A 57,671-nucleotide genomic window follows, 5' to 3' on the forward strand; every position below is an offset into this window, starting at 1 on the left:
CATGACTTGAATACTGGGCACTTTGTGACGCGGAGCGTCACGGGCTGCATTCCCACGCGGAGCGTGGGAATGATCGGGGACACTCAACCAGCTCGTTCCCACGCTCTGCGTGGGAATGCCTCCAGGGACGCTCCGCGTCCCGCCCTATTAGAACTCGATGCGCACGTCGCCCTTCGGCACGCTGCAGCACGACAGGATGTAGCCTTCGGCTTCGTCTTCCTCGGTGATCCCGCCGTTGTGGTCCATCTCGACCTCCCCGCCCAGCTTCATCACCTTGCATGTTCCACAAATGCCCATGCCGCACGCTTTAGGGATCAGCAGGCCAAGCTTGGCCGCGGCTGCGTGCACGGTTTCGCCCGGTGCCACGCGGATGCTTTTGCCGGAGGCGATAAATTCCACTTGATGCAGGTCTGCCAGGTCGATCTCTGGCGCGTCCGCTGCTTGCTCGGCTTGTTCCACCGCATCGGCGCGGGCTTCCGGCGGCGTGGCGCCGAAGGACTCCTCGTGATAGCGCGTCATGTCGAAGCCGGCGGCCTCCAGCAGGCGTTTCACTGCGCTCATGTACGGCGTAGGGCCGCAGCAGAACACTTCGCGCTCAAGGAAGTCCGGCACCATCAATTCCAGCATCTTGTGGTTCAAGTAACCGCGATAACCCGCCCAAGGCTCGCCCAGCCCGTGTTTTTCGCAGATCAGGTGCAGGCTGAAGTTGTCGATCCGCGACGCCATGTGCTCCAGCTCGCGGTGGTAAATGATGTCTTTGGGCGAACGGGCGCTGTGGACAAACGTCATGTCGACATTCGCGTTGGTGTCGTAGAACCAGCGCGCCATGGACATCACCGGCGTGATGCCGACACCGCCACTGAGGTACAGCACTTTGGGGCTTGGGAAGTCGATGGCATTGAACCGCCCGACCGGCCCGTGCACCGCCAGCTCTTGCCCTTCATGCAGGGTGTCGTGCAGCCAGTTGGAAACCCGCCCCCCCGGCACGCGCTTGATGGTCACCGAGAAGCTGTACGGCACCGACGGCGAACTGGAAATGGTGTACGAGCGCATGATCGGCTGGCCTTCGATCTCAAGCTCCAGGGTCACAAACTGCCCCGGCTTGAAAAAGAACAGGATCGGCTGGTCGGCCATGAAGCAAAAGGTGCGCACGTCCCAGGTTTCCTGGATGACTTTGACGCAACGGACGATGTGCCGACCATTGGCCCAGGTCTGGGTGGTTACCGGGTTCAGGAAATTGTTGGACATGCTTGCTCTCCACTGCCGATGCTCGGCTTTATGGTGGCGATTCTGCGTAACGCCGCAACCGCCCATTTACCTATCTGCGACATTCACATACTTATCGCGACCAGCCCCCATACCACGGGGCTTGCGCGTCGGGATCAGAGTGGGCCATGTCGTTAATGGACAAGGTTCGGCGCATCGGCGGCCCCACACTCGCTGCCAACAACTACGCTTTCTTTACGCCTTGCTGCAAAACCTGATCAGCCACTTTCGCCGGCCACACAGAATGGCCATGAGGACACACACGATGGACGTCACCGCAACCTTAAGCTTGGGCGATCCGCTGGAACCCGCACGCAAGGCCACCGCGCAAATGCTGCAAGAGCGCGAGCGCACTTTTTCGCTGCCGCAGCCGTTCTACTCTGATGAGCGGTTGTTTGATATCGACATGCAGGAGATCTTCCAGAAAGAGTGGTTGATCGCCGGCATGACCTGCGAGATCCCCACCAAGGGCAACTACATCACCCTGCAAATCGGCAAGAACCCGATCATCGCGATCCGTGGTGCCGACGGCGTGGTGCATGCCTTCCATAACGTGTGCCGCCACCGGGGCTCGCGCCTGTGCACCAGCGACAAGGGCAAGGTCGCCAAGCTCGTTTGCCACTACCACCAGTGGACCTACGAACTGGACGGCCGCCTGTTGTTCGCCGGCACCGAGATGGGCGCCGACTTCGACATGAAGCAGTACGGCCTGAAGCCTGTGAACGTGAAAACGGCTGGCGGCTACATCTTCATCAGCCTGGCCGAAAACCCGCCGGCCATCGATGACTTCCTGTCGACGCTGAACCACTACATGGAACCCTACGACATGGAGAACACCAAGGTGGCGATTCAAACCACCTTGTTCGAAAAGGCCAACTGGAAGCTGGTGCTGGAAAACAACCGCGAGTGCTACCACTGCAACGCGTCGCACCCGGAACTGCTGAAAACCCTGCTGGAATGGGACGACGTCACCGACCCGCGTGCCGACCAGGCCTTCAAGGACCACGTTGCCGCCTCCGCCGCTGCGTGGGACGCCGAAAAGATCCCTTACGCCCACGCCAGCTTCGGCCTGCGCAACCGCATCGTACGCATGCCGTTGCTCAAAGGCACCGTGTCGATGACCCTGGACGGCAAGCAAGGCTGCGCCAAGCTCATGGGCCGCATCAAGAACCCGGACCTGGGCTCGATGCGCATCCTGCACCTGCCGCATTCGTGGAACCACTGCATGGGCGACCACATCATTGTGTTCACCGTGTGGCCGATCAGCGCCCAGGAAACCATGGTCACCACCAAGTGGATCGTGCACAAGGACGCCGTCGAAGGTGTGGACTACGACGTGGAGCGTATGCGCCAGGTCTGGGACGCCACCAATGACCAGGACCGCCGCCTCGCCGAAGAAAACCAGCGCGGGATCAACTCCACCGCGTACCAGCCAGGGCCGTACTCCAAGACCTATGAGTTTGGTGTGGTGAACTTTGTCGATTGGTACAGCGAGCGTTTGTTGAACAACCTGGGCGCGGCGCCAGCGCCTTACCTTAAGGGTGTAGCGGCGCACGAATAGCTGACACACCAAAGATCAAACTGTGGGAGCTGGCTTGCCTGCTCCCACATGTATTGATCACTGTTCAAATAATGATCACCCCCCTTACAGCCCTTTGCCGATCTACCCTCCAGCCTTCGCCCAACAACTTATCCACAAAGCCACCCACAGCAATTGTGGGCAAGTGTGCCCGGCCCTCTAAATTAACTGAAGAAAATCCGTGACTTATTCAAGTCGTGCGGTTTTAGCCACACCTGATCACTTATTGATCAACCCCTTGAAAGCCTCTTAATACGTGGCCTGCAGCAGTACGCGAACACCTTATCCACAGAAGCACCAACAGACTTTGGGGGCAACTTCGCCGGCGTTGTGGAAAACCGCGTCAAACCTTCACAAATCGGGGCATCCAGGGGTTTCAGCGAGCCAATAAGCCAAATTGATCATATTTTGACCACACCACTGAAAGCCTTTATTTATAAGGCTCACAGCCAGTAGCGAACATCTTATCCACAGAAGCGCCAACAGACTTTGGGGGCAAGTTTGTGCAGGGTTTCAAACTTATCCAGGAAAAAACCCAAGCAAAACCGTCAGTTAGCCTGGTTGTTTTTCGTACAGAGGGCTGCAGGGCTTGATTAGCCGGGGGTGTGGACAACCGCGAACAGGTTATCCACAGGCGGATCAACAGGGATTGTGGGTAATCCGGACGATGCATCGTAAAGACAGTGTGGCGGGCGAGCTTTCTGTGGGAGCTGGCTTGCCTGCGATACAGGCACCTCGGTCCATCAGTCAGACCGAGGTGATGCTATCGCAGGCAAGCCAGCTCCCACACAAGCCAGCTCCCACAGGTAATCAGCGCACCACGCCTTCTTCAATGAGTAGCTTCAGAATCGCTTCCGCGCCCGCCTCGGGGCTAAGACCTTTGAGCACTTGCCCACCGCCGCCGCTGGCCTTGGCGGTCGCCGCCTTCATCCGGTCCGCGCCGCTCTTGGCCTTAATCACCTTGAGGCGCTTGGGCCGGGGCTTGGCCGGTTGCAACACTGCGTCTGCGAGTAACTCGTCCGTCTCGATTTCGACCTCATGGGCCGCCAGTTCACCGCGTTGCGCCGGGCCATAGGCGCTTTGCCGTGGTTTGGGCGCGGCGTTATCCACAGTCGCCAGAAACGGCAGGCGCACCTTCAGGCGCCGCCGCTGCCCGCGCGGCAAGGCTTGCAGCACATGGGCAATGCCGCCATCGATAGATTCCACTTGCGCCAGCCCGACTATCAATGGCCAACCCAATTGCTCGGCCAAAAGAAACGGCAACATGCCTGAGCCTTCGCCGGTTTCCGCCTGGCTGCCGGTGAGCACTACGTGGGCGCCAGTCTCGCGCAGATAATCACTGAGCACCGGCAAGGCGTCGCTGCCCGCCGGTTGTTCCAGCACATGCAATTGCGGCAGGCCCATGCCCAGGTAGCTGCGCAACGTCGGCTCGTTAACGTCACCGGCATGCAACACTTGCAACTTATCCCCAGCCAGCTGCAGGCCCAGCTCGACGGCGCGCGCATCCTGCTCCGCACGGCGTGGGCGGCCGGAGGTCGGGTGGGCGCCGATTGACACCAGGCTGATTACATTCGTGGTCATGGTCATGTCCCTAGGCTGCGTCGCGCTTGGCGCCGTTGCGGTACACCTGCACCGCCTCGATCAAGGCTTGCAGAATCGCGGCGCTTTCGCCGATCACCGACAAGTCGGCACGTTTGATCATGTCGCAGCCAGGGTCGAGGTTGATTGCCACCACCTTGTCGCAGGCACCGATGCCTTGCAGGTGCTGGATCGCCCCGGAAATACCCACAGCCACATACACCCGTGCCGTCACCCAAGTACCGCTGGCACCGACCTGACGATCACGCGCCATAAAGCCATCATCCACTGCCACCCGTGACGCACCTTCGGTGGCGCCCAAGGCGGCGGCGGTCTGGTGGAACAGTGCCCAATCTTTTACGCCATTGCCGCCAGAGAAAATAAACTCCGCCTCGGCCATCGGAATCGCCCCTGGGTCCACCGCCACTGCGCCGAGATCCTCGATGCGCGGCAGGCTGCGCGCCAAGGCTGTGGATAACTCCACGGGCAAGACTTCGTGACGGGTTTCGCTGACCGGCTCGGCGCATTCCACCGCTGCCAGAATCAGGCGCGGCAGTGGCCGGGCCAAATCCTCCTGGCCCGCACCGGCGCGACCGATGCACTCCTCGCCCTTGATCTGCCAGACGCGTGTGGCCGGGCGCTCCTTGAGGCTCGCGGCAAAACGCCGGCCCAATTCACCGCCGCCACTGCGGCTGTCGGGCAGCAACCAATGGCGCGGGTTGAACTGGTTATCCACAGCCCGCAGGCCCTGGACGCGTTGCTCCGGTGAATAACCCTCGAATTCGTGGCCTTCCAGCACCAGCAGGCGATCGACGCCCGCCGTGGCAAAAGCACTTTCTTTGTGCTCGCCAAACACCACCGCCAGCACTGCACCGTCGCTGCCGGCCAGTTGCCGGGCCAGGCCGAGCAAATCGCGGTCGTGGCTGCTCAGGCGGCCACCAACCATGTCCGGCACCACGTTGATGTAGAACGCCGGCGCTGGCACCTGGTGCAACGGCAACTGCACTTGCACCGCCGCCGTGCGCTTGGTCGCGCCGCCCTGCTGGGCGCCGCTGCGGTCGATACGCTTGATGCCGTTGGGGCCGATAAAACCCACGCCATGTACATTTTTGCGGATGACGCCGTTCGGCCCCATCCAACTGTGTTGCAGCGGCTGCATGGCGGCGTGCAACGGGTGCAGGCGGTTGCGGGCGATCCATTCGGCCCGTGGGTCGCGGCGGATAATGTCGCTCATCAGTGCACCTCCGCAGGTTGACGCTTGATAGGTGCCTTGCCAGGTGCGGCGTCTTCAAGCAACGCGTCGGCGACCAGTTCAGCGATGTCCTTGATCAGGGGTCGTGGCTCGACCACGCCCTCAAGCATCGCGGTGCATTGTGGACAACCCACGGCCACCAGCTCGGCGCCGGTTTCACGGATGTCTTCCATGCGCATATCCGGGATCCGCTGCTTGCCGGGAATATCGGTGATCGGCGCGCCGCCACCGCCGCCGCAGCAGCGCGAACGGAAGCCCGAGCGTTGCATCTCCTTGACCTCAATGCCCAACGCCCGCAGCACTTGGCGCGGCGCCTCGTATTCGCCGTTGTAACGGCCCAGGTAACAAGGGTCGTGGTAGGTCACGCTGTTGCCCTTGTGCTGGCCCAGGTTCAGCGCGCCTTCACCGATCAGCTCAGCCATGAAGGTGCTGTGGTGCTGCACGACATAATTACCGTTGAAGGCGCCGTATTCGTTTTTCAGCACGTGAAAGCTGTGCGGGTCGCAGGTGACGATACGCTTGAAGCTGTACTTGGCCAGGGTCTGGATATTGCGTGTGGCGAGCAATTGGAACGTGGCCTCATCACCCAGGCGGCGAGCGACGTCACCGCTGTCGCGCTCCTCCAGGCCCAGTACTGCAAAGTCGACCTTGGCCGCTTTCAGCACTTTGACGAAGGCGCGCAAGGTGCGTTGGTTGCGCATGTCGAAAGCGCCGTCGCCGACCCAGAACAGCACGTCGCTGCTGCCTTTTTCGCTGAGCAACGGCAAGTTCAGGTCCGCTGCCCAGTTGAGGCGACCGCCCGGTGCGAAGCCGCCGGGGTTGTCGGTGGCGATCAGGTTTTCCAGGACTTCGGCGCCCTTGTTCGGCGTGGCGCCTTTTTCCAGGGTGAGGTGGCGGCGCATGTCGACGATGGCGTCGACGTGCTCGATCATCATCGGGCACTCTTCCACGCAGGCGCGGCAGGTGGTGCACGACCACAGGGTTTCGGCATCAACCAGGCCGTTGACGATCGGCTGGTGCGGGTTGCCGCCGTGCTCGCCAATCGGTTTACCTGGATAAGGGCTGCCGGCGAACTTGGCATCGGTGCCACCGGCCAGACCGACCACCATGTCCTGAATAAGTTTTTTCGGGTTCAGCGGCTGGCCGGCGGCGAACGCCGGGCACGCCGCTTCGCACTTGCCGCACTGCACGCAGGCGTCGAAGCCGAGCAGTTGGTTCCAGGTGAAATCCTTGGGTTTTTCCACGCCCAATGGCGCGGTTTTATCGCTGAGGTCGAGCGGCTTCAAACCTGTGGAGCGGCCGCCACCAAAACGCTCGGCGCGGCGGTGCCAGGCCAAGTGCAGGGCACCGGCGAAGGCGTGCTTCATCGGCCCGCCCCAGGTCATGCCGAAGAACATTTCGCTTACGCCCCACAGCACGCCCAGGCTCAAGAGCGCGGCGAGCAGCCAGCCACCGAAGTCGGCGGGCAGAATCCCGGCCACCGGCAAGGTCACCAGGAAGAAGCTGACCGAGAACGCCATCAGGCTTTTCGGCAGGCGCATCCACGGGCCTTTCGACAGGCGTGATGGCGGGTTGCGCCGACGTAGATAGACGAAGGTGGCGCCGACAAACATCAGCACCGAGGCCAGCAGCAAGGCATAGCCGAGGATACGGTTATGCAGGCCAAAACCGTGCACCAAAATGGCCAGCAACGCCGACAGCACAAAGCCCAGGGCCGTGGCGACGTGGGTGTTGGCGATGTATTTGTCGCGGGCCACCACGTGGTGCAGGTCGACCATGTAGCGCTTGGGCATGGCCAGCAGGCCGCCCAGCAGGTCGACCTTGGACGCGCGGCCACGGCGCCACATGTTGACCCGGCGCAGGGCGCCTAGGGCAGCGAGGCCGATGGCTGCAAACAAGAGAATAGGAAGCAAGGTGTTCAACATGGTGAAGCTCCCAAAGACCACACAGGTCTTGCATGGGAACCGGATAAAGGTGGGAGCTGGCTTGCCTGCGATGGCATCGCCTCGGTGTCACTCAAGACCGAGTCGCCTGCATCGCGGGCAAGCCCGGCTCCCACATTGACCGGTTCCCACAGTGGTTCGGTGGTTGCCTAGAAATCCTTGCACAAGCGCAGGGCGTCATAGATAGCGGCGTGGGTATTACGCTGCGCCACACAGTCACCAATGCGGAACAGCAAGTAGCCGTCACCCGCTTCGCTCAAGCACGGCTGCGGCTTGATCGCGAACAAGGCTTCGACGTCAATCTGGCCCTTGTTGCGCGAACCTTCCTTGAGCCCGTAGTAGATAGCTTCGTCCGGGCGCACGCCGTTCTCGACCACCACCTGGTCAACCACGCGTTCTTCCTTGGCGCCGGTGTATTCGTTCTCCAGCACCGCCACCAGCTTGTCGCCCTCGCGGTAAACCTTTTCCAGCATCATGTCGCCGGTCATGATCACTTCTTTGGGGTACATGCTGCGGTAGTAAGTCGGGAACGACGTACCGCCAATCGCCACGCCTGGCTTGATGTCGTCGGTGACGATTTCCACCTGGCTGCCTTTGTCGGCCAGGAAGTCGGCCACCGACATGCCGGTGAACTCGCAGATGGTGTCGTACACCAGCACGTTCTTGCCCGGCGCGACTTTGCCGTCGAGCACGTCCCAGCTGCTCACCACCAGGCCTTCAGCGGCGCCCCAATGTTCGTTCTGCTCGATAAACGGATGCCCGCCGACGGCCAGCACCACGATGTCAGGGCGCAGGTCCAGGATGGTCTCGGCATCCGCCGCCACGCCCAGGCGCAGGTCGACTTTCAAGCGCGCCAACTCCAGCTGGAACCAGCGGGTGATACCAGCAATCTGGTCACGCTGCGGGGCTTTGGAGGCGGTGGTAATTTGCCCGCCGATAAACTCTTTCTTCTCCAACAGGGTCACGTCGTGGCCACGTTCGGCCGCGACCCGCGCGGCTTCCATCCCGGCCGGACCGGCACCGACCACCACGACTTTGCGTTTGGCCCCGGTGGATTTCTCGATGATGTGCGGCACGCCCATGTATTCACGGGAGGTCGCGGCGTTCTGGATGCACAACACATCCAGGCCCTGGTATTGGCGGTCGATGCAGTAGTTGGCGCCGACGCATTGTTTGATCTGGTCGATCTGGCCCATCTTGATCTTGGCGATCAGGTGCGGGTCGGCGATGTGCGCACGGGTCATGCCGACCATGTCCACATAGCCGCCTTCCAGAATGCGCGTGGCCTGGTTCGGGTCCTTGATGTTCTGTGCGTGCAGCACTGGAACCTTGACCACTTCCTTGATACCGGCCGCCAGGTGCAGGAACGGCTCCGGCGGGTAGCTCATGTTGGGGATCACGTTGGCCAGGGTGTTGTGGGTGTCGCAACCCGAGCCCACCACGCCGATAAAATCGAGCATGCCGGTGTCGTCGTAATACTTGGCGATTTGCTTCATGTCCTCGTGGGACAAGCCGTCCGGGTGGAACTCGTCGCCACACAGGCGCATGCCTACGCAGAAGTCGTCACCGACCTCGGCGCGCACGGCCTTGAGTACTTCCAGGCCGAACTTCATGCGGCCCTCGAAAGTGCCGCCCCATTCGTCGGTACGCTTGTTGACCCGCGGGCTCCAGAACTGGTCGATCATGTGCTGGTGCACCGCGGACAGTTCCACACCATCCAGGCCACCGGCCTTGGCGCGCTTGGCGGCGCTGGCGTAGTTGCCGATCACGCGCCAGATTTCTTCCGGCTCGATGGTCTTGCAGGTGGCGCGGTGTACCGGCTCGCGCACGCCGGACGGCGACATCAGGGTTGGCCAGTTAAAGCCGTCCCAGCGCGAGCGACGGCCCATGTGGGTAATCTGGATCATGATCTTGGCGCCATGCTTGTGCATGGCGTCGGCCAGGTTCTGGAAGTGCGGGATGATGCGGTCGGTGGACAGGTTCACCGAACTCCACCATTCCTGCGGGCTGTCGATGGCCACCACCGAGGAGCCGCCACAGATCGCCAGGCCGATACCGCCCTTGGCTTTCTCTTCGTAGTACTTCACATAGCGGTCGGTGGTCATGCCGCCGTCGGTGGCATACACCTCGGCGTGGGCGGTACTGAGCACGCGGTTGCGGATGGTCAGTTTGCCGATCTGGATCGGCGCAAACATTGCTTCGAAAGCCATGGCACGGTTCCTCGACTTACAACGGCTTGACGGTGAACAGGCCGTCGTCATGGCCCTCTTCGGAGCCTCCGTAAACTTGCTCGGCTACGGTGCGAATCTTGCTGCCGCGCGCCTGCAGAATCTGGTCCATGGCACCGGCAAACCAACCGGTGAACATGTAGTCCACTTTGCGCCCGACCTTGCCGTACACGTAGACAAACGCCGAGTGTTCCAACTTGACGCTGGCGGTGCCTTTGTCGAGGTCGATGTCCTGGATCTTGAACAGGCCCCAGCCGCGTTGCGACAGGCGCTTCATGTAGTGCTCGAACACCGCAACGCCTTCCAGGCCGTGGCACTCAGCTTCTTTTTCACACCAGTGCCAGGCGGATTTGTAGCCGGCCTTGTAGAGGATCTCGGCGTAGGCCTCGGCGCCCAGGACCTCTTCGATGCCCATGTGGTTGTTGACGAAGAAATGCCGTGGCACATACAGCATTGGCAGGGCGTCGGAGGTCCAGACACCGGTTTCGCTGTCGACTTCGATAGGCAATTGCGGGGCGATTTTGGCCATGGAAACTTAACTCCAGAAAATTCTTAGGTGTGCCCCCGATGCGAACGGCCGGGGGAGAAATGCGGTGGCTTATTCGCCCCAGACGTCCTTGAGGACATTGACCCAGTTCTCGCCCATGATCTTGCGCACCACGCGCTCGCTGTGGCCGCGTTTGAGCAAGGTCTCGGTGAGGTTGGGGAACTCGCCCACGGTGCGGATGCCCAGCGGGTTGATGATCTTGCCGAAGCTGGTCAGACGGCGGGCGTAGCCTTTGTCATGAGTCAGCATTTCAAAGAAATCCTGGCCATGGCCCTGGGTGAAGTCGGTGCCAATGCCAATGGCGTCTTCGCCGACGATGTTCATGGTGTATTCGATGGCTTCGGCGTAGTCGTCGATGGTCGAATCGATGCCCTTGGCCAGGAACGGCGCGAACATGGTCACGCCGACAAAACCGCCATGGTCGGCGATGAACTTGAGTTCTTCATCGGACTTGTTGCGCGGGTGTTCTTTAAGGCCCGACGGCAGGCAGTGGGAGTAGCACACCGGCTTTTTCGATTCGAGGATGACTTCTTCGCTGGTCTTGGAACCGACGTGGGACAAGTCGCACATGATGCCGACACGGTTCATCTCACCGACGATCTCACGACCAAAGCCCGACAGCCCGCCGTCACGCTCGTAGCAACCGGTGCCGACCAGGTTCTGGGTGTTGTAGCACATCTGCACCACACCCACGCCGAGCTGCTTGAAGATCTCGACGTAGCCGAGTTGGTCCTCAAACGCATGGGCGTTCTGGAAGCCGAAGATGATGCCGGTCTTGCCCTGCTCTTTTGCACGGCGAATGTCGGCGGTAGTTTTCACCGGGATCACCAGGTCGCTGTTTTCACGGATAAGGGTCTGGCTGGCAACGATGTTGTTGATCGTGGCCTGGAAGCCTTCCCACACCGACACCGTGCAGTTGGCGGCGGTGAGGCCACCTTTGCGCATGTCTTCGAACAGGTCGCGGTTCCACTTGGCAATAATCAGACCGTCGATAACGATGCTGTCGGCGTGCAACTCGGCTGGGCTCATCAGGCGTCCCCTTATTGGCGATTCATGCGCCGAATCGTCTGCCGGCGCTTTGGGGCCAGCATATGCTCAGGGGCCGACGGAGCCGGGTGCAAAAACGACAGGGGAATTGCCGAAAGCGTCAATCAGCGACAAAGGCCTACATGACATAGCTGACAGGTGGCTGTTCTTTGTCCCACGCTTGAGCCAGAATTTGCTCATCACCTGATATGAGACGGCGCAATGAAATCGATTTTCCTGGCTTTGGCACTCATCGCAACCGGCGTACACGCCGCTGAAGACACCGACAGCACGCCCTGCGATGGCATCGAAAACGACAAACAAACCCTGGAATGCGCCACCTATAACAAAACCACCGCCGAGCAATTGCTCAAGGATAACTACCAGGGCTTGCTCGAACGCATGGGTTCGACCTATGGCAGCAACAAGTCGCAACTGGCCGACATTACCGCTCGTCTGAAGGATGCCCAGCAGAAGTGGGAAAAACTGCGCGATGCCGATTGCGCGGTGGACACCTTCCCGGCGGTGAATGGCAGCAAGGACTACGCGATTCAACAGAATGACTGCCTGGCGCGAATGAGTGATGAGCGGTCGGAGTTTTTGGAGTCGATCGGGCAGGAATAAGCCGGATCAATCGCAAAGCACCCTTGAAAAGGAATTCACATGTACTACCCACGCGAAGCGCAGCGGGACTTTCTGTTCACGCGCGCCGTCATGCTGTTTGTCGCCACGTTGGTGTTGGCCCTGATGCTGTTTCTTTCCAAAGATCGGGGAGCACCCTACGCCCTGATCAAGGCGTCCCCCGTGGAGACGACCGGGCAGGTGACTCAACTGGAAAGCTTTGGTAACTGGGGCACCATCACCAACGTGTATTACAGCTTCAAGCACGACGAACACGATCAAGACGGTATGGCCACCACCAGCGGCTACGCCGGCGGCCCTGTGTACGAAGTCGGTAGCCCGGTGCAAGTGGTGTACTCGAAATGGTTTCCAAGCGTTCACAACCTCAAGGCCAATTTCAACAGTGGTAGGTGGAACTTCTACATAATGAGCGCCAGTGCCGCGCTGATAGTGTTATGTCAGGCCCTGATGTTCTGGACGTTGTTCAGAATCTATCGGCACAAAGAAGAGGATCGACAGTACTGATCTGATTTCGCAGGTGCAACCCAAGGCATGCCTGCGCCACTTTACGCTTACCAAGGCCATTTCATGACTATCTGCGGCATCGAAATCAAAGGCAGCGAAGCCATCATCGCCGTCGCCTCCCTGGACAACCAGGCGCTGACCCACGTGGCGCTGGCCATCAAGAAAATCGCCCTCGATGACGACGATGAGGCAGCCAACGTCAAAGCCTTCGCCGCCCAGGTGAAGGCCTTTGTGCAAGAAAACGCCATCACCCGCATCGCGATCAAGAAGCGCAGCAAGAAAGGCGAATTCGCCGGTGGCCCGACCACGTTCAAGATTGAAGGGGTGTTTCAGTTGCTCGACGGCGTTGAGGTGGCATTGCTGTCGCCGCAGACCATCAATGCGCAGAACAAAAAGCACGATTTTGCCCTGCCGGCCTCGCTGAACAAGTATCAGCATGAGGCCTTCAAGGCGGCGTGTTCGACGCTGGTAAAAAAGTAAGCCACACCACCAATCCCCTGTGGGAGCTGGCTTGCCTGCGATGGCGGTTTGTCAGATAACGCTGTACTGCCTGATCTACCGCTATCGCAGGCAAGCCAGCTCCCACATTTGATTTATGGTGTCTTTGAATTCGCTGTACGGCTTCTGTGCAGCAGCCAATCGCCAAAGGATTTGTCTTCCAGGGCATACCCGCCGCGACTCGACTTCCACACTAGCTCTTTGTCACGCAAGGCATCGATACAGGCCTGAATGGTCTGGGTGCCCGGCACCACGTCGCTGCCTATGTCCTCCAGTGCCTTGCTGACCGCCGTGAGTGTACTGTCGGTAAACGGCGCAAAAGGCTCGTTGTTCTGCGAACGCACCACCATCACCTCCAACACAGCACGCTGGGGAATGGTGAGGTTGTTCCACGCGCTTTCAAATTCGGTCCACACGCCGGCACGCAACAGTTCGGCGCGGCTGTGCAGCAGCTGGCCCAGGTTGCTCGCCTCGCCCAACTCCAGCGCCACTTCGCCGATGATGGTACGCAGCATCTCCGGGCGCCGGCCGACCAGTTCAAAGGCTTCGTCGATGTCCGCCGCGTTGAACTGATTGGTTTTGGCCAAATGCGCGTTGAGGTGCAGGGTGTAGGCCTGGGTAAACTCTTTGCCGAGCAAAGGGAACGGGGTAATGCTGGAGCCGAAGAATGGCTGGCTTTTACCGAGGACCAAATGCGCAAGCTTGTCGCGATTGGAGCCGGTGAACACCAGGCGCAAGCCACTGCCCTCCTCGTCACGGCCCTGGTTGAGCTGATCTCGGGCAGCTTTCAACGCGAACATCGCGTTGATACCAGGCTCGGTGGTCAGTGCGTGCTGCGCTTCATCAATCACCAGCACGACGGGCTTTTCGGCTGCGCTGTGGAGCAACTCCAAGGCTTGGGTCAGCGTCGCGCCAACCGGCAATTGTGGCTTGCTGAAGTCCCAGGAAAGGGTACGCAGGAAGCTTAGTTTCTCGATTCCAATGTTCTTGGCCAGCTTGCGAATGCCCTTTTCATAGGGCACCAGAGCCGCAGCAATCGCGCTGGCAATCAACTCCGCGGGGTCTTTTTCTTTGTCAGCCCAGAGATCGACATACACCGTCAGCCAACCCCGCAACTGGCACTCCGGGATCAAGTCTTCGCGCAAAAAGGTGCTTTTGCCGGTGCGTCGAGGTGCTGCGAGGAACAGGCCTGAAGTGAAATCCTGAATCCCGGCGCCCACCAAGCCATCAGCAATGCTGCGAGCCAGCGTCGGGCGGCGAAACACAAAGCCGCTGTGCTTGGACATGGTTTTATACTCAATTATTTGAAGCACTATAAATTATAGTCGCGAGTATAATTGACTATAATTGCCGGTCAAACCACCTCCCGTCGCCGATCCTCTCTCGGGCACTTGGCAAACCGCGCCCTGTAGCTGCGGGTGAAGTACGACGGCGACTCAAACCCGCACGCAATGCTCACTTCCAGCACGCTCATGTCGCTCTGGCGCAACAACTGCCGGGCTTTTTCCAGGCGCAGGCCGAGGTAGAAGTTACTTGGCGTGTCGTTCAGGTGCAGGCGGAATAGCCGTTCCAGCTGACGCCGGGTGACTTTAATTGCATCGGCCAACGCCAAGGTGCTCAGCGGCGGCTCGGTGTGTTGCTCCATTTCACCGATCACCTGCACCAACTTCTTGTTGTTGATGCCATAGCGCGTGGCGATCTGCATGCGCTGGTGGTCCTTGCGCGGGCGGATGCGCCCGAGTACGAATTGCTCGGACACCTGGATGGCCAGGTCCGGGCCGTGGGCCTGGGCGATCAGGTCGAGCATCAGGTCGATGGAGGCGGTGCCACCGGCGCAGGTGATGCGCCGGCGGTCAATCTCGAACAGTTCCTGGGTCACGGTGAGCTGTGGATAAGATTCCTTGAACGCGTCGATGGCTTCCCAGTGCAAGGTCAAGCGGTGGCCGTCGAGCAAGCCTGCTTCGGCGAGCACGCAGGCGCCGGTGTCGATGGCGCCGAGGGTGACGCCGTCGAGGTCGAGGCGGCGCAGCCAGTGTTCAAGTGCGGGCGTGGTGAACTTCAAGGGTTCGAAGCCTGCGACCACCATCAGCGTCGCGCCTTTTTTCAGCGGCTCCAATGCGGCGTCGGCGTTCACCGACATGCCATTGCTCGCCAACACCGCGCCGCCATCGGCACTCAACACGTGCCAACGGTACAACTCGCCGCGAAAGCGGTTGGCCACGCGCAGCGGTTCCAGCGCGGAGATAAAGCCGATGGCCGAGAAACCCGGCATCAGCAGAAAGTAGAAATCCTGGGACATGGTGGCGCTCTCGTAGGACGGGCAGCGTGCTCACTGTGATACGCCAGTTCAACCGGCCATTCAAGAGCACAGGTCGCTGCAGTGCAAGAGCTGGTCGCCGCCGTGCGCTTTGCCTCCCCTCAAGCTGCGTAACTTGATCCCACGGCGCACAAAGACGCCGGCACCCACAATAACGACCTGCCGAGGGATCCACCATGAACCGACTGATCAGCCGCTGCGTGCTTGCACTCAGCGCCAGCGCCATCTTAAGCACCAGCGTACTCGCGGCCGACGCAGAGTCTTGCCGGAACGTGCGCATGGGCGTGGTGAACTGGACCGACGTAATCGCCACCAGCGCCATGACCCAAGTGTTGCTCGACGGCCTCGGCTACAAGACCAAACAAACCAGCGCTTCCCAGCAAATCATCTTCGCCGGTATCCGCGACCAGCGCCTGGATATGTTCCTGGGCTACTGGAACCCGCTGATGACCCAGACCATCACGCCGTTTGTGGACGCCAAGCAAGTCAAAGTCCTCGACAAACCCAGCCTGGAAGATGCGCGCGCCACCCTAGCGGTGCCGACTTACCTGGCGGATAAAGGCCTGAAAACCTTCGCCGATATCGCCAAGTTTGAAAAAGAACTGGGCGGCAAGATCTACGGCATCGAGCCAGGCTCGGGCGCCAATACCCAGATCAAGGCGATGATCGCCAAGAACCAGTTCGGCCTCGGCAAGTTCCAGTTGGTGGAGTCCAGCGAAGCGGGGATGCTCGCCGCCGTCGACCGCGCCGTGCGCCGCAAGGAGGCCGTGGTGTTCTTCGGCTGGGCGCCGCACCCGATGAACGTCAACGTCGCCATGACTTACCTCACCGGCAGCGACGACGCCCTTGGCCCGAACGAAGGCATGGCCACAGTGTGGAGCGTGACTTCGCCGACTTACGCCGAGCAGTGCCCCAACGTGCACAAACTGCTGACCAACCTGACGTTCACCGCCGCCGACGAGAGCCGAATGATGCAGCCGTTGCTGGATCACAAAGATGCCCTCGAGTCGGCCAAGCAGTGGCTCAAGGACCACCCGCAAGACCAGCAGCGCTGGCTCGAAGGCGTGACCACCTTCGACGGCAAACCGGCTGCGGCCAACCTGCAACTGACCAGCAAATAACCTGATTCGCATCACCGTATCGCAGCCGCTGTTGGCTGCGAACGGCATCACTACGCCCGCCTGTAAGGAACCGCCTCATGAACCACGACGTCATCATCACCTGCGCACTCACCGGTGCTGGCGACACGACCAGCCGCAGCCCGCACGTGCCGGTCACTCCCAAACAAATCGCCGCAGCCGCAGTGGAAGCCGCCAAGGCCGGCGCCACCGTGGTGCACTGCCATGTGCGTGACCCGCAAACCGGCAAGTTCAGCCGCGACGTGGCGCTGTATCGCGAAGTGATGGAGCGCATCCGCGAGGCCGACATCGACATCATCGTCAACCTCACCGCCGGTATGGGCGGCGACCTGGAAATCGGCGGCGGCGAGAACCCGATGGAGTTCGGCCCCAACACCGACCTGGTCGGCCCGCTGACGCGCCTGGCCCATGTTGAGGAGTTGCTGCCGGAGATCTGCACCCTGGACTGCGGCACGCTCAACTTCGGCGATGGCGACACCATTTACGTCTCTACCCCGGCGCAACTGCGGGCGGGCGCCAAGCGTATTCAAGAGCTGGGCGTTAAGGCCGAGTTGGAAATTTTCGACACCGGCCACCTGTGGTTTGCCAAGCAGATGATCAAGGAAGGTTTGCTCGACAACCCGCTGTTCCAGCTGTGCCTGGGCATCCCATGGGGCGCACCGGCCGACACCACCACCATGAAAGCCATGGTCGACAACCTGCCTGCCGACGCCGTGTGGGCTGGCTTCGGTATCGGCCGCATGCAAATGCCCATGGCGGCGCAAGCGGTGCTGCTGGGCGGCAACGTGCGGGTCGGCCTGGAAGACAACCTGTGGCTGGACAAAGGCGTGCTCGCCACTAATGGCCAACTGGTGGAGCGCGCGAGTGAAATCCTCAGCCGCCTGGGCGCGCGGGTCATGACCCCGGCGGAGGGCCGAATCAAGATGGGCCTGACCAAGCGCGGCTAACTCAGACACCACAAAACCCTGTGGGAGCCGGGCTTGCCCGCGATAGCGGTACACCTGCACCGAATGCACCAACTGATACACCGATATCGCAGCGGTGCGACGATTCGACAAGCCAGCTCCCACCTTGATCACCGAATTACTCAGGGATTGTCGACATGAGCTTTATCACTGAAATCAAAACCTTCGCCGCCCTCGGCAGCGGCGTTATCGGCAGCGGCTGGGTGTCCCGCGCCCTGGCCCACGGCCTGGATGTGGTCGCCTGGGACCCGGCGCCTGGCGCCGAAGCGGCCCTGCGCAAGCGCGTTGCCAACGCCTGGGGCGCCTTGGAGAAACAAGGCCTGGCGCCGGGCGCCTCTCAGGATCGCCTGCGCTTTGTAACCACCATTGAGGAATGCGTAAAAGACGCCGACTTCATCCAGGAAAGCGCCCCGGAACGCCTGGAGCTGAAACTCGAACTGCACAGCAAGATCAGCGCAGCGGCCAAGCCGAATGCGCTGATTGGCTCGAGCACTTCAGGTCTGTTGCCGAGCGAGTTCTACGAAGGTTCCACCCACCCGGAACGCTGTGTGGTCGGCCACCCCTTCAACCCGGTTTACCTGTTGCCGCTGGTGGAAGTGGTGGGCGGAAAGAACACCGCGCCGGAGGCAATTCAGGCAGCGATCAAGGTGTATGAATCCCTCGGCATGCGCCCGCTGCATGTGCGTAAGGAAGTGCCGGGGTTTATCGCTGACCGCTTGCTCGAAGCGCTGTGGCGTGAGGCGTTGCACCTGGTCAATGATGGCGTGGCAACCACGGGCGAGATCGACGATGCGATCCGTTTTGGCGCCGGTTTGCGCTGGTCGTTCATGGGCACATTCCTGACTTACACCCTCGCGGGCGGTGATGCCGGAATGCGCCACTTCATGGCCCAGTTCGGCCCGGCGTTGCAGTTGCCGTGGACGTATTTACCGGCGCCGGAGCTGACCGACAAGTTGATTGACGATGTGGTCGACGGCACCAGCGATCAGCTGGGTAAGCACAGCATTTCGGCGCTGGAGCGCTATCGTGATGATTGCTTGCTGGCGGTATTGGAAGCGGTGAAAACCACCAAAGCCAAACACGGCATGAGCTTCGCTGAATAACCGCTGTTGATCTGTGTGGGAGCTGGCTTGCCTGAGATAGCGATGCAAAATTCACCATCGCCATCGCAGGCAAGCCAGCTCCCACATTTTGACTGCATACATTCTGGAATATATGTGATGCCTGCACTGACCACCTACACCACCCACATCCAGCCCGACTGGGTGGATTACAACGGCCACCTGCGTGATGCGTTTTACCTGCTGATCTTCAGCTACGCCACCGACGCGCTGATGGACACCCTCGGGCTGGACAGCGAAAACCGCGAAGCCAGCGGCCACTCGCTGTTCACCCTGGAACTGCACCTGAACTACCTGCACGAAGTAAAACTCGGCGCCGAGGTCGAAGTGCACACCCAACTGATCGCCCACGACGCCAAGCGCCTGCACCTCTATCACAGCCTGCACCTTGTGGGCGACACGAAGGAGTTGGCCGGCAACGAACAGATGCTGCTGCACGTCGATCTGGCGGGGCCGCATTCAGCGCCGTTTACCGAGGCCACGCTGGAGAAACTGGCAACCATCAGTGCCGAACAGGCCGACCTGCCGCGCCCTGCCTTGCTGGGCCGAGTGATCGGATTACCACCCAAAAAACAATAAGGAATCACCATGCAAACCGCCGCCGCTGTTGCCGATTTCCGTACTTACCCGAAGATCTGCGACCTTGCCGAGGCGCAGGTACTGGACAACCAGATTCGCGTGCAGTGGGCCGATGGGCGGGTCAGCCCGTTCCATCATCAGTGGCTGCGGGACAACTGCCCCTGTGCCCAATGCGTGTACAGCGTGACCCGCGAGCAGGTGCTGGAAATTGTCGATGTGGACGAGCATCTGCGCGCCCTAAGCGCGCACATCGATCAAGGTTTTCTGTGCGTGGAATGGTACGGCCATCGCAGCCAGTACGATCCAGGCTGGTTGCGCGCCCATGCCTATGACGATCAATCACGCGCCGAACGCCGCGCTGCCAAACCCCAGTCGCAACTGTGGGGCAGCACCTTCGAACTGCCCATATTTGAATACTCAGCGGTGATGGAAGACCCCAAAGCCCTGTTGCAATGGCTGCTGGCCTTGCGTGACGGCGGCCTTACGCAAATCCGTGGCGTGCCCACCGAACCAGGCTCGCTGGCACTGATCGCCAAGCGTATTTCGTTTATCCGCGAGAGCAACTTCGGCGTGCTGTTCAACGTGCAGTCCAAGGCCGATGCCGACAGCAATGCTTACACCGCTTTCAACCTGCCGCTGCACAGCGACTTGCCGACGCGGGAGTTGCAGCCGGGGCTGCAGTTTCTGCATTGCCTGGTGAACGAAGCTACCGGCGGCGAGAGCATTTTTGTCGATGGGTTTGCCATCGCCCATGCGCTGCGAAGCGAAGACCCCGAGGCGTTTCGCGCCCTGTGTGAAATCCCGGTGGAGTTTCGCAATAAAGACCGGCACAGCGACTACCGCCGCCTGGCCCCGATCATTGCGCTGGATGCCTTGGGCGATGTGGCGGAGATCCGCATGGCCAATTTTTTGCGCGGGCCGTTTGAGGCACCGGTGGAGCAGATGCCGTTGTTGTATCGGGCGTATCGGCGCTTTATTGCGATGACGCGGGAAGACCGTTTTCGACTGGTCAAACGCCTGAATCCGGGTGAGCTGTGGTGCTTTGATAACCGCCGCACCTTGCATGCGCGCAATGCGTTTGACCCGGCTTCGGGGGCGCGGCATTTTCAGGGTTGTTACATTGATCGGGATGAGTTGTTGTCCCGGATATTGGTGTTGCAGAGGTAGACCGGGGTGCGGCCATCGCAGGCAAGCCAGCTCCCACAAACCCCAGCCAAAAAAAGCCCCGGGCCAGCCGTGACTGGATCGGGGCAGAGTGCTTGGTGTGAGCGTGACATCCCGAGGGTGACCAAACCTTCAAGGTGCGTGCCTGGCCTCCAGTGTGCCTATTGTTGCTATCGGTAAATGACCCGAAAACGACCTGTTCATAGCCATCTGAGCCATTCGCCGATTCTGCCCTTGCCGACCGGCCGAGGGCCTACCAGAATCCCATTCAATCCCGTTCCCTACACCAGGATAAACGTCATGATGCACGCGGACTTGATTGACCAGGATGACCTGCTGAGCCAGCTGCGCTCGCTGGGTTTCGAGGTATCCAGCGGCGCCAGCGCCGAACAGGCTTGCGAGTGTGCGGTGCGCGGTTTGAGTGCCGCACGGGCCAAGGCACTCAAGGGCATGGTGGAGCAGATGTACACCGGCAGCGCGACGATTTTGCCGGCGGTGCGCCAGGCGATCGACAAGCAGTTGTTGCCGGCTTTGGTGCAGTTCAAGCAGAGCTCGGGCGCCTGATAGACCGCTATCGCAGGCAAGCCAGCTCCCACATTTGACTGGGTTCACAATTCAAATGTGGGAGCTGGCTTGTCGGGTCGCCGCATCGCTGCGATAAAGCCACCTCGGTCTAAAGCCTTACACTGGCAAACGTCGACTCATTACGCGCCTGGCTCAACGCCGACATCGGCCCCGACAACGGTGACAGCACCAACGCCTGCGGAATCGGCATCATCGCCACTTGCTGGGTCGTGTTGGAACCTACGCGCTCATCGCGTGGCGGAATGCCGAAGTATTCGCGGTAGCACTTGGAGAAGTGCGGCGTGGACACAAACCCGCACACCGACGCTACTTCGATGATCGACATCGGCGTTTGCTTGAGCAATTGCCGCGCGCGAATCAGGCGCAGCTTGAGGTAGTAGCGCGATGGCGAGCAGTGCAGGTATTTCTGGAACAACCGCTCCAGTTGGCGGCGCGACACGGCGACGTACACCGCCAGTTCGTCCAGGTCGATCGGCTCTTCGAGGTTGGCTTCCATCAGCGCGACGATTTCCTGCAGTTTCGGCTGGTTGGTGCCGAGCATGTGCTTGAGCGGCACGCGCTGGTGATCCTGTTCATTGCGGATGCGCTCGTACACAAACATCTCGGAGATGGCGGCCGACAATTCACGGCCGTGGTCGCGGCTGATCAGGTGCAGCATCATGTCCAGCGGCGCGGTGCCGCCCGAGCTGGTAAAGCGGTTACGGTCGAGGGTGAACAGGCGCGTGCTCATGGCCACGCGCGGGAAGGCTTCCTGCATCGACGCCAGGCATTCCCAGTGCACGCTGCAATCGAAACCGTCGAGCAAACCGGCGCAGGCCAGGGCCCAACTGCCAGTGCACACGGCGCCGAGGCGACGCGACTGGCGCGCCTGGCTTTGCAGCCACGACACGTGCTCACGGGTAACGGTACGCTGGATTCCCACGCCACCGCACACAATCACAGTGTCCAGGGCCGGGGCTTTATGCATGGAGGCATCGGGGGTGATTTGCAGACCGTCGCTGGCCCACACTTGGTTGCCGTCGACACTCAGGGTTGTCCAGCGATACAGCTCGCGGCCGGACAGCTGGTTGGCCATGCGCAGCGGTTCCACTGCCGAAGCCAGGGAAATCAGCGTGAAATTGTCCAGCAGCAAAAAGCCGATGGATTGAGGCGCACGGTTCTGGGGTTGGGCCCCGGAGTTGAACGACGTCATCGCGGTATCTCCTCACACAAAGCGGGTGATGGCCTCAGGCGAGGCTCTTGTTATTGCGTTCGTCTCCAGCAAGGAGCGAGGCTTTGAATGGGTAGAGCAAATGCCATGCCTAAAATTGAATGGCCATCCAATAACTCCTAAAAACGACCTGATGACGCGTCTATATAAGCCCGCGCGGGGAGTGCGGAATATGGCCAGAAATGGACGTCAGACCGGCCCTGCTCTGGGGTGTGAGCAGATCGGTAGCACTTGTGGGAAGGCGCTTTGCGGGCGTGGGAAAAGTCTGTCACCGCACGCACGGGTGACGAGTGGTGAGGCACGGAATCGTTCGCAAGCTACTTATCTATTTGCGACGCGCTAAAAGGTGGCGCTTTTGGGTTCGGGTGTTCACTTTATGAGCAGTGGTGCTGCAACTACCGCTATCGCAGGCAAGCCAGCTCCCACAGGAGAATGCATTCCAAATGTGGGAGCTGGCTTGCCTGCGATGGCGGCATTAGTGAATCAACACTCTACTGCGCTGACGGCCAAACCACCCCGCGAAGTCTCTTTGTACTTGTCATGCATATCCGCGCCGGTATCGCGCATGGTGCGGATCACCCGGTCAAGGGAAATAAAGTGCTGACCATCACCGCGCAGCGCCATCTGCGCGGCGTTGATCGCCTTCACCGCCGCAATCGCGTTGCGCTCGATGCACGGCACTTGCACCAGCCCGCCGACCGGGTCGCAGGTCAGGCCGAGGTTATGTTCCAGGCCAATTTCGGCGGCGTTGCACAGTTGCTCCGGCGTGGCGCCGAGGATCTCGGCAAGTCCCGCAGCGGCCATGGCACAGGCTGAACCGACTTCACCCTGGCAGCCGACTTCGGCGCCGGAAATCGAGGCGTTTTTCTTGCACAGAATCCCGACGGCCGCAGCGCTCAGCAAATAGTCGACCACGTTGGCTTCGGTGACTTCTTCGCTGAACTTCATAAAGTAGTGCAGCACCGCAGGAATAATCCCCGCCGCGCCATTGGTGGGGGCGGTGACCATGCGCCCACCGGCGGCGTTTTCTTCATTGACCGCCAGGGCGAAGAGGTTGACCCACTCCATGGCGCTCAAGGTCGAGCCAATCACGTTCGGTTTGCCCAGCTCCTGCAAACTGCGGTGCAACTTGGCGGCGCGGCGACGCACATTCAGGCCACCGGGCAGGATGCCTTCGTGCTTGAGGCCCTGCTCCACGCAGTCTTGCATGGCGCGCCAGAGCTTCATCAGGCCACTGCGGATTTCGTCTTCGCTGCGCCAGGTTTTTTCGTTGGCCAACATTAGTTCGGCGACGCGCAGGTTGTGGGTCTTGCACAACTGCAACAGCTCCACAGCACTGGAAAAATCATACGGCAGTTCGGTACGGTCCATATCGGCCACGCCGCTCTGCGCCTGGGCCTCGTCCACCACAAAACCACCACCGACTGAATAGTAGGTGCCGCGGTGCAGCTCGCCGTCATCATCGAACACCACCAGAGTCATGGCGTTGGGGTGGAACGGCAGGTTTTCGTCGAGCAGGCGCATGTCGCGTGCCCACACGAAGGGCACCGGCAGGCGGCCGTCGAGCAAGAGCGTGTCGGTCTCGCGCAGGGTGTGAATACGCAGGCCGATTTGCGCCGGGTCAATTGCGTCCGGCCACTCGCCCATCAGGCCCATGATGGTCGCCGTGTCGCTGCCATGGCCGATGCCGGTGGCCGACAACGAGCCATATAGCTGAACTTCAACGCGACGTACTTGTTCCAACACTCCACGTTCACGCAAGTGCTGAACGAACAACGCTGCGGCGCGCATGGGGCCGACGGTGTGAGAACTAGAAGGCCCGATGCCGATCTTGAACAGGTCGAAAACACTGATAGCCATTGCGGTAGAACTCCTCGATAAGCACGGCCAGGCTTGAACGAGGTGCTACGCTCAGATCGCCCAGATGGCGGCATCATCAAGCTTTTGCTTGCCTTCACGGCGTCTCACACCGACGTAACCATGCTCAACAACGCCGCTCTCGTGCGATCGGGCATTTTGGCCGTTTTTAGCGGTTCAGATCGGTAAAAACTGCGGTTTTGCCATTGGAAAAATCTGTAAGCGACGTCACCGACACTGGATACGACCATCCCTGTACTGGATACGACGCCCCCTGTAGGCGTCAGATTTTCACTGGTACATGATCAGTCTCGACTCGTTTGCAAGGCACCGTGCCGTCGCCTCGATGCACGCCCCAACCGCAACACTTATAAAGCGCGGCGAATGCCGCCAGAAAAGACACAGGAGTCTACCCCGATGAAAGGTTCACCCTCGTTGTTGTTGGCCGCCATGCTGAGTCTGCCAGTCCTGGCACACGCTGCAGAACCGGAACAGTGCAAGACCGTTAACTTCTCCGATGTCGGCTGGACCGACATCACTGTCACCACCGCGACCACCAGCGAAGTCCTCAAGGGCCTTGGCTATAAACCGCGCACCACGATGATTTCGGTACCGGTGACCTACAAGTCCCTGGCCGACGGCAAGAACATGGACATCTTCCTCGGCAACTGGATGCCGACCATGGAAAACGACATCAAGCAATACCGTGATGCCGGCACCGTGGAAACCGTGCGCGCCAACCTGGAAAACGCCAAGTACACCCTGGCGGTCCCGGAGGCGCTGTACAACAAGGGCCTCAAAGACTTCGCCGACATCGCCAAATTCAAGGATGAGCTGGGCGGCAAGATCTACGGCATCGAGCCGGGTAACGACGGCAACCGCACTATCCAGACCCTCATCGACAAAGACGCCTTCGGCCTGAAAACCGCGGGTTTCAAAGTGGTTGAGTCCAGCGAAGCCGGGATGCTCTCGCAGGTGGAACGCGCCTCCAAGCGTGACCAGGCCATCGTGTTCCTGGGCTGGGAACCGCACCCGATGAACACCCGCTTCAAGATGAAGTACCTGACCGGCGGAGACGACTCGTTCGGCCCCAACTACGGCCAGGCCACCATCTACACCAACGTTCGCAAGGGCTACACCCAGGAATGCAGCAACGTCGGCCAGTTGCTGAAAAACCTGTCGTTCACCTTGAACATGGAAAGCACCCTGATGGGTAACGTCCTCGACGACAAGATGAAGCCCGACGCCGCAGCCAAAGCCTGGCTGAAGAAGAACCCGCAAGTGCTCGACACCTGGCTCGCCGGTGTGACCACGGTTGATGGCAAACCCGGTCTGGAGGCCGTCAAGGAATACCTCGCCAAGTAAGTGCTGACCCCGGGGCGGTGCGCTGCCCCGGGATGTTTTCCCCTTCGCATGTGGACATTCACTACCATGCTGACTGAACAGAAAATCCCACTAGGCCAGTACATCGCTGCCTTCGTCGAATGGTTGACCAAACATGGTGCCAACTACTTCGACGCCATCGCATCGACCCTGGAAACGATGATCCACGGCGTGACGTTCGCGCTGACCTGGTTCAATCCGCTGGCATTGATCGGTCTGATTGCGCTGCTGGCTCACTTTATTCAACGTAAATGGGGCCTGACCGTTTTTGTCATCGCCTCCTTCCTGCTGATCCTCAACCTGGGGTACTGGCAGGAAACCATGGAAACCCTCGCGCAGGTGTTGTTCGCCACCCTGGTCTGCGTGGTCATCGGTGTGCCGCTGGGCATTGTTGCCGCACACAAACCGCTGTTCTACACCATGATGCGGCCGGTGCTCGATCTGATGCAGACCGTACCGACCTTCGTCTACCTCATCCCTACCCTGACCCTCTTCGGGCTGGGTGTGGTGCCTGGCTTGATCTCCACGGTGGTGTTCGCGATTGCCGCGCCTATCCGCCTGACCTACCTGGGTATCCGCGATGTACCGCAAGAGTTGATGGACGCCGGCAAGGCCTTTGGCTGCTCGCGCCGTCAGTTGCTCTCACGCATTGAACTGCCCCACGCCATGCCGAGCATTGCCGCCGGCATTACCCAATGCATCATGCTGTCGTTGTCGATGGTGGTGATCGCGGCCCTGGTGGGCGCCGACGGCCTCGGCAAGCCGGTGGTCAACGCACTCAACACCGCCGACATTGCCCTGGGCTTTGAAGCCGGCCTGGCAATCGTATTGCTGGCCATCATGCTCGACCGCATCTGCAAACAACCCGACGCTAAAGTAGGGGGTGATGCATGAGCATTATCCGATTCGACAATGTCGACGTGATCTTCTCCAAAGACCCACGCGAAGCGCTCAAGCTGCTGGACCAGGGCATGAGCCGTAACGAGATCCTGAAAAAGACCGGGCAGATCGTCGGCGTTGAAAAAGCCAGCCTGGACATTGAGAAGGGCGAGATCTGCGTGCTGATGGGCCTGTCCGGCTCCGGCAAGTCGAGCCTGCTGCGCTGCATCAACGGCCTCAACACCGTAAGCCGCGGCCAGCTGTTTGTGGAGCACGAAGGCCGCCAGATCGACATTGCGTCCTGCACGCCCGCCGAGCTGAAAATGATGCGCACCAAGCGCATCGCCATGGTGTTCCAGAAGTTCGCGCTGATGCCGTGGCTGACGGTGCGCGAGAACATCAGCTTTGGCCTCGAGATGCAGGGCCGCCCGGAGAAAGAACGCCGCGCGCTGGTGGATGAAAAACTCGAACTGGTGGGCCTGGCCCAATGGCGTAACAAGAAGCCCGACGAGCTGTCCGGCGGCATGCAGCAGCGCGTCGGCCTGGCCCGCGCCTTGGCGATGGACGCCGATATCCTGCTGATGGACGAACCCTTCTCGGCCCTCGACCCGCTGATCCGCCAAGGCCTGCAAGATGAGCTGCTGGAGCTGCAACGCAAGCTGAGCAAGACCATCGTGTTCGTGAGCCACGACCTGGATGAGGCGCTGAAACTCGGCAGCCGCATCGCGATCATGAAAGACGGCAAGATCATCCAGTACAGCGTGCCGGAAGAGATTGTGCTGAACCCGGCGGACGACTATGTGCGCACCTTCGTCGCCCATACCAACCCGCTGAACGTGCTGTGCGGGCGCAGCCTGATGCGTACCGTAGAGAACTGCACCCACGTCAACGGCTCCATCAGCCTGGACCCGGGCGGCGATTCGTGGCTGGACCTGGCCGAAGGCAATGTGATCAAGGGCGCACGCCAGAACGGCACGCCGTTGAACCTGCAGAACTGGGCGCCGGGGCAACCGGTGGAAGGTTTGGGCCGGGTACCGACGCTGGTGGATTCCAATATCGGCATGCGCGATGCGTTGCAGATTCGGTATCACACGGGGAACAAGCTGGTGTTGCATAACAACAACCAGGTGGTGGGAATCTTGGGGGATAGCGAGCTGTACCATGCCCTGCTGGGCAAGAACCTGGGCTAGTCGGTACCGCAAAACCAACTGAAGAAACTGGGTCAATGTGGGAGCTGGCTTGCCTGCGATAGCTTTAGTGAATTCACCACCGCTATCGCAGGCAAGCCAGCTCCCACATTTGACCTCATTCCAAGCCTGGAAAAGCGGCGCCAGTGACGGCGCCGCTCGGCTCAACTATCAGCTATAGACACGGCCAAGGAGCTGCCGATGGCTTTCAAACTGATCGAGCACGTCCCGGGTGATCTGTTCCTGGGCGAAGCCCATCAGGTCATATTCCTGAGGTCCGTTGTGCAGGTAGACCTCGGCCCGGTAGTAACGGGTGCGCTCTTCTTCGGGCAGGTCGCTCGGTGCCGAGGAGTAAGCATCCAGGCTCACTTCATAGACAAACGGGTTGCCCTCTTCCATCTCGATGCGCACACCGATGCAGCGCTTGGATTTACCCAACAAGGTCTGCACTTCCAGCCCTTGGTCACGCAGCGCACTCGCCGCTTCTTCCAACGCCGGCGTAACGTGTTTGTCCATAAAGCGCTGCACGGTGCCCTGGCTCGGTTGCAGGTCCAGCGCAGTCAAACGTTCGCTGAAACCACGACGGCCGCGCTCGGCCAATTGCGCTTGCTCCTGTTCGATGGCCACATCCTGGCGCATCGCCTTGTGCAAACCGAACATAAAGAAAATCAGCACCACCGAGAACGGCAGCCCCGCCAGCACCACCATGGTTTGCATGGCTTCGAAGTTACCCGCAAACAGCAGGCCGATGGTCACCAGGGTGATCACCGCCGACCAGAAGATCCGCAGCCAGTGCGGCGCATCTTCATCCACATTGCCGCCCTTGCACGAAAGGTTGGCCATCATCACCGCGCCGGAATCCGCCGGGGTCAGGAACAGCACAAAGCCCACGAAGATCGACACGCCGATCACGATTTTCGACGCTGGGTAATGCTCAAGCAGTTGGTAGATGGCCATCGACGGTTGCTCCAGCGCCGTCTTGCCCAACTCCACTGCGCCGTGGTTCAGCACCAGGTCCAGCGCCGAGTTACCGAAGATCGACAACCACGCCAGGGTGAAGCCCAGCGGGATCAGCAGCACGCCGGCCACCAGCTCACGCACCGTGCGACCACGGGAGATACGCGCGATGAACATGCCTACAAATGGCGCCCAGGAAATCCACCAGGCCCAGTAGAACAGGGTCCACAGGCCCATCCAGCGTTCAGTCTTGTCGGCGTCGCCTTCGTACACATACAGGTCGAAGGTTTTCAGCACGATACCGTTGAGGTAGTCACCGGTGTTCTGCACCAGGCCATTGAGCAGGTGCAAGGTCGGGCCAAACAACAGCACAAAGATCAGCAAGCCGCTGAACAGCACAATGTTGAGGTTGGACAGGCGGCGAATGCCGTTTTCCACACCCGACACGGCAGCGATGGTCGCCACGGTGCTCATCACGATGATCACGATCAGCAGGTTAGTGTTGCTGTGCTGCATGCCGAACAGGTTTTCAAGCCCCGACGACACTTGCATCGAACCAATCCCCAGGTTCGTCACCAGGCCCAGCAGGGTCACGAACATGCCGAAGCCGTCCACCGCGTGGCCGGCCGCGCCTTTGACCCAACGCTCGCCCACCAGCGGGTACAGCGCCGAACGCAAGGCCAACGGCTGGTTATGACGGTACGCGAAGTACGCCACGGCCAGGCCGACCAGCGCATAAATCGCCCAGCCGTGCAGGCCCCAGTGCAGGAACGTCAACTGCAACGCCTGGCGGGCTGCGCCATTGCTGGCGGCGGCGCCTTCGGGCGGGTTGAAGTAGTGATCCAAAGGCTCGGAAGCCCCGAAATACAGCAGCGAGATGCCGATGCCCGACGAGAACAACATGCCGGCCCAGGCGCCGTAGCTGAAGTCCGGGGTGTCGTCCTTGCTGCCCAGTTTCAATTTACCGTAGGACGAAAACGCCAGGCCGACCACAAACACCAGGTAGGCAGCGATGACCACCATGTAATACCAGCCGAAGCTTTTCGACAGCCACGCCTGGGCTACGCCGAGCATGCGCCCGGCCTCCTGCGGGGCGATGATCAGAATGGCGGTCAACAACAGAATGAGCGCGGTGGAGGTGTAGAACACCCAACCGTTGACCCTGACCTTTTCCGGCGGGGTCTTTATAAGAGAGGCAGAACTCATGGCGCAGATGCTCCGGGCAGTGCGAGAGAGAAACACAAGGCAACGGTTATCCCGGGACATCGATTTTTCGGCAGTCGACGGACGGGTGTTATAAAGACACCCCGAAAATTCTTGAGCCGCGCCTAGGCAGTGGCCAGGCCCTGATACGGCCTGTTTCAAGGGTTTTTGCAGGTGTCAGAGGACGTTGCTCACAGGTAGGAAAAATCTGTAGGCAGCGACCATTTGTCGCAGATCTTATTCTTTGTTGATTGAACGTTCAATCAAAACAAAATAGACTGGCCATCAAGCCGACGGACGTTTAACGCCCAACGGCAGGCCTAAGGAGAGGTGCTACATGCCCAAGGTCGGTATGCAACCCATACGCCGCCAGCAGTTGATCGAAGCCACCTTGACGGCCATCGATCAGGTTGGAATGGGAGATGCCAGCATTGCGCTGATCGCCCGTTTGGCCGGCGTCTCGAACGGCATCATCAGTCACTACTTTCAGGACAAGAACGGCCTGATCGCCGCAACGATGCGGTACTTGATGAATGTGCTGATCGAGAACGTCCACGAACGCAGGCTTGCGCTGAAGGACGACAGCCCACGGGCGCACCTTCGGGTGATCATCGAGGGCAACTTCGACGCCAGCCAGGTCAACGGACCGGCAATGAAAACCTGGCTGGCCTTCTGGGCCACCAGCATGCACCACCCGTCATTGCACAGGTTGCAGCGGATCAACGATCAACGTCTGTATTCCAACCTGTGCTGCCAGTTCCGCCGAGTGCTACCGCTGCCGCACGCACGCAAAGCAGCCAGAGGCCTGGCGGCCCTGATCGACGGTTTGTGGTTGCGCGGCGCCCTGTCGGGAGACGCTTTCGACACGGAGCAGGCGCAACGGATCGCTTACGAATACATGGATTTCCAATTGGCCAAGCAGGTGAGTTAGAGCACACATAAACGCTCAACCCCTGAACGTCTGCCGCTCAGTGTTGCCACAACCCCATGGCCCACTTTCGGCGGGTAACGCCAACCACTTATGCACTTGCGAGGACTTTATGGCCCGTTTCGAACTGCAAAAACTCTACATTGACGGCGGCTACAGCGACGCTGGCAGCGATGCCACCTTCGAAGCCATCAACCCGGCTAACGGTGAAGTTCTCGCCCAAGTGCAACGCGCCACCAAGGAAGACGTGGAACGTGCCGTGGTCAGCGCTGAAAAAGGCCAGAAAATCTGGGCCGCCATGACCGCCATGGAGCGTTCGCGCATCCTGCGCCGTGCCGTCGACATCCTGCGCGAGCGCAACGATGAGCTGGCCGCCCTGGAAACCCTGGACACCGGTAAAGCCTTCTCCGAAACCCAATACGTCGACATCGTCACCGGTGCAGACGTGCTGGAATACTACGCAGGCCTGGTGCCAGCCATCGAAGGCGAGCAGATCCCGTTGCGCGACACTTCGTTCGTCTACACCCGCCGCGAGCCGCTGGGCGTAGTAGCCGGTATCGGCGCGTGGAACTACCCGATCCAGATCGCCCTGTGGAAATCCGCACCGGCCCTGGCGGCGGGTAACGCGATGATCTTCAAGCCAAGCGAAGTCACTTCGCTGACCACCCTGAAACTGGCCGAGATCTACACCGAAGCTGGCGTTCCAGCCGGTGTGTTCAACGTGCTGACCGGCAGCGGCCGTGAAGTCGGCACTTGGCTGACCGAGCACCCGCGCATCGAGAAAGTCTCGTTCACCGGCGGCACCGACACCGGCAAAAAAGTCATGGCCAGCGCTTCGAGCTCCTCGCTCAAAGAAGTGACCATGGAACTGGGCGGCAAGTCGCCGCTGATCGTGTTCGAAGATGCCGACCTGGATCGCGCCGCCGACATCGCCATGATGGCCAACTTCTACAGCTCCGGTCAGGTCTGCACCAACGGCACTCGCGTGTTCGTGCCGAAACACCTGCAAGCGGCGTTCGAAGCCAAGATCGTTGAGCGTGTTGCGCGCATTCGTGTTGGCAACCCACAAGACGAAAACACCAACTTCGGCCCGCTGGTCAGCTTCGCCCACATGGAAAGCGTGCTCGGCTACATCGCCAAAGGCAAGGAAGAAGGCGCCCGCGTACTGTGCGGCGGCGACCGCCTGACCGACGGCGAATTCGCCAAAGGCGCCTATGTGGCCCCGACTGTGTTCACCGACTGCACCGACGAAATGACCATCGTCCGTGAAGAAATCTTCGGCCCAGTAATGAGCATCCTCACTTACGAGACCGAAGAAGAAGTGATCCGCCGCGCCAACGACACCGATTTCGGCCTGGCCGCAGGTTTGGTGACCAAGGACCTGAACCGCGCCCACCGCGTGATTCATCAGCTGGAAGCGGGTATCTGCTGGATCAACGCCTGGGGCGAATCCGACGCCAAGATGCCGGTTGGCGGCTACAAGCAGTCGGGCGTTGGCCGTGAGAACGGTATCAGCTCGCTGAACAACTTCACCCGCATCAAATCGGTACAGGTTGAGCTGGGCGACTACGCCTCGGTGTTCTAAACCACAGGCGCCTGGGAGTCGCCTTTGTGGCGAGGGAGCTTGCTCCCGTTGGGCTGCGCAGCAGCCCCATCCCAGGCCCCGCAGTTCTCCAGACCGAACTCGTTCGCTGGTTTTGCGACTGCTGCGCAGTCGAGCGGGAGCAAGCTCCCTCGCCACAAAAGCAGCTTGAACCACTTATATGAGGGTGCATTTATGTCCCAAGAATACGATTACATCATTGTGGGTGCCGGCTCCGCCGGTAACACCCTGGCGACCCGTCTGACCGAAGACGAAGGCGTCACCGTCCTGCTGCTGGAAGCCGGCGGCCCGGACTACCGTTTTGACTTCCGTACCCAAATGCCTGCCGCGCTGGCGTTCCCGCTGCAAGGCCGTCGCTACAACTGGGCCTACGAAACCGACCCTGAGCCACACATGGACGGCCGTCGGATGGAATGCGGTCGCGGCAAAGGCCTGGGTGGTTCTTCGCTGATCAACGGCATGTGCTACATCCGTGGCAACGCCATGGACTACGACAACTGGGCAAAACTGCCAGGTCTGGAAAACTGGACCTACCTCGACTGCCTGCCGTACTTCCGTAAAGCCGAAACCCGCGACATCGGCCCCAACGACTACCACGGTGGCGACGGCCCGGTCAGCGTGACCACGCCTAAAGCCGGCAACAACCCGCTGTTCCACGCGATGGTTGAAGCCGGCGTACAGGCCGGTTACCCGCGTACCGACGACCTGAACGGCTACCAGCAAGAAGGCTTCGGCCCGATGGACCGTACCGTCACGCCTAAAGGCCGTCGCGCCAGCACCGCACGCGGTTACCTGGACACGGCCAAGAAGCGCTCGACGCTGACCATCGTCACCCACGCCCTCACCGACAAAGTATTGTTTGAAGGCAAGCGTGCCGTAGGCGTGCGTTACCTGATCGGCGCGGCTGAAGAACGTGTTGAAGCCCGTGCGCGTAAAGAAGTACTGGTGTGCAGCGGTGCAATCGCTTCGCCGCAACTGCTGCAACGCTCCGGTGTGGGCCCGGCCAAACTGCTGGAAAGCCTCGACATCCCGGTGGTCCACGACCTGCCCGGCGTCGGCGAAAACCTGCAGGACCACCTTGAGCTGTACCTGCAATACGCCTGCACTCAGCCAGTGTCGCTGTACCCATCGCTGCTCTGGTACAACCAGCCGGCCATTGGTGCCGAATGGCTGTTCAACGGCACCGGTATCGGCGCCAGCAACCAGTTCGAAGCGGGCGGTTTTATCCGTACCCGTGAAGACTTCGATTGGCCGAACATCCAGTACCACTTCCTGCCGGTCGCGATTAACTACAACGGCAGCAACGGTGTGAAAGAGCACGGTTTCCAGGCGCACATGGGTTCCATGCGTTCGCCGAGCCGTGGCCGCGTGCAATTGAAGTCGAAGAACCCTCGGGACTACCCGAGCATCCTCTTCAACTACATGGCCACCGAGCAGGACTGGCAGGAATTCCGTGACGGCATCCGCCTGACCCGCGAAATCATGCAGCAGCCGGCGCTGGATCAATACCGTGGCCGTGAAATCAGCCCGGGCATTGACGTGCAAACCGATGAGCAGTTGGACAAGTTCATCCGCGAGCACGCCGAAACTGCGTTCCACCCGTCCTGCTCGTGCAAAATGGGCACCGACGAGATGGCTGTAGTGGATGCCGAAGGCCGCGTGCATGGCATGCAGGGGCTGCGTGTTGTGGATGCGTCGATCATGCCGATCATCACCACCGGCAACCTCAACGCGCCGACGATCATGATCGCCGAGAAAATCGCCGACAAGATCCGTGGCCGCAAGCCACTGCCGCGCAGCACTGCCGACTACTACGTGGCAGGCGATGCGCCGGTGCGTGGCAAGCCGATGCGTGAAGTCGGCCCTACTGCGCAGTAACCCGTTGATCGTTCCCACGCTCTGCGTGGGAATGCATCCTGTGACGCTCTGCGTCACGACCTTCAAAAGCGGACGCAGAGCGTCCAAGGCGGCATTCCCACGCAGAGCGTGGGAACGATCACCTATGCTAGCCTCTGGGACTGCGCTGCCCTCAAGGAGGTCCCGATGTTCGACGCCCACCCCACCCTCAAACAACACTTCAGTGCCCTGCGCACCCGCGCCGAATTCTTCTCGTTGCGTTATGTGCGCGAATCCGGCCAGTACCTGTCGGTACGCAAGAACGTCGCCGAGCCGCCACACCTTAGCCACGACGAGGGCGCCATGCTCACCGTGCGCCTCAACGGCGTGGAAGCTTATGCAGCAACCAACGACATTTCCCTCGCCGGCCTGCAAGCAGCCCTTGAGCGCGCCGAACAGCAAGCCCGGCAGATTTCGCCCCATGCCCTGCTCGACTTGCACACACAACAGGTCTCCAGTGACGTGGCCGACTACCTGTCGCCCGACCTCGACCAGCCCTTCCCATCCCTGAGCGACTGCTACCAACTGCTCGGCGATGAATCCGCCAGCGTGCCCAAGGATGAGCGCCTGGTCAGTTGGGAAGTCAGCCTGGGCACCACGCGGGTTGAACAGATCTACCTCAACAGCGCCGGTGCCGAGCTGCGCCAGGCTCAGCGTTTCGTCTTTCCGGGCCTGAGCGTCACCGCCTTCGACGGCAACGACAGCCAGACCCGCACCCTGGGCGGCACCAACTTCGGCCAGCAAGGCAGTGCGAACGTGATTCGCCGCTTCGGCCTGGCCGGCGCCGCCCGCACAGTCGCCGATGAAGCCCTGCAACTGCTGCTCGCGCCGAACACGCCCCACGGCCCGCGTGACCTGCTGCTGATGCCCGACCAGATGATCCTGCAGATCCACGAGTCCATCGGCCACCCGCTGGAACTGGACCGCATCCTGGGCGATGAGCGTAACTACGCCGGCACCAGTTTTGTGAAGGCCAGCGACTTCGGCCACCTGCAATACGGCTCGCCCTTGCTCAACGTGACCTTCGACCCGGACATCCCCGAACAGCTCGCCAGCTATGGGCATGACGACGACGGCACGGCCGCCAGCAAGCAGTTCCTGATACGCGATGGCCTGCTGCTCAAGCCCTTGGGTGGCGCGCTGTCGCAATTTCGCGCGAACCTGCCAGGCGTGGCCAACAGCCGCGCGTGCGGCTGGAATCGGCCGCCCATCGACCGCATGGCCAACCTCAATATCGAGGCCGGCGACAAGACCCAGGCTGAGCTGGTCAGCGGCATCGAGCACGGCATTCTGATGAGCACCAACCGCTCCTGGTCCATCGATGACGCACGCAATAAATTCCAGTTCGGTTGCGAGTGGGGCCAGCTGATCGAAAACGGCGAACTCAAGGGCGTGGTCAAAAACCCCAACTACCGCGCCATCTCCGCGCAGTTCTGGCGCAACCTCAGCGCCGTCGGCGACGCCAGCACCTTCCAGGTGTTGGGCACGCCCAACTGCGGCAAAGGCGAACCCAACCAGGTGATCCGCGTGGGCCACGCTTCACCGGCGTGTGTGTTTAGTGATATCGACGTGTTCGGGGGAGATGCCTGATGAATAACTTCAAGGCACTGGTGGGTTGGCTCAAGCAAGCCGTCACCGACAAGGAACAGTTTCACCTGGGCTACGCTGACGAGTCGTCCGAGTTCGTGCGCTTCAACCACGCCAAGGTGCGTCAAGCGGGCCAGGTGCAACAGGCCAGCCTCAACCTCAAGCTGATCAACGATGGCCGTCACGCCGACCTCGGTATCACCCTTGCCGGTGAGCCGGAGCTGGATCGCCAGCGCCTGGCCGACGGCCTGCAACAACTGCGCGAAACCTTGCCATTGTTGCCGCAGGATCCGTACCTGCTGCTGAACCACAACGCCTGGCAAAACCACAACGAACAACTGCGACCGCTGCCGGAACTGGCCCAGGTGCTGGCAGATATCAGCCAGGCCGCCGAAGGTGTGGACCTGGTGGGCTTCTACGCTGCCGGCCCCATCAGCCGTGGCTTTGCCAGTTCCGACGGCGCGTTCGGCTGGCATCAGGCCAATAGCTTCAACTTCGATTTCAGCCTGTTCCACGCCAACGGCGAAGCGGTGAAAGCCAGCTACGCCGGGCACACCTGGGACAGCGCCGAGTTCACTGAGCGTTTCCAGCGGGCGCGTGAGCAGCTGGAGTTCCTCGGCCGCCCGTTGCGCAAGCTGCCTCCCGGCCAATACCGCGCCTACCTGGCCCCGGCGGCGTTGGAAGAAATCTTCAGCATTGTCACGTGGGGCGGGTTTTCCGCCCAGGCCATCGCCAGCAAAGGCAGTTGCTTGCAAAAGCTCTACACGGGTGAGCAGTCGCTGAGCCCACTGGTGAAGGTCGATGAGCAGATCAGCGGCTCCCTGAGCCAGGCGTTTTCCACCGAAGGCTACCCGCGCAGTGATGTCACGCTGATCAACGCCGGTAAAGCCGAGGGCCAGTTGATCAACTCGCGCAGTGCTGCCGAATATGGCCTGAGCACCAACGGCGCCAGCAGCGACGAGTCGCCCAGCGCCTTGCAGATGGCCGCAGGCAACCTGCCCCAGGCCGATGTCCTCAAGCAATTGGGCACTGGCTTGTACATCAGCAACCTGTGGTATCTGAACTACTCGGACTTGCCGGCGGCACGCCTGACCGGCATGACGCGCTTTGCCACGTTCTGGGTCGAAGACGGTGAGATCATGGCGCCGGTGAGCACCATGCGGTTTGATGACAGTGTCTACAGCCTGCTCGGTTCGCAGCTTGAAGCGCTGACCTCGGAACGGGAACTGCTGCTGTCGGCGAGTACGTACAGCCAGCGCAATACCTCGTCCAACCTGCTGCCGGGGGCGCTGGTCAAGCGCCTGACGCTAACGCTGTAAATACAACGCCCCTGTGGGAGCGGGCTTGTGTGGGAGCTGGCTTGCCTGCGATGCAGTCACCTCGGTGTGTCAGTCACACCGCAGTGATGCCATCGCAGGCAAGCCAGCTCCCACATAGGCCAGCTACCAGACAAGCCAGCTCCCACATAGGCTTGTATTGATTTCAGACACCTCGTTTCATCCCTTCCTACCGCAAAATCCCATCTAACACTTCTCCCCGTGCGGCCTGTTGTCGCCCGCAAAAAACCTCGTTATAACGGTTAGTGGCATCCCGCCACCCACCCCACGAGAGCATGACCTTGCCCGGGAAGGGCAAGCTGGAGCGTTGACATGAACCATGGAAGTTTTGTCATAGAGAAGCTGTTCAAGCACTACAACGTTCATGTTGAGCAGCTAGGAAACGATTCGGAAAAAAAGACTGTCTTGATGGTCAACGGCGCGCTGTCCACCACACGCTCTTTCGCGCGAACCAGTAAATGCCTGGCGGAGCATTTCAATGTGCTGCTGTTCGACCTGCCGTTCTCCGGCTATTCGCGCGAGCACAACACCGACCTCGAGCTTGTGACCAAGGACGACGAGGTGCAAATCCTGCGCGCGCTGGTGGAGCGCTTCGAGGTCAACCATCTGGTGTCGGCCTCCTGGGGCGGTATCTCCACCTTGCTGACCCTGGCCCACAACCCGCCCTCCATCGAAAGCTCGGTGGTGATGGCCCTGGCGCCCAACCTCAACCAGGCGATGCTCGACTACGTGGAGCGCGTGCGCGTGTTGATCGAAGCCGATGACAAATCCGCCGTCGGCCACTTGCTCAATGAGACCGTCGGCAAATACCTGTCGCCGCGCCTCAAGCGCAACAACCATCGGCACCTGTCGAGCATGGCCACCACCGAGTACCGCCAGGCGCGTTTCCATATCCATCAGGTGCTGGCCTTGGGCGATGGTAATTACCTGCCGGCGCTGACCCGGATCGAAACCCCGGTGCACTTCCTCAATGGCGCACTGGATGAATACACGCCGGCGGCCGAGGCCCAGTTGTTCAAGCGCTATGTCGGCCGCAGCAGCTTTGCGGTCGCCGAACACACCGGCCATCTGCTCGACCTGGAGTCGCGCGAAGCGGCCATGTCGGTGCACCGTGCGCTGTTGGATTTCCTGGTGGGAGAGCACGCAACACTGTCGGAATTAGACGAACCGCCAGTGGGAAAAGGGGCGACGGATGGCGCATAATCGCCAACACATAGCCTGCTAATAAAAGGGTTCACATGCCGAATCGCGCCCCTCTCGATGCCAAGACCGCCCGCTGGCTACCCTGGGTGGTAGCGATTGCCTTCTTCATGCAGTCGCTGGACGGGACGATTCTCAACACCGCCCTGCCGGCCATGGCGCGGGACTTGGCGGAAAACCCGCTGCGCATGCAAGGGGTGGTGATCGCCTACATGCTCACCGTCGCCTTGCTGATCCCGGCTTCGGGCTGGGTGGCCGACCGCTTCGGTACCAAAAAAATCTTCTTCGGCGCGATCATGCTGTTCAGCATTGGCTCCTTGCTGTGCGCCTTGTCGAGCACCTTGACCATGCTGGTGGGCGCGCGGGTCATCCAGGGTTTGGGCGGCGCGCTGATGCTGCCGGTCGGGCGGCTGGTGGTCTTGCGTGCTTATCCGCGCTCCGAACTCGTACGCATCATGGGCTTCATCACCATTCCCGGCCTGCTCGGCCCCTTGCTCGGCCCGACCATGGGCGGCTGGATGGTGCAATACCTGACCTGGCACTGGATCTTCCTGATCAACCTGCCTGTGGGCATGGTCGGTTGCTACGCCGTGTGGAAACTCATCCCCGACTTGCGCGGCAGCGAACGCACGCGCTTTGACAGTGTAGGGTTTGTGCTGTTTGGCGCGGCGATGGTGCTGATTACCATCGCCATGGAAGGCCTGGGCGAACTGCACCTGCCGCACCTGCGGGTGATGTTGCTGCTGTTCGGCGGGCTCGCCTGCCTGGCCGCGTACTGGCTGCGTGCCGGGCATATCGATAACCCACTGTTCTCGCCGGTACTGTTCAAGACCCGCACCTTTGCCGTGGGCATCCTCGGCAACCTGTTCGCCCGGCTGGGCAGCGGCGCACTGCCGTTTCTGGTGCCGTTGCTGCTGCAGGTGGCACTGGGTTACTCGCCCTCCGAAGCCGGGATGAGCATGCTGCCCCTGGCGGCGGCGGCGATGTTTGCCAAGTCCATCGCCCGGCCACTGATCGAGCGGCTGGGCTATCGCATTGTGCTCACCGGCAACACCCTGGCGCTGGGCATCATGCTGGCCAGTATGGGCCTGGTCAGCGAACACACGCCCTACCCGCTGCTGCTGTGCATGCTGGCGGTGCTGGGCGCGATCAACTCGCTGCAATTTACCGCGATGAACACCGTCACCCTGATCGACCTCGACGACGCCCAGGCCAGCAGCGGCAACAGTTTGCTCTCGGTGGTGGCGCAATTGTCCTTGAGCCTGGGCGTAGCCTGTGCCGGTGCCCTGCTCGGCGGCTTTACTGCCGAAGCTGGCAATGACGGCGTGGAAAGCGTGCTGGGCGCGTTCCAACTGACCTTCCTCACCGTGGGCATCATGGCCATGCTGGCGGCGGCGATCTTCCTGCAACTGTCGCCAAAAGACGGCAAACGGGTGGTCAGCCGCGAGCACGACCTTGAGCATTAACAGGCTTCTCGTCTAGAACTTGCAGGGAAAATCCCACAGGGCTGGTACACTGCGCGACATTTTGTTTTGCAGAGCCAGTCCCGTGACTACCATCGCCACCGCTTTTAATACTTTGCCCCTGTCCGCCGCCATGCTGGCTAACCTCGACTCGCTGGGTTACGTCGAGATGACGCAGATCCAGGCGCAAAGCTTGCCGGTGATCCTCAAGGGGCTGGACCTGATCGCCCAAGCCAAGACCGGCAGCGGCAAGACCGCCGCCTTCGGCATCGGCCTGTTGAACCCGATCAACCCGCGTTACTTCGGCTGCCAGGCACTGGTGATGTGCCCGACGCGTGAGCTGGCCGACCAGGTCGCCAAGGAAATCCGTCGCCTGGCGCGTGCCGAAGACAACATCAAGGTACTGACCCTGTGTGGCGGCGTGTCCCTCGGCCCTCAGATCGCCTCGCTGGAACACGGCGCCCACGTCATCGTCGGCACGCCAGGCCGTATCCAGCAACACTTGCGCAAAGGTTCGCTGGTACTGGACGGCTTGAACACGCTGATCCTCGACGAAGCCGACCGCATGCTCGACATGGGCTTCTACGACGCCATCGAAGACATCATCAGCAAGACCCCGCCACGCCGCCAAACCCTGCTGTTCTCAGCCACCTACCCGGTGAGCATCAAGCAGCTGGCCTCCAAATTCATGCGTGCGCCGCAGCAGGTGAAGGCCGAAGCCTTCCACTCCGACGACCAGATCGAGCAGCGTTTCTACGAGATCTCGCCGGAAGAGCGCATGGACGCGGTGACCAAGGTACTGGCGCACTTCCGCCCGGCGTCGTGCGTGGCGTTCTGCTTTACCAAGCAGCAAGTGCAGGAAACTGTGGATCACCTGACCGCCAAGGGCATTTCCGCCGTCGGCCTGCATGGCGACCTGGAGCAGCGCGACCGTGACCAGGTACTGGCGATGTTCGCCAACCGCAGCACTTCGGTGCTGGTGGCGACCGACGTCGCCGCCCGTGGCCTGGACATTGACTCCCTGGACATGGTGATCAACGTCGAACTGGCCCGCGACTCGGAAATCCACATCCACCGCGTAGGCCGTACCGGTCGCGCCGGTGAGACCGGTATTGCGATCAGCCTGGTGGCGCCGTCCGAAGCCCACCGTGCCCAAGCCATTGAGCAACTGCAAAAGTCGCCGCTGAACTGGGACCAACTGGACAACCTCAAGCCGCAAAGCGGTGGCCCGTTGCTGCCACAGATGAGCACGCTGTGCATCGCCGCCGGCCGTAAAGACAAGGTGCGCCCAGGCGACATCCTTGGCGCACTGACCGGTGACGCCGGGATTCCGGGTGCCCAAGTCGGCAAGATCGCGATCTTTGATTTCCAGGCGTTCGTGGCTGTTGAGCGCGGGATCGCCAAGCAGGCGTTGCAGCGTTTGAATGACGGCAAGATCAAAGGCCGCTCGTTGCGCGTGCGGATCCTCTGACCTGATCGTTCCCACGCTCCGCGTGGGAATGCCGCCATGGACGCTCTGCGTCCGCTTTGTGACGCAGAGCGTCACGGGATGCGTTCCCACGCAGAGCGTGGGAACGATCTGATCTGATGAACATGAGGAAACTGTTTTGCGCTCGACCGAAGTTGTGATCATTGGCGCCGGCGCCGCAGGCTTGATGTGCGCGCTGACCGCCGCCGGGCGTGGGCGCAAGGTGATGCTGATCGACCACGCCAACAAGGCCGGCAAAAAGATCCTGATGTCCGGCGGTGGCCGCTGTAATTTCACCAACATGTACACCGAGCCGGCCAACTTCCTCTCGCACAACGCGCATTTCTGCAAGTCGGCCCTGGCCCGCTACACCCAGTGGGATTTCATCGGGCTGGTGGCCAAGCACGGCGTGCCGTACCACGAGAAAAAGCTCGGCCAGCTGTTCTGCGATAACAAGTCCAGCGACATCCTCGGCATGCTGCTCGATGAGTGCATCCAGACCGGCGTGAGCCTGCACCTGGACACCTCCATCGAGGAAATTGCCAAAGTCGACGGCGGCTATCAACTGCAAACCACCTTGGGTGAACTGCGCTGCGAATCCCTGGTGATCGCCACCGGCGGCCTGTCGATCCCGACCCTGGGCGCCACCGGTTTTGGTTACCAGGTGGCCAAGCAGTTTGGTCACGAACTGCTGCCGACCCGCGCAGGCTTGGTGCCGTTCACCATCACCGACCAGCTCAAGGAGTTGTGCGGCGAGTTGTCCGGTACGTCCGTGGATTGCCTGGTGAGCTGCAACGACCAGAGCTTTCGCGAGAACATCCTGTTTACCCACCGTGGCCTCAGTGGCCCGGCGATTTTGCAGATCTCTTCCTACTGGGAGACCGGTGACACGGTTGAAATCAACCTGCTGCCCGACCACGACGCCCACACCTGGCTGCAACAGCAACAGGTCGAGCACCCCAACAGCGAGCTGAAAACCCTGCTGGGTGAGATCTTCACCAAGAAGATGGCCAACCTGTTGGCGCAGATCTGGTTTGTGTCCAAGCCGATGAAGCAATACACCCACGCCGAAGTGGCCGACATTGCGCAAAAGCTGTCGAGCTGGCAGTTAGTGCCGGCAGGCACCGAAGGCTATCGCACGGCCGAGGTGACGCTGGGTGGCGTGGACACGCGGGAAGTGTCGTCCAAGACCATGGAGTCGCTGAAAAGCCCGGGCTTGTACTTTATCGGTGAAGTGCTGGATGTGACCGGTCACCTGGGTGGGTTCAACTTCCAGTGGGCATGGGCTTCCGGTTACGCAGCCGCCCAATACGCCTGAAGAATGTACGCAGTCAACAGGTGGGAGCTGGCTCGTCGAATCGTCGCACCGCTGCGATAGCGGTGTTGGATTCACCGCCGCTATCGCAGGCAAGCCAGCTCCCACAGTAGTTTCGTGGTGTTCTTAGGATGTTGGCTGGAATAAATTTTGCTGTTACATGTGATCGCCACGCTTGCCGTGGCGTCATTACTGGCTCAATTTAGCGGCATCGTCCCGGAAGACTCCAGACTTCATGTCATCGACCTCGTTCAAGCAGTCCATGCGGCGCCTGTGGGCGCTGGATAAATTCAGTTACAGCGTTCGGGTATTCATCGCCCTCACCGGCAGCATGGCGCTGTGCTGGTATCAAAACGAAATGACCCTGCTGATCCCGCTATTCCTGGGGATTATCGCCAGCGCCCTGGCCGAGACCGATGACAGTTGGCAGGGCCGCCTGAATGCGTTGGCGGTAACGCTGGTGTGTTTCAGTGTCGCCGCACTGTCGGTTGAACTGCTGTTCCCTTATCCGTGGATCTTCGCCATCGCCCTGGCCCTGGCCAGCTTCTGCCTGACCATGCTCGGCGCGTTGGGCGAACGGTATGGCGCGATTGCTTCAGCGACGTTGATTCTGTCGGTGTACACCATGATCGGTGTGGACCAGCGCGGTGGCGCCGTCACCGACTTCTGGCACGAGCCGTTGCTGCTGGTGGCCGGCGCCGCGTGGTATGGCGCGCTGTCGGTGCTGTGGCAGGCGCTGTTTTCCAACCAGCCGGTGCAGCAAAGCCTGGCGCGGTTGTTTCGGGAGCTGGGGCGTTACCTCAAGCTTAAATCGTCGCTGTTCGAGCCGATCCGCCAACTGGATGTGGAAGCGCGCCGCCTGGAACTGGCCCAGCAAAACGGCCGGGTGGTGGCGGCGCTGAATGCCGCGAAAGAAATCATCCTGCACCGCGTAGGCAATGGCCGCCCCGGCTCAAAAGTCAGCCGTTACCTGAAGCTGTACTTTCTGGCCCAGGATATCCACGAACGCGCCAGCTCGTCCCACTACCCTTACAACGCCCTGGCTGAAGCCTTCTTCCACAGCGACGTGCTGTTCCGCTGCCAGCGCCTGTTGCGCCAGCAAGGCAAGGCCTGCCAGGCCCTGGCCGAATCGATCCAGCTGCGCCAGCCGTTCATTTATGACGACAGCTTCGCTGAAGCCCTGGGCGACCTGAACGCCTCCCTGGAACACCTGCGCATCCAGAGCAACCCGGCCTGGCGTGGCCTGTTGCGCTCGTTGCGTGCGTTGGCCGCCAACCTGTCCACCCTCGACCGCCTGCTCGGCGATGCCAGCAACCCCGACTCCCTGGCCGACGCCACCGACAGCAGCCTGCTGGACCGTGCCCCGCGCAACCTCAAGGAAATGTGGACGCGCCTGCGCACGCAACTGACGCCGACGTCACTGCTGTTCCGTCACGCCCTGCGCCTGCCGCTGGCACTGAGTATCGGCTATTGGATGGTGCACTTGATCCACCCGTCCCAAGGCTACTGGATCATCCTCACCACCCTGTTCGTGTGCCAACCCAACTACGGCGCCACGCGGCGCAAGCTGGGCCAGCGGATCATCGGCACCGCCATCGGCCTGACCGTGGCCTGGGCGCTGTTTGATCTGTTCCCAAACCCTTTGGTGCAGTCGATGTTCGCCATCGCCGCAGGCCTGGTGTTCTTTATCAACCGCACCACCCGCTACACGTTGGCCACCGCGGCGATCACCCTGATGGTGCTGTTCTGCTTCAACCAGGTGGGCGACGGTTACGGGCTGTTCCTGCCACGCCTGTTCGATACCTTGCTGGGCAGCTTGATTGCAGGCCTGGCGGTGTTCCTGTTCCTGCCGGACTGGCAAGGCCGGCGCCTGAACAAAGTGCTGGCCAACACCCTGACCTGCAACAGCATTTACCTGCGCCAGATCATGCAGCAATACGCCGCCGGCAAGCGCGACGACCTGGCCTACCGGCTGGCGCGGCGCAATGCGCACAACGCCGATGCGGCGCTGTCGACCACGCTGGCGAATATGCTCATGGAACCTGGGCATTTCCGTAAGGAAGCCGATGTGGGCTTCCGCTTTCTGGTGCTGTCGCACACCTTGCTCAGTTACCTTTCCGGGCTGGGTGCGCATCGGGAGACTCAATTACCGGCCGACGTGCGTGAACATCTGATCGACGGCGCCGGTAACAGCCTGGCGGCAAGTATCGACGAAATCGCCACGGGGCTGGCCAACAAGCAGCCCATCGCGATTCAGAGTGATGCCGAGGAAGCGTTGGCGGCGGACCTGGAGCAGATGCCCGATGAGATCGATGAAGGGCAGCGGCTGGTGCAGACGCAACTGGCGTTGATTTGCCGGCAGTTGGGGCCGTTGCGCACGTTGGCGGCGCATTTGATCAAAGATACCAGCGCAGCGTAGACCGCCATCGCAGGCAAGCCGGCTCCCACCTTTGAAGGTGTTCGCCATTCAAAATGTGGGAGCTGGCTTGCCTGCGATGGGGCCAGCAGAAACACTACATCCCATGCTCCTTCATCAACCGCGCATAACTGCCATCTGCCTTCATCCGCGCAATCTCCCGATCAAAGCTGGCCACGATCTGTTCATGCTCCGGGTTCTTCAGGCTCACCAGAATATGCAGGCTGTTCTCGCTCAACGGCTTGGGTAAAAACTCCACCGCGTTGCGCACCCGTGGCGACTCCCGCGCCAGGTAATAGCGGGCCACAAACTCATCTTCCAGCGTCAGCTTGACGCGTTTGGCCGCGAGCATACGCACCGCCATGGCGAAGTTATGCACCGGCACTTTCTGCAACTGCGCATCCTGGTCGAACGCCGCCGAATAGGCGTAGCCGCGCACCACGGCGATGGGATCGTCGTGCAGTTGCTCCAGGTTCTGATAATCGATCGGGTCGTCGCGGCGCTTGATAAACCGCACGCGATTCATCAGGTATTCGCCGGAAAACTGGCCCAGCTTGGTGCGGGCATCGTCGTACCAGGCGTTGATCAACACGTCATAACGGCCATCGCCCACGCCCATCAGCGCCCGCGCCCATGGCACTTGTTCGAAATCACTGGCATAGCCTGCTCGGGCCAGCGCCGTACTGACAATATCAGTGGCCAGGCCGCCGTTGATCAAGGTCGAATCGGTAAACGGTGGCCATACATCCGCTACCAGTCGCAGGCGCTGCGCCACCGCCGGCTGAGCCAGCAGCAACACTCCTATTAAAGCAACGGCACGAGAAAATCGCGGCATGCTCAAAGTCCTTGGCGGGCAGGCATTGGCCTGATAACAGTAGCTCATCAATGAGCCTGTATTGCAGATTACACAAAGAAGCCTGTGGCGATCGGACTGAATGATGGCAAATTGACGCCATTCACAAAAATGCTCAATTTAGACAGGACGGGCGGCGGCGCTTACTATCGGCCACAGACATTAATAAGGGAAAACGCCATGACGGTTGAATGGGTCTGCAAACATCACGAAGACCTCGGCAAAGAGCAGCTGTACACCATTATGCGTCTGCGCAATGAGGTGTTTGTCGTCGAGCAAAAATGCGTTTATCAAGACCTCGACGGGCAGGATCTTTCGGGCGATACCCACCACTTGATGGCCTGGCAAGATGACGTGCTGGTGGCCTACCTGCGCCTGCTGGACCCGGAATCCCAGGGCGGTGATGTGGTGATTGGCCGGGTGATCGTCGCGCCGGTGGCACGCGGTACCGGGCTGGCGCACCAGATGATGGAAGAAGCCCTCAAGCGCATTGAAGACATCTGGCCGCAGACGCCGATCTATCTGTCAGCCCAGGCGCATTTGCAGGGGTATTACGGCAAGTATGGGTTTGAAGTGGCGGGTGAGGAATACCTGGAGGATGACATTCCCCATATTGGTATGCGGCGCCAGTAAGGACGCCATCGCAGGCAAGCCAGCTCCCACACTTTGAATTGCGAATACTTCAAGTGTGGGAGCTGGCTTGCCTGCGATGAGGCCAGAGCTGCAAGCACCCGGTTCAGGGATAACCCAGCACCTGCTTGACCGCCGCAAGGTTCGCCTCGATCCAGCGCCGATCAATCGCACCCCAGCTACGAATCCGATAACGCCCTGCATGATTGCGCGCACCATCCTCCTGCTCAAACTCACACACAATATCCAGATCAGCCAACGCCGCAATCGTGTCCTGCGCCGTGCGCCGTGGCATCCCGGTGGCGTCGGTGAGTGCCGGCACGCTGCTGGCCTGGCCGCTGTCGATCAGGTAGGCCACATACAGGCGGCGGTAGAAACTGCTTTTGGTCTTGCTCACATCCATGCTCGACGCCTTTTGAAGTTAGGGCTTGCCCTGCAAGTCGCGATACGTGAGGTACACCCGCAGGTCGAACTCCACCTGATGGTAGCCCGGCATCATGTACTCACAGAGTTTATAGAACGCCTTGTTGTGGTCCGATTCCTTGAAGTGCGCCAGCTCGTGCACCACGATCATGCGCAGAAACTCCGGTGCGGCTTCCTTGAACAGCGCCGCAATGCGGATTTCTTTCTTGGCTTTGAGGTTGCCGCCCTGCACCCGTGAAATCGTGGTGTGCAGGCCCAGGGCGCGGTGGGTGAGGTCCAGGCGGTTGTCGAACAGCACTTTGTCGATGGCCGGCGCGTTGCGCAGGTGTTCCTGCTTCAACGCCAGGGCATAGCTGTATAACGCCTTGTCGCTCTGCACGCCGTGGCGCTCGGGGTAGCGTTGCTCCAGGTAGGCGCCCAATTGGTCCTTGGCGATCAATTGGCGCACTTGCTCCTGGAGCGCTGCGGGGTAGGCCTGGAGGTATTTCAGCGCGGTCATGGGGCTCTGCAACACGGTTCGAATGGCCGCCAGTGTAGCGAATTCACAGCAGACGAGGGTGGGACCAGGCAGCCACTTCCTCCGCCACCAACGGTTGGGCAGCCAACGGCCCCTGAATAAATGCGCAGCCATTGGCCTTGAGCCACGTTGACTGCTCGAGGGTTTCCACACCCTCGGCGATCACCAACACCTCAAAATGTGCGCATAACTGGATGATACTGCGCGCCATTGCCGCGTCCCGTACCGAGCCTGGCAGGCGCGCCACCAGTTGCGGGTCGAGCTTGAGCGTATCGAACTCCAGGTCCCGAAGGTGGGCCAGGGAGCATTGGCCCAGGCCGAAGTCATCCAAGGCAATGCGCACGCCAATCTGGCGCAATAACTTGAGCTGCTTATGGGTCTCTTCCAGGTTACTCATCAGGCTGTCTTCGCTGATTTCCACCTCCAGCTGGCGCCCCTGCAACCCATGTCGTTCAAGGACCTGCTGCAGTTGGCTGGCGAGGTTGGGCATATTGAACTGGCTGGCACTCAAGCTCACGCTCAGCACCAACTCTTGATCGAAGGTGGCTTGCCAGGCTTGGCGCTGGGCAGCGACTTGCTGGTAGATCCAGGCGCTCAACTGGCTGATCAGCCGCGCCTCTTCAAGCAGCGGCAAGAATAAGCCCGGCGGCACATCGCCGACGCTGGGGTGCTGCCAGCGCAGCAGCGCCTCGACACCGCGCAAGCGCCCGTCTTCCAACGAGACCTGGGGCTGGTAGACCAGGGTGAAGTCCTTGTTGTGAATCGCGGTGCGCACGCTGTCTTCCAGCATCAACCGCGAACGGGCGCGGCCGTTCATTTCCTGATCGTAATAGCGATATTGCTGACGGCCCGCGCGCTTGGCTTCGTACATGGCGATATCCGCCGCACGCAACAGGCCGCTCAGGTCGGAGCCGCAGTCCGGGAACGTCGCGATGCCGATGCTGACGCCGAGCATCACCTCCAAACCGTCCACTTGCTGGCACACAGACACTCTTTCGATCAGTTTTTCCGAAATCTTGGCGGCCTGCTCCGGGCACTCCAACTCCAGCAATGCGGTGAACTCATCCCCGCCCATACGCCCGAGAATGTCGCAGGAGCGCAAGCAGGCCTGCATCTGCTCCGAGACCCAGCGCAGCACGCGGTCACCCGCGTCGTGGCCCAACGAGTCATTGACCCGTTTGAAACCGTCCAGGTCCAGATACAGCAACACCAGCGACTGCTCGTTACGCTCGCTGCGCAGCAAGATGTTCTCCACCGCCTGGTGAAAGCCGCGCCGGTTCAACAGCCCCGTCAACGGATCGGTCACGGCCTGGAACTCCAACTGCTGGTGCAGATGGCGTACCTCGGACATGTCCAGCACGGTCACCACCATGGCCTTCTGCTCGGCGGGCAGCGGTGCACAGGACAACGCCACGGGCACCTGCTGACCACGGCCGGTGCGCAAAATCGCGTCGTGCTGACGCCACGTTTCACCCCGGCGGTATGCCTCGTACATCGGGAAACTCAACCACGCGGGCACATGGGGCTTTTGCAGGAAACTCAAGAAGCTCTCGCCCTGCAACTCGGCCATGGTGGCGTTCAGCAAGCGTGAAATAGCCGGGTTGGCGTACTCGATCACACTGCCCTCGCCCACCACCAACAGGCCTTCGGCGGCGTTGTCGAGCACCGAGGCGTTGAAGGCACGCGCCAACTCCAGGTCGTGGCTCAGGCGCTGCAAGGCACGGCGGTTGCGCTGCTGCTCCAGCAGAGCCTGAACCTTGGGCTTGAGCACCTGCGGGTCAAAGGGTTTGAACAGATAGTCGATCGCGCCGCTGGCATAGCCTTCCTGCACAGCGGCGGACGATTGGGCGTGGGCCGTGAGAAAGATAATCGGCGTCATGCGTGTGCGCTGGCTGCCACGCATCAGGCGTGCGACTTCAAAGCCATCCATGCCGGGCATGCGTACATCCAGCAAGACCAGGTCGACCTCGTGGGCAAGCAGCAACTCCAAGGCTTCCAGCCCGGAAGCGGCCGTGATCACGTGCCAGTCTTCACGCTGCAAAAGCGCACGCATGCTGATGAGGTTTTCCGGGTAGTCATCGACGACCAAAAGAACCGAACTGCCATCGCCGGGGTGTGGAGCGCAATCCATGCTACGTCTCTTCCTTGAGGGGCTGCACCGGTCACTTCTGCTACAAAAACCGGACAAACACTGAGGGCTCACTCTAGCCCCGCTTTAAAAAAAGCAGAAGTGACGTGGATGCCATCATTGCGCCAAAGCTCAGGAAGCCGACTAACGGTCAAGCCCTACAGCCCACGGCCTGTGGGAAACATGGCTTTTTGGCATTTAGCTGACGCCAATAATTTGCCACAAACTGTTTAACAACCGGACAACCACCGCCTATAAAGAACCTGTACAGCCCTCGGGCTAAAGCCTTCACCCTCTGTAAAAGGCCAACACCATGATCGACCTTTCCACCTGGAACCTCAGCATCCCGGTCGGCTCCCCGCCCACGACCATCGACACCCCCAAGCTGCTGAGCGGCTTCAAGGACCAGTACTTCCAGGCCGAAGGCAGCAACGTGCAATTCTGGACACCCGTGACCGGCACCCGCACCGAAAACGCCATCTACCCACGCAGCGAGTTACGCGAAACCTACGCCGATGGGCGCCTGCGCAACTGGACTTACAACGAAGCCAACAACTTCCTGCGCGCCACCGTGGCCGTCAACCAGGTGCCCTCCAGCGGCAAAGTGGTCATCGGCCAGATCCACGCGTATGACAGCCAGAAACCGCTGATCAAACTGGAGTATCAATTCAAGGAAAAAACCCAGACCGGCAACATCGTCGCCAAGGTGCGCATGCGCCCGGATGATGGTGAGGGGCGCGTGGTCACCGTCGCCTCCAATGTGCCACTCAACAAGAGCTTTACCTACGTGATCAACCTCAATAAAGCCGGGCTGCTCAATGTGTATGCCGCAGATGGCGAATGGAACGAGCGCATAGGCGCCGCGTGGGGTGCGAAACCGCTGTACTTCAAGGCAGGGGTGTATGTGCAGGACAACAGCGGCGACAGCAAGGAAGGCGCACGGGTGACGTTTGCCAAGTTGGATATTGATCACGAGTAGAGCGTGAAAGAAGCCCCGTTAGTAACGGGGCCTCTTAGTGGGTTTAATCAACGCACATCAGCATAAAGCCCATTGAAGAATCGCCGGCGGGTTTGTTATCACCCACCATGAGTGTCAATACATTAATGTAATTGATCGCCGGCAGCCCACCCAACTTGGCGTGACCATAGAAGATACGTTCATTAGAGTACACTTCCGTCACCGACACCGTACAGAAGCTCGGCACCTCTTTAAAAACACCGGCCACGAATCTAACTTTATACTCTGAAAAGTAGTCAGGTTGCGCAGTCAATTTTACTTCTTTAATCCACGTGGGCGATTGCGCATAGACCGTTCCCTTATCGTCAACAGACGCTGTATATACCCTGCCTTTCCCATAGACCGACGCAGCAGAGCCCACTGCCGTCAACGCTATGAAAATGCCAGCAACTTTAATAAAGTTCATTACCAATTCTCTCTCATCGAATACATTTTAAAGCCCAACCTTAAATGATTCGAAGGCGATAAAAAGGCACTTTCAATGGTGTACAAATAAAACAGAAAAACCATCAAGACACTGTGCGTTCTACTGACCGGCTTTAGGATGCTTCCGATCGCAAACAACTGTTGAGTCGCCACTATTCGTAGGCAAACTCCGACAAACACAAAGACTATTCCCTGATTACTACGACCTCTTAAACACACCACCGAACCCTGTGGGAGCCGGGCTTGCCCGCGATGGCGGTGTATCAGCCACCATCAGCAGTGCCTGACACACCGCCATCGCGGGCAAGCCCGGCTCCCACATTGGATCTCCATCGGTTCGGGGATCGAGGCTGGTCCTACACGACCGTTGCGGGCGGACAGATCGCCGCTTATAGTTCGCCCCGTCGCTGAGGACAGCGATAGGGTTTCGCAGCCCTAACGATACGTGTGTAACCGAGCATCATGAATGCAACGAGGAGCGCTTCTGCGCCCGACGTTTACTTTATGGTGGCTGTGTGTGGGAGACCTTCGGGTCTGCCGGGTTCCTCGTATCCTCGGTCTGCGAACCCGCACACAGCTACCACCCATTCGTTTCGCAGCGATCGGCGGTAGTCCTTCTAGATACGAGGAATATTCACCATGACCGACCCATTACCGCCCCGCCGCTTCTACCCCTGCACCGAATCCGCCACCGATTCACCCGTGCTCTTGATCGACAGCGCCGCCCCACTGCCCGACCTCCACGCCTGCCTGCGCGAACGCCTCAACGCCGCCCTCGAACACCTCAACCTGATGGCCTGCTCCAGCCTCCCGGACTTCGCCGAGCGCGACCTGAATAACGTGGCCAATACCGCACGTATTCTGGTGCAGGACGTGAGCGACGTGTTCCGCGTCATTGAGCACCGAGGTTTCGATACCGCTGCCTGATCAAATCCCGGCCACAAAAAAGCCCGCATCGCTGCGGGCTTCTTTTTAAACGCTTAAGGCTCAGTTCACCTTGGCGTTCAACTCACCTTTCAGGTAACGCTGGTACATCGCTTCCAACGAGATCGGCTTGATCTTCGAAGCATTACCGGCAGTACCAAACGCTTCGTAGCGAGCGATACATACATCACGCATGGCCGTTACGGTAGCGCCGAAGAATTTACGTGGGTCAAATTCGCTCGGGTTGGTAGCCATCAGGCGACGCATTGCGCCGGTGGACGCCAGGCGCAGGTCGGTGTCGATGTTGACCTTGCGCACGCCGTACTTGATGCCTTCGACGATTTCTTCAACCGGCACGCCGTAGGTTTCTTTGATGTCGCCGCCGTACTGGTTGATGATCGCCAACCATTCTTGCGGGACCGAGGAAGAGCCGTGCATCACCAGGTGGGTGTTAGGGATGCGTTTGTGGATTTCCTTGATGCGGTCGATAGCCAGCACGTCACCTGTAGGCGGCTTGGTGAACTTGTAGGCGCCGTGGCTGGTGCCGATGGCGATGGCCAGGGCGTCCACTTGGGTCTTTTTCACGAAGTCAGCGGCTTCTTCCGGGTCGGTCAGCATCTGGCTGTGATCCAGCACGCCTTCGGCGCCGATGCCGTCTTCTTCGCCGGCCATACCGGTTTCCAGGGAACCCAGGCAGCCCAGCTCGCCCTCAACCGACACCCCACAGGCGTGAGCCATGGCCACGGTTTGCTGGGTTACGCGCACGTTGTACTCGTAGTCGGTTGGGGTCTTGCCGTCTTCGCCCAGGGAGCCGTCCATCATTACCGAGCTGAAACCCAGTTGGATGGAGCGCTGGCACACGTCAGGGCTGGTGCCGTGGTCCTGGTGCATGCACACCGGGATGTGCGGGAATTCTTCGATCGCAGCGAGGATCAGGTGACGCAGGAACGGGGCGCCGGCGTATTTGCGCGCACCGGCCGAAGCCTGGACGATCACGGGGGAGTCGGTCTTGTCAGCGGCTTCCATGATGGCGCGCATCTGCTCAAGGTTGTTGACGTTAAAGGCTGGGACGCCGTAGCCGAACTCGGCTGCGTGGTCCAGCATTTGACGCATGCTGATAAGTGCCATTGTGTTGTCTCTCCCGGTCGAGGGTCGTTAATCGTGCAAGCCTGCCGTAGCGGCGGCTGCTATTCAAGTTATTGCAGATCAAGGGGTTAAGCTTGAGCTGCTGAATCGTTATTGCAGTGTCCGGTTCGCACATAAGTGACTTTGGAACCGGATCAATGTGGGAGCTGGCTTGATGTGGCGAGGGAGCTTGCTCCCGCTGGGCTGCGCAGCGGCCCCAAGTTTTCAGGAGCGCTTCGCACTCCAGCGGGAGCAAGCTCCCTCGCCACACAATCTGCTCTCCCATTCGATCTTCTTACTGGGCCTTACAGCCACGCCCAATCAAATCATCGGTGGCGACCCAGTAAACCAGGCCTTCCTCACCTTTTGTGTGAAACGCCAGCTGGCCGTCGCTGTACAGCACGCCCGAGGCGGCAACCTCTTGTTTAAGGCGATAAACCTGGTCCGAACCACCGAGGCGTACATCCACTTCGGAACGTGCCGCATTGGTAAAGTGCCAGTTGACCTCGGCCTTGCTGTCGCAGGTCCAGGTGGTCCATTTGTCTGCCGGTTCTGCGGCCTTGTTGAACATGTTCATGCTGCTGCAACCGGCCAACAAGGCCAGGGCTGCGAGGGCGAAAACGCCTTTCATTGCCACTCCTCGAACGACGACCCCAAGGGCCGCCACTGCTGTCGGTTAGTTGATCAGACCCGTCATGGGCAACCCTGTTCCTGACCGTTGGGCGCGGCGTCGTATTGTTCCAGCCGTTCATTGCCGATGCGCTTGTTGATCACCGGCATGGTTTCGGCCTGCCAGTCGGCCTGGTAGCAGCTTTTTTTCGGCGCAGCCCCAGGCGCTTGCGCCTCGGGCGCAGCGCTTGGCGTGCTGCCGCAGCCGGCCAACAGGCCCGCTGCGATCACCAGTGCCAACGACTTGATCATGGGAATGCTCCTTTTCCGGATCACGAGCCTTAACCTTTGGCTCGGGTTTCCAGCACTTCAACGGCCGGCAACACTTTGCCTTCGACGAACTCGAGGAATGCGCCGCCACCGGTAGAAATGTAGGAGATCTGGTCAGCAACGCCATATTTATCGATGGCCGCCAGGGTGTCACCACCACCGGCGATGGAGAATGCCGAGCTTTCGGCAATCGCCTTGGCCAGCACTTTGGTGCCGTTGCCGAACTGGTCGAACTCAAACACACCGACCGGGCCGTTCCACAGAATGGTCTGGGAGGCTTTCAGCAGTTGCGCAAAGTTAGCCGCCGTTTGCGGGCCGATATCCAGGATCATGTCGTCAGCCGCCACGTCAGCAATCAGCTTGACGGTGGCTTCGGCGCTTTCCGCGAATTCCTTGGCAACCACCACGTCCACCGGCAGCGGCACGCTGACTTTGGCGGCGATGGCGCGGGCAGTGTCGAGCAGGTCTGGCTCATACAGCGATTTGCCCACCGGGTGCCCGGCTGCGGCCAGGAAGGTGTTGGCGATGCCGCCGCCGACGATCAGCTGGTTGCAGATCTGGCTGAGGCTGTTGAGCACGTCCAGCTTGGTCGACACTTTGGAGCCGGCCACGATGGCAGCCATCGGTTGTGCCGGAGCACCCAGCGCCTTGCCCAATGCATCCAGCTCAGCAGCCAGCAATGGGCCAGCCGCGGCAACTTTAGCGAACTTGGCCACGCCGTGGGTCGAGCCTTCGGCGCGGTGCGCGGTGCCGAAAGCGTCCATCACAAACACGTCGCACAGGGCCGCGTATTGCTGGGCCAGTTCGTCGCTGTTCTTTTTCTCGCCTTTGTTAAAGCGCACGTTTTCGAACAGCACGATATCGCCAGGCGCAACAGAGACGCCGCCCAGGTAGTCGGCTACCAGCGGCACGTCGCGGCCCAGGGCCTTGCTCAGGTAGTCGGCTACAGGCTTGAGGCTGTTTTCGGCGCTGAACTCACCTTCGGTCGGGCGACCCAGGTGGGAGCAGACCATCACGGCCGCGCCTTTTTCCAGGGCCAGCTTGATGGTCGGCAGCGAGGCCAGGATTCGCGCATCGCTGGTGACAACACCGTCCTTGACTGGGACGTTGAGGTCTTCGCGAATCAGTACGCGCTTACCTTGCAGATCGAGGTCGGTCATCTTCAACACGGTCATGGGTCGCAGTTCCTGAATTACTGTTGAGGTTGTTTAGAAGCGATGTGCAGATAGTGCTCTGCCACATCCAGCATGCGGTTGGCAAAACCCCATTCGTTGTCGAACCACGCCAGGATGTTCACCAGCCTGGGGCCGGAAACACGGGTCTGGCTGGCATCGACAATCGCCGAATGCGGGTCATGGTTGAAATCACAACTGGCGTGCGGCAACTCGGTGTAGGCCAGCAGGCCTTTGAGCGGGCCGCTGGTGGCGGCGTCGCGCAAGATCCGGTTGACCTCCGTCGCGTCAGTGTCGCTGACGGTTTGCATGGTGATGTCCAGACAGGACACATTCACCGTCGGCACCCGTACGGCTTTGGCCTGGATTCGCCCGGCAAGTTCCGGCAACAGTCGCTCGATGCCACGGGCCAGGCCGGTAGACACCGGAATCACCGACTGGAACGCCGAGCGCGTGCGGCGCAGGTCTTCATGATGATAGGCGTCGATCACCGGCTGGTCGTTCATCGCCGAGTGAATCGTGGTGATCGACACATAATCGATGCCGATCGCCTGATCCAGCAGGCGCAACAGCGGCACGCTGCAGTTGGTGGTGCAGGAGGCGTTGGACACCAGCAGTTCATCGCCGGTCAGGCAATCCTGGTTGATACCGTAGACGATGGTGGCGTCCACATCCGCCTCGCTGGCCATCGGCTGGGAAAACAGCACACGCGGTGCGCCGGCGTCGAGAAAACGCTGACCGTCGGCACGGGTGTGGTAGACACCGGAACATTCCAGCACCAGGTCAACGCCCAGTGCTTTCCAGTCGATGCCTTCGGGGGTGGCACTGCGCAAGACCTTCACGCAGGTGCCATTAATATGCAGACAATCGCCCTCGACCCGCACTTCGCCGGGGAAGCGGCCGTGGGTGGAGTCAAAGCGTGTCAGGTATTCGATGCTGGCCATGTCAGCCAAATCGTTGATCGCCACAATTTCAAACCCGGCCGCCGCCCCTCGCTCGAACAGAGCACGCAAGACGCAACGACCAATGCGGCCGTAGCCGTTGAGTGCAACTTTGTAGGGACGCGGTTGAGGCATGGGGTTCTCGATCAAGGTGAGTTCGGTGCTGAATGTTCTGACGCCATCGCGGGCAAGCCCGCTCCCACATTAGACCGTGATCCAAATGTGGGAGCGGGCTTGCCCGCGATGGCGCCAGTACAGACAACGCAGACTGACTTAGTCTTCCAGCAGCTCTTCAGCCTGACCCAGGATGTTTTCCAGGGTGAAACCGAATTCTTCGAACAACGCTGGCGCCGGCGCCGACTCACCGTAGGTGGTCATGCCGATCACGCGGCCTTCCAGGCCCACGTACTTGTACCAGTAGTCGGCGTGCGCCGCTTCGATGGCGATACGCGCGCTGACCTGCAACGGCAATACCGATTGCTTGTAGTCGGCATCCTGGGCTTCAAACAGGCTGGTGCACGGCATGGACACCACGCGAACGTTGCGGCCCTGCTCGGTCAGCTTGTCGTAGGCTTGAACAGTCAGGCCGACTTCGGAACCGGTGGAGATCAGGATCAACTCCGGCTCGCCGATGCAGTCTTTGAGCACATAACCGCCACGGCTAATGTTGGCGATCTGCGCGTCGGTACGCACTTGGTGTTGCAGGTTCTGACGCGAGAAGATCAGCGCCGAAGGGCCGTCCTTACGCTCGATAGCGTGCTTCCAGGCCACGGCCGATTCCACGGCGTCGGCTGGGCGCCAGCAATCCAGGTTCGGCGTGGTACGCAGGCTGGTCAGTTGCTCGACCGGCTGGTGCGTCGGGCCGTCTTCGCCCAGGCCGATGGAGTCGTGGGTGTACACATGGATCACCCGCTTCTTCATCAGCGCGGCCATACGTACGGCGTTACGCGCGTATTCCATGAACATCAGGAAGGTCGCGCCGTAAGGCACCAGGCCGCCGTGCAGGGACACGCCGTTCATGATGGCGCTCATGCCGAACTCGCGAACGCCGTAGTACATGTAGTTGCCGCTGGCGTCTTCGGCCGAGACACCTTTGCAACCTTTCCACAGGGTCAGGTTGGAACCGGCCAGGTCAGCCGAACCGCCGAGGATCTCAGGCAGCAATGGGCCAAAGGCGTTCAGGGTGTTCTGGCTGGCTTTACGGCTGGCGATGGTCTCGCCCTTGGCCGCGACTTCAGCGATGTAGGCCGAGGCTTTTTCCGAGAAGTCGGCAGGCAGGTCACCGGCCAGGCGGCGCACCAGCTCGTTGGCCAATTCCGGGAATTCGGCGGAGTAGGCAGCAAAACGCTGGTCCCACTCGGCTTCGGCGGCCAGGCCTTTTTCCTTGGCGCTCCACTCGGCGTAGATGTCAGCCGGGATTTCGAACGGGCCATGGTTCCACTTCAGCGCTTCACGAGCCAAGGCGATTTCCGCGTCACCCAGTGGGGCGCCGTGGCAGTCTTCTTTACCTTGCTTGTTCGGCGAGCCGAAACCGATGATGGTCTTGCAGCAGATCAGGGTCGGCTGCTCGCTCTTGCGCGCGGTGTCGATGGCGGTCTTGATCTCTTCCGGATCGTGACCGTCAACGTTGCGGATCACCTGCCAGTTGTAGGCTTCGAAACGCTTTGGCGTGTCGTCGGTGAACCAGCCTTCGACTTCGCCGTCGATGGAGATGCCGTTGTCATCGTAGAAGGCAATCAGCTTGCCCAGGCCC

The 57,671-nt window shown here is 60.5% G+C and carries 49 protein-coding genes (1 of these 49 only partly in view); 26 read left to right on the top strand and 23 right to left on the bottom strand.

Translation table 11 applies throughout. From position 1 onward, the window contains the following. Window positions 1-147 precede the first annotated feature (147 nt). Entirely contained in the window at window positions 148-1,248 is a 1,101-nt protein-coding gene (gbcB, locus tag HX790_RS12285; protein WP_176991605.1) for a glycine-betaine demethylase subunit GbcB, read from the bottom strand. A gap of 283 nt (window positions 1,249-1,531) precedes the next feature. Here gbcB and gbcA point away from each other — a divergent pair, with 283 nt between their 5' ends. Then, window positions 1,532-2,827 (top strand): glycine-betaine demethylase subunit GbcA, encoded by a 1,296-nt coding sequence (gene gbcA, locus HX790_RS12290; protein ID WP_176991606.1) that lies wholly within the window; start codon window positions 1,532-1,534, stop codon window positions 2,825-2,827. A gap of 828 nt (window positions 2,828-3,655) precedes the next feature. On the opposite strand, the gene HX790_RS12295 is transcribed toward gbcA, so the two are convergent. From HX790_RS12295 to HX790_RS12320, 6 genes are all read right to left on the bottom strand, one after another. Next, a complete protein-coding gene (locus HX790_RS12295; RefSeq protein ID WP_017139361.1) occupies window positions 3,656-4,426 on the bottom strand; it encodes an electron transfer flavoprotein subunit beta in 771 nt (256 codons plus the stop codon). Between the two features lie 10 nt (window positions 4,427-4,436). Beyond that, window positions 4,437-5,657, bottom strand: a complete 1,221-nt coding sequence (locus HX790_RS12300) for an electron transfer flavoprotein subunit alpha/FixB family protein (RefSeq protein ID WP_176991607.1) — start codon at window positions 5,655-5,657, stop codon at window positions 4,437-4,439. Continuing rightward, window positions 5,657-7,600: a dimethylglycine demethylation protein DgcB gene (gene dgcB, locus HX790_RS12305; protein WP_176991608.1), complete on the bottom strand. Its 1,944-nt coding sequence runs from the start codon at window positions 7,598-7,600 to the stop codon at window positions 5,657-5,659. The genes HX790_RS12300 and dgcB overlap by 1 nt, the downstream gene beginning before the upstream one ends. A gap of 167 nt (window positions 7,601-7,767) precedes the next feature. Beyond that, window positions 7,768-9,828: a dimethylglycine demethylation protein DgcA gene (dgcA, locus tag HX790_RS12310; protein ID WP_099550382.1), complete on the bottom strand. Its 2,061-nt coding sequence runs from the start codon at window positions 9,826-9,828 to the stop codon at window positions 7,768-7,770. A gap of 16 nt (window positions 9,829-9,844) precedes the next feature. After that, the gene (locus HX790_RS12315) at window positions 9,845-10,375 is read right to left on the bottom strand and encodes a DUF5943 domain-containing protein (protein WP_007947752.1); all 531 of its coding nucleotides are present in this window, start codon (window positions 10,373-10,375) and stop codon (window positions 9,845-9,847) included. Between the two features lie 69 nt (window positions 10,376-10,444). Further along, complete coding sequence (locus tag HX790_RS12320) at window positions 10,445-11,422, bottom strand: dipeptidase (RefSeq protein WP_014720245.1); 978 nt, start codon at window positions 11,420-11,422, stop codon at window positions 10,445-10,447. A 219-nt stretch (window positions 11,423-11,641) separates the two neighbouring features. Here HX790_RS12320 and HX790_RS12325 point away from each other — a divergent pair, with 219 nt between their 5' ends. From HX790_RS12325 to HX790_RS12335, 3 genes are all read left to right on the top strand, one after another. Then, entirely contained in the window at window positions 11,642-12,043 is a 402-nt protein-coding gene (locus tag HX790_RS12325) for a lysozyme inhibitor LprI family protein (protein ID WP_017139363.1), read from the top strand. 39 nt (window positions 12,044-12,082) lie between these two features. Continuing rightward, window positions 12,083-12,565 (top strand): hypothetical protein, encoded by a 483-nt coding sequence (locus HX790_RS12330; RefSeq protein ID WP_099550380.1) that lies wholly within the window; start codon window positions 12,083-12,085, stop codon window positions 12,563-12,565. 63 nt (window positions 12,566-12,628) lie between these two features. Continuing rightward, complete coding sequence (locus tag HX790_RS12335) at window positions 12,629-13,045, top strand: DUF3010 family protein (protein WP_176991646.1); 417 nt, start codon at window positions 12,629-12,631, stop codon at window positions 13,043-13,045. 113 nt (window positions 13,046-13,158) lie between these two features. Here HX790_RS12335 and HX790_RS12340 read toward each other — a convergent pair whose 3' ends face one another. Together HX790_RS12340 and HX790_RS12345 are read right to left on the bottom strand one after the other, a co-directional pair. After that, window positions 13,159-14,349, bottom strand: a complete 1,191-nt coding sequence (locus HX790_RS12340) for an AAA family ATPase (RefSeq protein WP_176991609.1) — start codon at window positions 14,347-14,349, stop codon at window positions 13,159-13,161. 68 nt (window positions 14,350-14,417) lie between these two features. Continuing rightward, entirely contained in the window at window positions 14,418-15,362 is a 945-nt protein-coding gene (locus HX790_RS12345; RefSeq protein ID WP_099550379.1) for a GlxA family transcriptional regulator, read from the bottom strand. A 194-nt stretch (window positions 15,363-15,556) separates the two neighbouring features. Between HX790_RS12345 and HX790_RS12350 the strand changes: the two genes are divergently transcribed. The 6 genes from HX790_RS12350 (at window position 15,557) to HX790_RS12375 (ending at window position 20,912) form a co-directional block, all read left to right on the top strand. Beyond that, window positions 15,557-16,501 carry a choline ABC transporter substrate-binding protein gene (locus tag HX790_RS12350; RefSeq protein ID WP_169987525.1) on the top strand — a complete coding sequence of 315 codons (945 nt, stop codon included), beginning with the start codon at window positions 15,557-15,559 and terminating at the stop codon, window positions 16,499-16,501. 77 nt (window positions 16,502-16,578) lie between these two features. Beyond that, the gene (locus HX790_RS12355) at window positions 16,579-17,466 is read left to right on the top strand and encodes a 3-keto-5-aminohexanoate cleavage protein (protein ID WP_017139368.1); all 888 of its coding nucleotides are present in this window, start codon (window positions 16,579-16,581) and stop codon (window positions 17,464-17,466) included. A 155-nt stretch (window positions 17,467-17,621) separates the two neighbouring features. Then, on the top strand, window positions 17,622-18,587 hold the full coding sequence (locus tag HX790_RS12360; RefSeq protein WP_170036872.1) for an L-carnitine dehydrogenase: 966 nt from the start codon (window positions 17,622-17,624) through the stop codon (window positions 18,585-18,587). 117 nt (window positions 18,588-18,704) lie between these two features. Continuing rightward, window positions 18,705-19,184 (top strand): thioesterase family protein, encoded by a 480-nt coding sequence (locus HX790_RS12365; protein ID WP_176991610.1) that lies wholly within the window; start codon window positions 18,705-18,707, stop codon window positions 19,182-19,184. 9 nt (window positions 19,185-19,193) lie between these two features. Then, window positions 19,194-20,351: a gamma-butyrobetaine dioxygenase gene (locus HX790_RS12370; protein ID WP_176991611.1), complete on the top strand. Its 1,158-nt coding sequence runs from the start codon at window positions 19,194-19,196 to the stop codon at window positions 20,349-20,351. A gap of 297 nt (window positions 20,352-20,648) precedes the next feature. Continuing rightward, window positions 20,649-20,912, top strand: a complete 264-nt coding sequence (locus HX790_RS12375; RefSeq protein WP_017139371.1) for a hypothetical protein — start codon at window positions 20,649-20,651, stop codon at window positions 20,910-20,912. Between the two features lie 109 nt (window positions 20,913-21,021). On the opposite strand, the gene HX790_RS12380 is transcribed toward HX790_RS12375, so the two are convergent. Beyond that, window positions 21,022-22,125, bottom strand: coding sequence for a GlxA family transcriptional regulator (locus tag HX790_RS12380; RefSeq protein ID WP_005792167.1), 1,104 nt, complete (start codon window positions 22,123-22,125; stop codon window positions 21,022-21,024). 501 nt (window positions 22,126-22,626) lie between these two features. After that, window positions 22,627-24,003, bottom strand: coding sequence for an L-serine ammonia-lyase (locus HX790_RS12385; protein ID WP_099550375.1), 1,377 nt, complete (start codon window positions 24,001-24,003; stop codon window positions 22,627-22,629). A gap of 414 nt (window positions 24,004-24,417) precedes the next feature. Here HX790_RS12385 and HX790_RS12390 point away from each other — a divergent pair, with 414 nt between their 5' ends. The 3 genes from HX790_RS12390 to choV all read left to right on the top strand — a co-directional run bounded on the left by HX790_RS12390 (window position 24,418) and on the right by choV (window position 27,452). Then, the gene (locus HX790_RS12390) at window positions 24,418-25,365 is read left to right on the top strand and encodes a choline ABC transporter substrate-binding protein (RefSeq protein WP_099550374.1); all 948 of its coding nucleotides are present in this window, start codon (window positions 24,418-24,420) and stop codon (window positions 25,363-25,365) included. A 66-nt stretch (window positions 25,366-25,431) separates the two neighbouring features. Beyond that, the gene (gene choW, locus HX790_RS12395) at window positions 25,432-26,277 is read left to right on the top strand and encodes a choline ABC transporter permease subunit (protein ID WP_017139374.1); all 846 of its coding nucleotides are present in this window, start codon (window positions 25,432-25,434) and stop codon (window positions 26,275-26,277) included. Continuing rightward, the gene (gene choV / locus HX790_RS12400; protein ID WP_017139375.1) at window positions 26,274-27,452 is read left to right on the top strand and encodes a choline ABC transporter ATP-binding protein; all 1,179 of its coding nucleotides are present in this window, start codon (window positions 26,274-26,276) and stop codon (window positions 27,450-27,452) included. The genes choW and choV overlap by 4 nt, the downstream gene beginning before the upstream one ends. A 168-nt stretch (window positions 27,453-27,620) precedes the next feature. On the opposite strand, the gene HX790_RS12405 is transcribed toward choV, so the two are convergent. Beyond that, window positions 27,621-29,555, bottom strand: coding sequence for a BCCT family transporter (locus tag HX790_RS12405; protein ID WP_232626476.1), 1,935 nt, complete (start codon window positions 29,553-29,555; stop codon window positions 27,621-27,623). 391 nt (window positions 29,556-29,946) lie between these two features. Here HX790_RS12405 and betI point away from each other — a divergent pair, with 391 nt between their 5' ends. The 10 genes from betI (at window position 29,947) to yccS (ending at window position 44,825) form a co-directional block, all read left to right on the top strand. Further along, window positions 29,947-30,540: a transcriptional regulator BetI gene (betI, locus tag HX790_RS12410; RefSeq protein WP_010207128.1), complete on the top strand. Its 594-nt coding sequence runs from the start codon at window positions 29,947-29,949 to the stop codon at window positions 30,538-30,540. A gap of 109 nt (window positions 30,541-30,649) precedes the next feature. Continuing rightward, the gene (gene betB / locus HX790_RS12415) at window positions 30,650-32,122 is read left to right on the top strand and encodes a betaine-aldehyde dehydrogenase (protein ID WP_017139377.1); all 1,473 of its coding nucleotides are present in this window, start codon (window positions 30,650-30,652) and stop codon (window positions 32,120-32,122) included. Between the two features lie 192 nt (window positions 32,123-32,314). Further along, complete coding sequence (betA, locus tag HX790_RS12420; protein WP_017139378.1) at window positions 32,315-34,018, top strand: choline dehydrogenase; 1,704 nt, start codon at window positions 32,315-32,317, stop codon at window positions 34,016-34,018. Between the two features lie 165 nt (window positions 34,019-34,183). Next, a complete protein-coding gene (locus tag HX790_RS12425; RefSeq protein WP_017139379.1) occupies window positions 34,184-35,626 on the top strand; it encodes a TldD/PmbA family protein in 1,443 nt (480 codons plus the stop codon). Further along, entirely contained in the window at window positions 35,626-36,942 is a 1,317-nt protein-coding gene (locus HX790_RS12430) for a TldD/PmbA family protein (protein WP_176991612.1), read from the top strand. Before HX790_RS12425 ends, HX790_RS12430 begins: the two co-directional genes overlap by 1 nt. Before the next feature lie 330 nt (window positions 36,943-37,272). After that, entirely contained in the window at window positions 37,273-38,163 is an 891-nt protein-coding gene (locus HX790_RS12435) for an alpha/beta fold hydrolase (RefSeq protein ID WP_017139381.1), read from the top strand. A gap of 35 nt (window positions 38,164-38,198) precedes the next feature. Then, window positions 38,199-39,626, top strand: coding sequence for a multidrug transporter subunit MdtD (gene mdtD / locus HX790_RS12440; protein WP_017139382.1), 1,428 nt, complete (start codon window positions 38,199-38,201; stop codon window positions 39,624-39,626). A gap of 130 nt (window positions 39,627-39,756) precedes the next feature. Then, the gene (dbpA, locus tag HX790_RS12445; protein ID WP_232626477.1) at window positions 39,757-41,094 is read left to right on the top strand and encodes an ATP-dependent RNA helicase DbpA; all 1,338 of its coding nucleotides are present in this window, start codon (window positions 39,757-39,759) and stop codon (window positions 41,092-41,094) included. A 136-nt stretch (window positions 41,095-41,230) separates the two neighbouring features. Continuing rightward, window positions 41,231-42,409: an NAD(P)/FAD-dependent oxidoreductase gene (locus HX790_RS12450; RefSeq protein ID WP_099550370.1), complete on the top strand. Its 1,179-nt coding sequence runs from the start codon at window positions 41,231-41,233 to the stop codon at window positions 42,407-42,409. 232 nt (window positions 42,410-42,641) lie between these two features. Continuing rightward, the gene (gene yccS / locus HX790_RS12455; protein WP_138451593.1) at window positions 42,642-44,825 is read left to right on the top strand and encodes a YccS family putative transporter; all 2,184 of its coding nucleotides are present in this window, start codon (window positions 42,642-42,644) and stop codon (window positions 44,823-44,825) included. Between the two features lie 94 nt (window positions 44,826-44,919). On the opposite strand, the gene HX790_RS12460 is transcribed toward yccS, so the two are convergent. Further along, window positions 44,920-45,657, bottom strand: a complete 738-nt coding sequence (locus HX790_RS12460; protein ID WP_017139386.1) for an ABC transporter substrate-binding protein — start codon at window positions 45,655-45,657, stop codon at window positions 44,920-44,922. Window positions 45,658-45,855: 198 nt separating this feature from the next. Between HX790_RS12460 and HX790_RS12465 the strand changes: the two genes are divergently transcribed. Beyond that, complete coding sequence (locus HX790_RS12465) at window positions 45,856-46,308, top strand: GNAT family N-acetyltransferase (protein ID WP_176991613.1); 453 nt, start codon at window positions 45,856-45,858, stop codon at window positions 46,306-46,308. 103 nt (window positions 46,309-46,411) lie between these two features. On the opposite strand, the gene HX790_RS12470 is transcribed toward HX790_RS12465, so the two are convergent. The 3 genes from HX790_RS12470 to HX790_RS12480 are packed head-to-tail and all read right to left on the bottom strand — an operon-like array spanning window position 46,412 to window position 49,376. Continuing rightward, a complete protein-coding gene (locus HX790_RS12470; protein WP_017139388.1) occupies window positions 46,412-46,708 on the bottom strand; it encodes a helix-turn-helix domain-containing protein in 297 nt (98 codons plus the stop codon). 18 nt (window positions 46,709-46,726) lie between these two features. Then, a complete protein-coding gene (locus HX790_RS12475) occupies window positions 46,727-47,227 on the bottom strand; it encodes a M48 family metallopeptidase (RefSeq protein WP_017139389.1) in 501 nt (166 codons plus the stop codon). Window positions 47,228-47,270: 43 nt separating this feature from the next. Continuing rightward, the gene (locus HX790_RS12480) at window positions 47,271-49,376 is read right to left on the bottom strand and encodes a bifunctional diguanylate cyclase/phosphodiesterase (RefSeq protein ID WP_176991614.1); all 2,106 of its coding nucleotides are present in this window, start codon (window positions 49,374-49,376) and stop codon (window positions 47,271-47,273) included. 310 nt (window positions 49,377-49,686) lie between these two features. Here HX790_RS12480 and HX790_RS12485 point away from each other — a divergent pair, with 310 nt between their 5' ends. After that, complete coding sequence (locus HX790_RS12485) at window positions 49,687-50,352, top strand: polysaccharide lyase family 7 protein (RefSeq protein ID WP_017139391.1); 666 nt, start codon at window positions 49,687-49,689, stop codon at window positions 50,350-50,352. Window positions 50,353-50,395: 43 nt separating this feature from the next. Here HX790_RS12485 and HX790_RS12490 read toward each other — a convergent pair whose 3' ends face one another. Beyond that, on the bottom strand, window positions 50,396-50,797 hold the full coding sequence (locus HX790_RS12490) for a hypothetical protein (RefSeq protein ID WP_176991615.1): 402 nt from the start codon (window positions 50,795-50,797) through the stop codon (window positions 50,396-50,398). Between the two features lie 659 nt (window positions 50,798-51,456). On the opposite strand from HX790_RS12490, the gene HX790_RS12500 reads away from it, so the two are divergent. Then, window positions 51,457-51,744, top strand: a complete 288-nt coding sequence (locus HX790_RS12500; RefSeq protein WP_017139393.1) for a hypothetical protein — start codon at window positions 51,457-51,459, stop codon at window positions 51,742-51,744. Between the two features lie 60 nt (window positions 51,745-51,804). On the opposite strand, the gene fba is transcribed toward HX790_RS12500, so the two are convergent. From fba to tkt, 6 genes are all read right to left on the bottom strand, one after another. After that, window positions 51,805-52,869, bottom strand: coding sequence for a class II fructose-bisphosphate aldolase (gene fba, locus HX790_RS12505; RefSeq protein WP_003177554.1), 1,065 nt, complete (start codon window positions 52,867-52,869; stop codon window positions 51,805-51,807). Window positions 52,870-53,161: 292 nt separating this feature from the next. Further along, window positions 53,162-53,497 carry an MliC family protein gene (locus tag HX790_RS12510; protein ID WP_017139394.1) on the bottom strand — a complete coding sequence of 112 codons (336 nt, stop codon included), beginning with the start codon at window positions 53,495-53,497 and terminating at the stop codon, window positions 53,162-53,164. A gap of 62 nt (window positions 53,498-53,559) precedes the next feature. Continuing rightward, complete coding sequence (locus HX790_RS12515) at window positions 53,560-53,787, bottom strand: hypothetical protein (RefSeq protein ID WP_056857743.1); 228 nt, start codon at window positions 53,785-53,787, stop codon at window positions 53,560-53,562. A gap of 29 nt (window positions 53,788-53,816) precedes the next feature. Beyond that, entirely contained in the window at window positions 53,817-54,980 is a 1,164-nt protein-coding gene (locus HX790_RS12520; RefSeq protein WP_099550363.1) for a phosphoglycerate kinase, read from the bottom strand. Between the two features lie 17 nt (window positions 54,981-54,997). After that, window positions 54,998-56,053 carry an erythrose-4-phosphate dehydrogenase gene (gene epd, locus HX790_RS12525; RefSeq protein ID WP_017139397.1) on the bottom strand — a complete coding sequence of 352 codons (1,056 nt, stop codon included), beginning with the start codon at window positions 56,051-56,053 and terminating at the stop codon, window positions 54,998-55,000. Window positions 56,054-56,191: 138 nt separating this feature from the next. After that, window positions 56,192-57,671 carry the 3' portion of a transketolase gene (gene tkt, locus HX790_RS12530; protein ID WP_017139398.1) on the bottom strand. The gene runs 518 nt beyond the window's last position, so the window shows 1,480 of its 1,998 coding nt (coding positions 519-1,998); the start codon falls outside the window, past its right edge; the stop codon is at window positions 56,192-56,194.

It is taken from the genome of Pseudomonas sp. IPO3747, from assembly GCF_013385245.1.
In the GTDB taxonomy this organism is placed as follows: domain Bacteria; phylum Pseudomonadota; class Gammaproteobacteria; order Pseudomonadales; family Pseudomonadaceae; genus Aquipseudomonas; species Aquipseudomonas edaphica.

Bases quoted from the DNA above. Each gene is read 5' to 3' on its own strand.
- gbcB (WP_176991605.1), bottom strand. From the start codon at position 1,248: ATGTCCAACAATTTCCTGAACCCGGTAACCACCCAGACCTGGGCCAAT.
- gbcA (WP_176991606.1), top strand. From the start codon at position 1,532: ATGGACGTCACCGCAACCTTAAGCTTGGGCGATCCGCTGGAACCCGCA.
- HX790_RS12295 (WP_017139361.1), bottom strand. From the start codon at position 4,426: ATGACCACGAATGTAATCAGCCTGGTGTCAATCGGCGCCCACCCGACC.
- HX790_RS12300 (WP_176991607.1), bottom strand. From the start codon at position 5,657: ATGAGCGACATTATCCGCCGCGACCCACGGGCCGAATGGATCGCCCGC.
- dgcB (WP_176991608.1), bottom strand. From the start codon at position 7,600: ATGTTGAACACCTTGCTTCCTATTCTCTTGTTTGCAGCCATCGGCCTC.
- dgcA (WP_099550382.1), bottom strand. From the start codon at position 9,828: ATGGCTTTCGAAGCAATGTTTGCGCCGATCCAGATCGGCAAACTGACC.
- HX790_RS12315 (WP_007947752.1), bottom strand. From the start codon at position 10,375: ATGGCCAAAATCGCCCCGCAATTGCCTATCGAAGTCGACAGCGAAACC.
- HX790_RS12320 (WP_014720245.1), bottom strand. From the start codon at position 11,422: ATGAGCCCAGCCGAGTTGCACGCCGACAGCATCGTTATCGACGGTCTG.
- HX790_RS12325 (WP_017139363.1), top strand. From the start codon at position 11,642: ATGAAATCGATTTTCCTGGCTTTGGCACTCATCGCAACCGGCGTACAC.
- HX790_RS12330 (WP_099550380.1), top strand. From the start codon at position 12,083: ATGTACTACCCACGCGAAGCGCAGCGGGACTTTCTGTTCACGCGCGCC.
- HX790_RS12335 (WP_176991646.1), top strand. From the start codon at position 12,629: ATGACTATCTGCGGCATCGAAATCAAAGGCAGCGAAGCCATCATCGCC.
- HX790_RS12340 (WP_176991609.1), bottom strand. From the start codon at position 14,349: ATGTCCAAGCACAGCGGCTTTGTGTTTCGCCGCCCGACGCTGGCTCGC.
- HX790_RS12345 (WP_099550379.1), bottom strand. From the start codon at position 15,362: ATGTCCCAGGATTTCTACTTTCTGCTGATGCCGGGTTTCTCGGCCATC.
- HX790_RS12350 (WP_169987525.1), top strand. From the start codon at position 15,557: ATGAACCGACTGATCAGCCGCTGCGTGCTTGCACTCAGCGCCAGCGCC.
- HX790_RS12355 (WP_017139368.1), top strand. From the start codon at position 16,579: ATGAACCACGACGTCATCATCACCTGCGCACTCACCGGTGCTGGCGAC.
- HX790_RS12360 (WP_170036872.1), top strand. From the start codon at position 17,622: ATGAGCTTTATCACTGAAATCAAAACCTTCGCCGCCCTCGGCAGCGGC.
- HX790_RS12365 (WP_176991610.1), top strand. From the start codon at position 18,705: ATGCCTGCACTGACCACCTACACCACCCACATCCAGCCCGACTGGGTG.
- HX790_RS12370 (WP_176991611.1), top strand. From the start codon at position 19,194: ATGCAAACCGCCGCCGCTGTTGCCGATTTCCGTACTTACCCGAAGATC.
- HX790_RS12375 (WP_017139371.1), top strand. From the start codon at position 20,649: ATGATGCACGCGGACTTGATTGACCAGGATGACCTGCTGAGCCAGCTG.
- HX790_RS12380 (WP_005792167.1), bottom strand. From the start codon at position 22,125: ATGACGTCGTTCAACTCCGGGGCCCAACCCCAGAACCGTGCGCCTCAA.
- HX790_RS12385 (WP_099550375.1), bottom strand. From the start codon at position 24,003: ATGGCTATCAGTGTTTTCGACCTGTTCAAGATCGGCATCGGGCCTTCT.
- HX790_RS12390 (WP_099550374.1), top strand. From the start codon at position 24,418: ATGAAAGGTTCACCCTCGTTGTTGTTGGCCGCCATGCTGAGTCTGCCA.
- choW (WP_017139374.1), top strand. From the start codon at position 25,432: ATGCTGACTGAACAGAAAATCCCACTAGGCCAGTACATCGCTGCCTTC.
- choV (WP_017139375.1), top strand. From the start codon at position 26,274: ATGAGCATTATCCGATTCGACAATGTCGACGTGATCTTCTCCAAAGAC.
- betI (WP_010207128.1), top strand. From the start codon at position 29,947: ATGCCCAAGGTCGGTATGCAACCCATACGCCGCCAGCAGTTGATCGAA.
- betB (WP_017139377.1), top strand. From the start codon at position 30,650: ATGGCCCGTTTCGAACTGCAAAAACTCTACATTGACGGCGGCTACAGC.
- betA (WP_017139378.1), top strand. From the start codon at position 32,315: ATGTCCCAAGAATACGATTACATCATTGTGGGTGCCGGCTCCGCCGGT.
- HX790_RS12425 (WP_017139379.1), top strand. From the start codon at position 34,184: ATGTTCGACGCCCACCCCACCCTCAAACAACACTTCAGTGCCCTGCGC.
- HX790_RS12430 (WP_176991612.1), top strand. From the start codon at position 35,626: ATGAATAACTTCAAGGCACTGGTGGGTTGGCTCAAGCAAGCCGTCACC.
- HX790_RS12435 (WP_017139381.1), top strand. From the start codon at position 37,273: ATGAACCATGGAAGTTTTGTCATAGAGAAGCTGTTCAAGCACTACAAC.
- mdtD (WP_017139382.1), top strand. From the start codon at position 38,199: ATGCCGAATCGCGCCCCTCTCGATGCCAAGACCGCCCGCTGGCTACCC.
- dbpA (WP_232626477.1), top strand. From the start codon at position 39,757: ATGCTGGCTAACCTCGACTCGCTGGGTTACGTCGAGATGACGCAGATC.
- yccS (WP_138451593.1), top strand. From the start codon at position 42,642: ATGTCATCGACCTCGTTCAAGCAGTCCATGCGGCGCCTGTGGGCGCTG.
- HX790_RS12460 (WP_017139386.1), bottom strand. From the start codon at position 45,657: ATGCCGCGATTTTCTCGTGCCGTTGCTTTAATAGGAGTGTTGCTGCTG.
- HX790_RS12465 (WP_176991613.1), top strand. From the start codon at position 45,856: ATGACGGTTGAATGGGTCTGCAAACATCACGAAGACCTCGGCAAAGAG.
- HX790_RS12470 (WP_017139388.1), bottom strand. From the start codon at position 46,708: ATGGATGTGAGCAAGACCAAAAGCAGTTTCTACCGCCGCCTGTATGTG.
- HX790_RS12475 (WP_017139389.1), bottom strand. From the start codon at position 47,227: ATGACCGCGCTGAAATACCTCCAGGCCTACCCCGCAGCGCTCCAGGAG.
- HX790_RS12480 (WP_176991614.1), bottom strand. From the start codon at position 49,376: ATGGATTGCGCTCCACACCCCGGCGATGGCAGTTCGGTTCTTTTGGTC.
- HX790_RS12485 (WP_017139391.1), top strand. From the start codon at position 49,687: ATGATCGACCTTTCCACCTGGAACCTCAGCATCCCGGTCGGCTCCCCG.
- HX790_RS12490 (WP_176991615.1), bottom strand. From the start codon at position 50,797: ATGAACTTTATTAAAGTTGCTGGCATTTTCATAGCGTTGACGGCAGTG.
- HX790_RS12500 (WP_017139393.1), top strand. From the start codon at position 51,457: ATGACCGACCCATTACCGCCCCGCCGCTTCTACCCCTGCACCGAATCC.
- fba (WP_003177554.1), bottom strand. From the start codon at position 52,869: ATGGCACTTATCAGCATGCGTCAAATGCTGGACCACGCAGCCGAGTTC.
- HX790_RS12510 (WP_017139394.1), bottom strand. From the start codon at position 53,497: ATGAAAGGCGTTTTCGCCCTCGCAGCCCTGGCCTTGTTGGCCGGTTGC.
- HX790_RS12515 (WP_056857743.1), bottom strand. From the start codon at position 53,787: ATGATCAAGTCGTTGGCACTGGTGATCGCAGCGGGCCTGTTGGCCGGC.
- HX790_RS12520 (WP_099550363.1), bottom strand. From the start codon at position 54,980: ATGACCGTGTTGAAGATGACCGACCTCGATCTGCAAGGTAAGCGCGTA.
- epd (WP_017139397.1), bottom strand. From the start codon at position 56,053: ATGCCTCAACCGCGTCCCTACAAAGTTGCACTCAACGGCTACGGCCGC.